This window comes from Bacillus sp. MYb209 (genome assembly GCF_002975175.1).
Taxonomy (GTDB): Bacteria; Bacillota; Bacilli; order Bacillales; family Bacillaceae_G; genus Bacillus_A.
The window spans coordinates 57672-115342 of the sequence record NZ_PCNZ01000010.1 but is presented as its reverse complement, the minus strand read 5'-3'; the positions used below and the strand labels follow the sequence as shown (position 1 = coordinate 115342).

The window sequence follows — 57671 nt, the reverse complement described above, 5'->3', positions numbered from 1 at the left end:
GCTGAACCGTAGTTCGGCATCGCAAATAATTTATTCTCTTTTAAATTTACTGGATTTGCGAAGTAATCACTTTGCTTTTCAACATCATTTTTCAATAAGCGTATGATGTCTTTTATATCCTCTTCTGATTCAAAATCACGAATTTTATTTGCTAATTCTTTAATCTTTTTCTGAGTAGCTGGCATTTCAGCTTTAATATCTGCAATTTTCTTTTGGCCATCTACTAAGCCTTTTGATGAGTCTTCAAGTAATTTTTTCACATCTGGAAGCTTCTTATTTGCCTCGCCTAAAATTTGAGATGTATTTTTAGACATCTCTTTTGTACGAGCAATTGCTGCGTTAAAGTTTGGAACAATTTCTGAATCGTAATTAGCTAAGATGTCACCTATTTGTCCTGAAACACTTTTAGATACTTGATTAATACTTTCAATAACATCTGCTGCTGGCTTTTGACCTTTATTAATAGCGTCAATTCCTTTATCAGTTAAATCCATTCCTTTTTGCAAACCATCTTTTGCTTTATTTAACTTAGCAATTGTGCCATTAAGATTTTTGCCACTATTCACATCGCCCAAAACTTTATTTGTACTTTCCATAACTGGAATCATATCATTAACTAAATTCCATCCTGCTTGGAACTGTCCATTTAAATCATTTAAGGCTACTTTTGTAGAATCTAATCCATTAACATCTTTATTACTTAAATCTTCTCTTGCTTTTTCAAGATTAGTTTTTAGTTTTGCGTAATTCGTTACAGCCTGATCATAGTTCTCTCTACCATTGTCTAATATCTCATTAGCTTTGTTTATTTCTTGATTTAAATCCCCTCTAATTTGTTGCGCATTTTCTGCCTTATCTTTTACTTGTTCAGCTGTACTTACTGCTTTTTCAAAATCTGCTACAAACGTTGCATTATAATCTGCCTCCGCTTGGTTTACTAAATTATTTACTGCATCTAACTTTTTATTAGCAGCATCTCTTGCGTCTTGTTTCACTTCTTGCCCTGTACCAATAATATTAGCGATATCTTTAACGCCGCCATTTGCATTTTCTATAGCTGATTTAAGATTCGTTAAGTTATCTATTCGTTTTTGGAAGAAGTCTTTTCCAGAATCAGTTGGTGCAGATTCTTTAAATTTAGTAAAGACATCAATTAAATATGAAACACTATCCGCACGACCTTGAAGATTCTCAGAAACCTTATTAAGATCTTGTTTCGCTTTTTCCGGGTCAAAATTACCATTTTGTAACCCGTTTATAACTCCTTGTGCATAAGTTGTTCCAACACGTATTGAGCCGAATACATTATTTACAGTTTGATCAATATTTTTAGCAATATCTTTATACAATTGACCATTCACCTGCGGTAGTTCTGGTATCTGTGGAATAGTTATATTAGGTAACACTGGGAATTTAGACGGATCTGGAAGTGTCAGATTAGAATCAAATGATGGATTTTTTAAGAAATCCGTAATTGCTGCCGCACCATCTAATCCTTGTTGCATTACAATTAAATTATTCTTAATTGTTCCAGGCGCACGTTTCAATGTTTCATCATTTCTCGCAAAGAATTTATCTAAATTCCCTAACGCTTCTTGCCCATCATTAATAACACTTTCTACAACTGGCAACTCTTTCTGTGCTACTTTCACAACATCTTCTGCCCGAGTCGCATCATCTAATGCCTTATCCACAAGTGTATTCATTTCTGGGAACTGTGCTTCTAACTTAAATACGAGATCCTTGATCTTCTCAATACTCGGTAAGTTAGTTTCTAAATCGATTCCAAGGTCATTGAAGATTTTAAAAATCTCACCGTTTGCTGTTTTAACAAAGTTTTTACTAACCTCTTCTGTAAGACCCGATGCACCTTTAGCTGTAATCTTCGGTGCAATGGCATTCACCTTCTCATTTACGTAATAATCAATTTCCGGTTTCTGTGGATTTTCATTCAAGACTGTTGCAATCTTTTCAGAAAAATCTTTTGGAATAGTAATACTTGCAGAATAATCTCCACGCTCTACTCCATAAATTGCTTGCTTTTCATCGACAAACTTCCATCCAAAATTTTTGTCCTTCTTAAGTGAATCTACAATTTCTTTCCCGATGTTAATATCTTTCCCTCTTAAATTTGATCCAACATCTTGGTTAGAAACTGCAATCTGGATTCCTTTCGTATTTCCGTAAGGATCCCAAGAGGCTTTAATGTTAAACCATGCATATAACGATGGTAGAACCATCAAACCTAATACAATAACAATTGCAGCCCAATGTTTGGCTACATTCCGTAAATCTGTCTTATAAATACGCCAAATCTGTTTCATATAAGCAATCACCTAATTATATATTTTTCCTTCTTTAGAAAATGATACATACATTTTGTAATTATATCACTTTCTACATCGTGGATTAAACGAAAACATACTATTTTTCCCATTAAATATTTCACTTACTTCATTATATAACGAAGTAAAAAAAGCATGCATACAAAATGACCAAATTAGTTTTACATTCAATAATAACAAATATATAGGAAATGTCATAAAAAATACAAGTATTTTCTCTTGGGAATACTTGTATTTATCAAAAAACCCTCCCAGCTTTTCATTATCTGTGAGGGTTTCTTCTATTATATGTCTAATTGTACTTCTACACCGAAATGATCAGAAATTACATTTCGATTTGTGCCATTAAAAATGACTTTTGAAGAATTAACTGTTTTACTTTGATTGCTTAATAGTAGGTCGATTCGTAAGTTTTGTTTATTTTCATCCCAACCAGCAATTTCACCTTGGACAGTTGTTCCTTCATCCTTCTCTATCGCTAGTTCATATGTGTCATATAAACCTTTTTGCATCATATACTCATAGCCCTCTCCTTCCAAACGAGCATTGTTATTAAAATCACCCATTAAGAAGGAAAGTTCATTGCTATTTACACGCTCCATTAAACGATCAACTTGGTCTTTGAATGATTCTTCTTCATCATTCCACCAACCGAGATGGCAAGAATAAAACGTTATATTCTTATCATTATAAGCAATTGTTGCACTTACAATTTTGCGTGTTTTCCAATACGTTGTATCCTTATTTTCTGAGACAAAGAACGTATCTTCCTTTACAATGTTGTGCTTTGTTATAATTGCTAATCCTTCTTCGTACACATCATATCCAATATGAGAGAAATCCCAAATAATATTGTATTCTTTTACATTTAATGCTCTTAACTCTTCTAGCAGTAAAAGTCCAAAATTATCTTTTTTCTTGTTACCGCATACATTTTCAGCTTGTATAGACTGACTTACTTCTTGCAATGCGATCACATCATAATCTTCTTCTTGAATTACTTTAGCAAGATACTTTATTTTTTCAATTTGATTCTCTTCTTGCCAAGAGTGACAATTTAAAGTTAGCAATTTCATATTATTACGCACCTAACATATCTTGAATGTCTGACTTTAATACGTCAGCTTTCGGGCCATATACTGCTTGTACACCTTTATCTTTAACGATAAGTCCTAAAGCACCATTTTGTTTCCACTGTGCTTCTGGTGCCACAACATCTAAATCTTTTACTGTTACACGTAAACGTGTCATACAAGCATCTACATCTGCAATATTATCTTTTCCACCTAATAAATCAATAACCTTTGTCGCTAATGAACCATCTTGTACATTTCCTGTTCCTTCTGATGACTCATCTTCATTATCAATATAGTTACCTGCACGTCCTGGTGTTGGTAAATTGAATTTTTTAATTAAGAAGTTGAATAATGTAAAGTTAAGACCGAAGAACACTAATGAAACAATGACAAAGTTGATTAAATCTCTCGTTAAACCTGCATTGACCATCATTGGTGTACGTGTAATTAACTCAATAAACCCAAATGCATGAACACGTAAATGAATCAAATCTGCTAATGCGAATGCAAGTCCTGTTGTAATTGCATATACAACATATAATACTGGTGCAATAAACATGAACATGAATTCAATTGGTTCTGTTACACCTGTTAAGAATACTGCTAATGCTGCTGATAAGAACATTGGTTTATATTTTGCACGCTTATCTTTATCTACGTTACGGAACATCGCGAATGCGATACCCATTAATGCTGCTGATGAACCAATAACTTGTCCCGCTTTGAAGCGAGCTGGTACAACATTATTTAATAAATCGTTATATGCTTTCGTATCTCCACTTGCTAATAAGTTATTTAAATCTGTAATCCATGCAAGCCATAATGGATCTTGTCCTGCTACAATTTGTCCAACCTTTGAGCCAGTTAACATCGTATATGTTCCGCCTAGCTCTGTGTAGTTCATCGGAATCGTTAACATATGATGTAATCCAAATGGTAATAATAAACGTTCTAACGTTCCGTATACAAACGGTGCAACAACTGGTGCACTATCTTTAGATGCTGCAATCCAGCGACCAAATTCATTTAATCCACTTTGGATAAATGGCCATACAAGTGATAATACAATCGCAGTGACTGTAGACCAAACAATTACAACGAATGGTACGAATCGTTTTCCATTAAAGAATGCTAGTGCCTGTGGCAGTTTATTATAATTGTAGTATTTGTTATATAAAGTAGCTCCTAAGAAACCTGTGATAATCCCTACGAAAACTCCCATGTTTAATGCTGGTGCACCAAGTACAGAAGTGAAATAATCTTTTACAAGTAAATCACCTGCTAATGATGAAGAAACTGTCGCTTTTGAATCCGCTAACATTTGGGCGTTTACGCCAAAGATAGCTCCTGTAATTCTGTTTGTTAAGACGAATGCTAATAGTGCTGCAAATGCACCACCCGCACGATCCTTCGCCCAAGACCCCCCAATTGCTACTGCGAATAAGATATGTAAATTTGTAATAATTGCCCAACCGATGTCTTCCATTACGCGAGCAATTGTATGAACTGCGTTAATATCCCCTGCAGACATCCCAATTAACTTACCGATGGAAATCATTAAGCCAGCTGCCGGCATTACAGCTACAACAACTAATAACGCTTTCCCGAACTTTTGCCAAAAATCAAAAGACGTAATTTTCATCTGTTCTTCCTCCCCTTTATTTATAACAACATAATGATTTAAATTATAATTTCTGTTTCTATTATGAAAACGATTCCTTACATCCCTTCTTTTTTCCCGTTACGCAACCGTTTTCATAAATCTATTTTAATAAAAGCGTTTTCATATTGCAATAGAAATTTATTTTTTTTCATAAAAAAAGATGCTCTAAGAGCATCCTTTTTTATTATGCAATGCGATAAACCCTTGTTTCATAAGGTTTTAACGTGATTGTAGTTAATTGATCATGTTCGGAAACTTTATAGTTATTTAAAAGCAAACGTTTGCGTTCTAGTGCAAATGTATCCTCATTATACACTGCTTCCTCTTTCGAGATATTACTAATAACAATGATTTTTTCATCGTTTAATGTACGAGTATATGCGTAAATTTGCGGATTATCTTCTAAAAGTAAATCATACGTACCATAATTTAATACATCGTTCTCTTTTTTCAAGGCAATCATTTTTTTATAGAAATTGAAAATAGATCCCTCTTCATTTTTCTGCTTTTCAACATTAATTTCTTCATAATTTGGATTCATGCCAAACCAAGGTGTGCTCGTTGTAAATCCAGCATTACTTTCAGCACTCCACTGCATAGGTGTACGTGAATTATCGCGGCAAGAAGCCCATATAATTTCCATCATATCTTGATGCGATACTCCTTCTGCAATTTTCTCACGATATAAATTTTTAACTGCTACATCATCATAATCTTCAATATTTGGGAACTGAACATTTGTCATACCAATTTCTTGTCCTTGATAAATAAACGGTGTGCCGTGCATAAAGAAATACATCGCACCTAAAGCCGTTGCACTTTCACGCCAATATTCTTTATCATTTCCCCAAGTAGACACAATACGTGGCTTATCATGATTTTCAATGTATAAAGCATTCCATCCCTTATTTTCTAAACCTTTTTGCCACTTTGTTAATACTTTTTTCAACTCAACAACGTCAAGATCTTTCTTCTTTTCTGCATCCCATAAGCTTAAATGCTCAAATTGGAATACCATATTGAATTTACCGTTCTCTTCTCCAACCCAAAGATCAGCATCTTCAACTTTCACACCATTTGCTTCTCCAACAGTCATAATATCGTATTTAGCAAATGTGTTTTCTTTTAATTCTTCTAGTAATGGCTGAATACCATTGACATTCATATGTTTGTCAAAAGAAGGCACATACTTTAACCCTTTTGGGTTTGGCATATCCTGTAAACCATCTTCTTTTTTTATGTGGCTAATCGCATCGACGCGGAAACCATCAATACCTTTATCAAGCCACCAATTAACAGTATCATATAAAACTTCACGAACTTCTTTATTCTCCCAGTTTAAATCTGGTTGTTTACGCGAGAATAAATGTAAATAATATTGCTCTGTCACTTCATCATATTCCCATGCAGAACCATTAAAAATACTTTCCCAATTGTTTGGTTCCACGCCGTCTTTACCATCCTGCCAAATATACCAATCACGCTTCGGATTCTCTTTAGAAGAACGTGATTCAATAAACCACGGATGTTCATCACTTGTATGATTAATAACTAAATCAATAATAAGCTTCATGTCACGCTTATGAACTTCATCTAGTAATGCATCAAAGTCTTCCATCGTACCAAATTCATCCATAATATCTTGATAATCACTAATATCATAACCATTATCGTCATTAGGTGATTTATACATTGGACAAATCCAAATTACATCTATACCTAAATCTTTTAAATAATCTAGTTTTGCAATAATACCTTGTAAATCTCCAATACCATCACCATTTGAATCCATAAAGCTGCGTGGATAAATTTGATAAGCAACCGCTTCTTTCCACCATGTCTTATTCATAATCACTCTCTCCTTTTGCACCCCATTGAAATTTATGCAAACGTTTTCGTAACACTATCATAACAAAATATGAATAGTTTGCAACTGTTTTCATTGAACTCTATGTAGATTCCTTATTCTTATGCTTTATTTATTTCTCACAAAGGTAAATCTCATTCCTTACCTGCTCTTGTCCACGCACGTTACATACGCTTTTCATATATTAATAAAAAGCACTGCTTATTTTAGAAAGGAGTGATAAATTGAAACAAACAAAATTAACAGGTCGTATCGTTGTTCCCTCAGATCCTGACTATGACGTAGCCCGAATGAATTTAAATTTAAGTATTCCAAAACTCCCTTGTATTATTGTTTTTTGCCAAAATAAAAATGATGTGTGTAACGCCTTAAAATGGGCACGCGAACGTCATATACCATTTCGCTTAAGAAGCGGACGTCATAGCTATGAAAATTTTTCTCTTTTAAATAGAGGACTTATTATTGATGTGAGTGAGATACATCGTATTACTGTTAAGACAGATAAATTAACAGCAACAATTGAAGCTGGTGCAAATCTTGGCACGGTTTATAAAGAGCTTTGGAATTATGGTGTTACAATACCGGCTGGTACAAGCGCAAGTGTTGGAATTGTTGGATTAACACTTGGCGGTGGTATCGGTATGCTTTCACGCTTATTTGGATTAACATGTGATCAATTAGTAGAAGTTGAAATGGTACAAGCGTGCGGTAAATTTGGCGCAAAAATCATTCGCGCAAACGAACAAGAAAACCCTAACTTGTTTTGGGCGTGCCGCGGCGGTGGTGGGGGAAACTTCGGAATTGTTACTTCTTTAACTTTTCGAGTACATCCTATAAACAATGTATCAATCTTCTCAATTACATGGGAATGGGAAGATTTTATCGCTGCATTTCAAGCGTGGCAAAATTGGGCGCCTTATATAGACGAACGTCTCACTTCATCAATTGAATTATTCGCAAAGCAACAAAATAAAATTGAAGCACAAGGTGAGTTTGTTGGCTCTCCCTCTGAACTCCATTCCTTATTATCTCCGCTTCTTGAAACTGGTACCCCCTCTCTCTTTATAGATGAAGTTCCTTATATAAAGGCTGTTGAATTTTTTAACAGTGGTAACATCCCTGAAAACTTCAAGCGCTCCGGTTCCTACGTATATAAACCTATCCCTCTTAAAGGCATTCAAATCATGCAATATTTTCTTTCTCATGCACCAAATAAAGATGCGAGTATTTGGCACCAATCGCTCGTAGGTGCTGTTGAAAATATTTCACCTACTGACACAGCTTATTTCCATCGTAAAGCAATTATTGCGCAAGAATACATTAACTCTTGGAAATGCGATGATGAAGAAAATCAAAATATACGCTGGATTAAAGATTTACGAGAAAGCTTAGATCCTTATACACTAGGTGATTATGTCAATTGGCCCGATATCGACATTAAAAATTGGCAAACGAGTTATTATGGCTCTAACTTTCAAAGATTGCGTAAAGTGAAAACCATATATGACCCTTGCAATGTTTTTCGTTTTCAACAAAGTATCCCACCCTTTCATACGTAAAAAAGGGGATAAAATAAAAAATCATCCAATATGCCGTTACCTCACAGCATGTTGGATGATTCAAGTTGATTTTCTATATCGTTTCAAATTATTGCTCCTACTCATAAACTTTCAATTACGGATTAATTGTATTTCTCATCATTTTTATGCAATGAATGTAATTTAACATTTGGTACTTTATCTTTTTCAATACCGCTATTATAAGCAACAGGAATTTGAAATTCGAATTGCTTTGTCTCATGTTTTTGTAAATAGACTGGTTTCGGTACTGGATAACCTTTTGAATTCTCGTTTGCATTATCATATAAAACAACTTTTAATGCCTGTGAATGATTACGATAATTTTTTAAAGTCACAATGCACTTTTGTTCAATATCCTCTCCATTTTTCTCCATTCTACACTGACTATCTTCTTTTTTATATTCTATCGCCTCTACCCCTGTTTTTCCTGCGTAGTACCATGTTTTATTCAATGTATGGAGGATGTTATTTAAAATAAACGGCATCATTAAAATCAAAATACTAATGCCTACTACTTTTATTTTATTCATTGTTCTAAATGTACTAGATTTCTTTTTTACTAGCCATTTTACAAATAATATAAATGCGATTACATGTAGTACGAAAGAAACAATTAATATATTTGAAACTTTATAATCCATATAAATATATGTATATACCGGAACCTTATAGAAATTGAATAGTTTTTCCCCAATTAATTCATTATCGTTTGGAATTTTTAATAATAACAAAACCCCTATACTGTAACAAATAGCTACTAATCGATCATACTCAATTCGAACCATTCCTTCTCCCCTTCCCTTTGCTTTTTTATTATCGATTTTAGCTATTATTACCATACTATACAATCATTTTATAGAGGATAACGTAAAAAAGTTCCTTATAAATATATAAAGAACCTTATTAATATACAATATGAATTAGAAAATCAATATGCAATTTTCACATAGAGATCTCCTCAAAATATGTTGGATTATGTATTGTAATTTTTTTATCCAGAATTGTAACAATACTATCATTTTTTAATTGTTTTAATACGCCGCTAACCGTCTCTCGAGACGTACCAGATATTTTCGATATTTCAATTGTTGTAAGTGGGCAGGAAATTACAATCGTTTCGCCACTCTGTTCTCCTAAATCCTGCATTAAATAATTTAATGTTTGAATGACCCGATCTTGTGCATTAGGAATTGTAATATTTTGTACTCGATTTTCGTTTAGTTTTAATATCGATGATAATTGCTGAACAACGTACATTAATTGCGTCCTACTAGATTTCACCATATCTTCGAAAATTACTGTCGGAATATAATATACTTCTACATCTGTCATCGCTTCTGCCGTATAGTTATATCCTCTGTCTGTAAACATACCACCATAAGGAAAAATAGAATACCGCTTTACATAGTCATCATATAATAAATTTCCACTTTGATTTACCCGCTCTAACTTTACAAAACCATCTAACATGAAGTAAATTCTTTCTCTTGAATCCCCTTCTAAAAATAAAAATTGACCCTTTTTATAAGTTCGCCAATAGACAAACTCCGTCAAACCTTTCAATTTCTTTTCTGTTAAATGAGCAAATAATTCAAATTGCTTTAAATCTTTAACTACGTTCCGTCTATTCATAAAATTCCCTCTCTCTTGCTGTATGTTGGAGCGAAAAATCAAGAAAGCGTATTCAAATTAAATTTTATCATAATTAACTTATATATTCGGATTTCATCATGAAAACTTTATGAACAATGAGTACAAAAAATATTAATAAATAAAAAGAATGAAGTTACTAACCCCATTCTTTTTTACTAATAAATAGCGTACATAATTATTTAAACATACATGCATACATTCTGTTTAGAAATAATAGTACCAGCTTTTTCTTCTAGTGCTTCATATACTTTTTCTAAAGACGTAATAATTGTTTTTCTTTTTGGATTTGTATTAACAAAATTAATAGCAGCTTCAATTTTTGGAAGCATACTTCCCGCAGCAAATTGTTTTTCTTCAATGTATTCTTCTAATTGATTCACTGTGACATGCTCTAATTTCTTTTGATTCAGTTGATTATAATTTACATACACATGATCAACTGCAGTTAAAATTACGAGCGTATCAGCATCTACTAATTCAGCTAATTTCTGCGCAGCGAAATCTTTATCGATAACCGCTTCAGTTCCTTTTAACCCTTCTTCGGAATCAATTACTGGAATTCCACCACCACCAACAGCTATCACTATATTTCCATTCTCAACTAAAGAATTAATTACTTTATGCTCATGAATACTTACAGGCTTCGGTGATGGAACAACACGTCTCCACCCTCTGCCAGCATCCTCTTTAAACACTGCTTTTGTTTCTTCCATTAATCTTCTTGCTTCTTCTTCTGTATAAAAAGGACCAATTGGTTTAGTTGGATTTTTAAATGCCTCATCTTTTTCATCCACGACAACGCGTGTTATAACCGTTGCTACGTCTTTTTTTATATTCCGTTTTTTCAATGCCTTTTCAATCGCATTTTCCATCCAATATCCAATCATCCCTTGGCTCATTGCACCACAAGTATCTAATGGCATTGCAGGTGTCTTTTCCGTTTCTGCAGCTTTTTGCTGTAATAAAATATTCCCCACTTGTGGGCCATTTCCATGCGCAATTACTATATCTACATCATTTTCCATTATTTTCACAAGTTGTTCCGCTGTTTTTTCCAGCGCTTCTTGCTGTGCCGCTGCAGTAGCTTTTCCAGACTGTATCGCATTTCCCCCTAGTGCAACTACAATTTTTCTTCGTGCCATATTTCAGCCCCCCAGTTGATTTCGCTTTCACAGTGCTTTATAAAGTAATACTGCCTGTAATTAATCCATAAATCGCAAAGAATGCTAAAGCACCTATTGCTACCGATGATGCTAATTCCACTCGAGTAAATATTTGCTTCGAACTCTTTTGCTTTTGAACATTGTAAAAAATAAAAATACCTGGCGCATATAAAGTCATTGTTAATAATAAATACTCTAAACCAGCTGCATAAACTAACCACACACCATAAATACTTGCTATCAAACCAATTATTATATTTTTATTTCGATCCGCTTCTTCAGAATTTAAGCTATGCTTCAGTTGATAAAATGCTGAAAAAGCATATGGGATTAAAATAGCTGAAGATGCTAACGAGAATGCAAAGTTATACGCCTGATCGGAAACGACGAATGTTAATAAGAACATTTGAATTAAGCCATTTGTTATCCATAATGAATTTATTGGAGCCTTATTTTTATTTTCTTTTGCAAACCATTTTGGAAATACTCCGTCTTTAGCCGCCAAATACGGAATTTCAGATGCGAGTAAAGTCCAACCTAACCAAGCACCTAATACAGAGATAACTAAACCTAAATTAATAAAGATAGCACCCCATTTTCCAACAACACTTTCAAATAAATAAGCCATAGACGGATTTTTTAAATTAGCAATATCTGCTTGCTGCATAAGTCCAAGAGACAGTAATGTAATTAAAATGTAAATGATGAGTGTACCAACTAAGCCAATAACCGTTGCTTTCCCTACATCACTTCTATTTTTTGCTCGACTAGATAAAACAACAGCCCCTTCTACCCCAATGAACACCCATAAAGTTACAAGCATTGTACTTTTAACTTGGCTGCCAACCGCTCCCCATGAAAAAGAACCAGTTTGTCCCCAAAATCCATCTAGGAACGTATCAATATGAAACGCGAAGATTCCTATGACAATAAATACAAATACAGGTACTAATTTTGCGATTGTAGTTACTAAATTCACAAGTGCCGCTGATTGGGCTCCACGTAAAATTAACATGTGAACACACCATAATAATACGCTCGCACCAATAATAGATGCCACATTTTGACCGCCTTCAAAGATTGGGAAGAAATACCCTAATGAAGAAAATAATAATGTGCCATAAGCTACATTACCAAGCCAGGCAGATAGCCAATATCCCCACGCACTATTAAACCCCATAAAATTACCAAATCCTGCTTTTGCATAGCTAAAAATACCACCATCTAAATCTGGCCGTTTTACAGTTAGATTTTGAAAAGATAATCCAAGCGCAATCATCCCAATTCCTGTTATAACCCAACCAATAATAATGGCTCCAGCACCAGCACCTTTTGCCATATCACTTGCTAAATTAAATGCTCCACCGCCAATCATAGACCCCACTACAAGCGCCGTTAATGTAAACAACCCTAATTTCTTATCTTCACCCATTCCACTCACCTCTCTTTAATTGCAATAACAATACGAAAGCAATAGTGAATGATAGTGTCTAAAGGAGGAGAAAGAAGAAAGGAAGACTCCCTTTCTTCTTTACTCCATGTTTCCTAAAGTAGCTGCCATAACCGCTTTAATTGTATGCATTCTATTTTCAGCCTGATCAAATACTTTTGAATGTTTACTGCGGAATACTTCGTCAGTTACCTCCATTTCCCTCAACCCATATTTCTCATAAACTTCCTCACCATACATCGTTTCAACATCATGAAATGCAGGTAAACAATGTAAGAAAATCACGTTTTCATTCCCTGTTTCTTTAATCATTTTCATATTTACTTGATAAGGTTTCAATAACTCGACACGTTCAGCAAATTTTTCTTCTTCCCCCATAGACACCCATACATCTGTATAAATTACATCTGCATTCGCAACAGCTTCTTCCACATTACTTGTTATCATTACCTGTTCATTATATTTTTTTGCTAAATCAATTACTTCTTGTGCAGGCCATAAAGATTCCGGTGTACAAATACGTACATCCATTCCAACGATCGCTCCACCAACTAGTAAGCTATTAGCAACATTATTTCGTCCATCTCCAACGTAAACGAGCTTCACATTTTTTAATTTCCCTACATGTTCTCTAATTGTTAATAAATCTGCAAGTGTTTGTGTTGGATGCCACATATCTGTTAATCCATTCCAAACCGGCACACCAGAATTTTGTGCTAAAGATTCTACAGTTTCATGATTAAATCCACGAAACTCAATTCCGTCAAACATGCGTCCTAACACTTTTGCTGTATCCTCTACGGATTCTTTTTTCCCAAGCTGAATATCACCTTTCCCTAAATATTCAGGGTTCGCCCCCAAATCTGTACATGCTACTGTAAATGCACATCGCGTACGAGTAGAGGTTTTTTCAAATAAGAGCGCTACATTTTTACCTTCTAAATAATGATGTGGGACACCGTTTTTCTTTTTCTCTTTTAATTCTGCTGCTAAATCTAGAAAATAAAATAATTCTTCTTGTGTAAAATCTTTTTCAGCTAGAAAACTTCTTCCTTTTAAATTTGGTCTAGTCATTAACATACTTCATCCCTACTTTCTCCGTTATTTATACTAAATATCTTTACGAACAATTGGCATACTCATGCAACGTGGACCCCCACGACCACGAGATAATTCCGAACTTAGCACCTCAATGACTTCTATACCATGTTCCCGTAATAAAGTATTGGATACATAGTTGCGATCATATGTAACAACTACACCTGGCGCAATTGCTAATGTATTAGAACCGTCATTCCATTGTTCACGAGCGGAAGCAATTGCATCTCCTCCTCCACAAGGAATAAGAACTAATTCACTTAAACCTAATACCTCTTTTAATGCTTCCATTAAAGAAGTACGATGTGTAATTTTAAGAGTTTCCACATCTGGGCCTTTTTCTAAAATATAAATATTCATATTTCCTTTTGGCCCTTGAATGGCTGGGTGAATTGTAAACTTGTCATAATCAACCATTGTAAACACTGTATCTAAATGCATAAATGCTCGGCATTTTGGAATTTCTATTGCTAACACTTTCTTAATTTTATTTTGTCGGCTAAAAAGATTTTTAGCTAAGCGTTCAATTGCTTTAGCTGAAGTACGGGCAGATACTCCAATTGCAATTGTTTCTTCATTTAAAATTAGCTCATCGCCACCTTCAATTGGAAACTTATAATCACGATCTAGCCAAATTGGCACATTGTGATTTGCAAATCTTGGATGATATTTAATGATGTACTCCATGAATAATGATTCACGTCTACGCGCCGGTTCTCTCATCTTATTTATCGTTAAGCCATCGCCCACGCTAGCTGCTGGATCACGAGTAAAATATAAATTAGGCATTGGGTCTAAGTAAAACGGATAATGATCTTCCATTAATTCGTATAAATGTGTCTTCTTACTTGTTTCAATTTCGTTTTTCCGTACACCACCCATAATTTTTTGAATTAATTCTTCATTTGAAAAGGAAAGTAAATATTCTTTTAAAGTTTGATGTGCAACATTTACGTCAGCCTGTCCTTCTTCTAAAATACGATCAACAAATTCTTCTCGAAGTTTTTTATCTACTAATGCCTCAGCAGCTAGTTTTTCTAAATAAAGAACTTCAACCCCCCGATTGCGTAATGTTTGTGCAAAATAATCATGCTCTTTTTGAATAATTGGTAAGTATGGAATATCGTCAAATAATAATTGTTGCAAATAATCTGGCGTTAAGTTTTCCACTTCTTTATCAGGTCGTTTTAATAAAACCGTTTGTAATTCCCCAATTTCTGAAGTAACATGGATCGGATGCTTCATTTGTTGTACCTCCTTTTAAATATGTTTGATGTCTTACAAGTACATAATAAATGCTACGCGCTTTCATCTTTGTGAAAGCATCCACATTATCATTGTGAAATATTAAACAAGTTATTTTTTTAAAATCATATGAATTTGTATTTTTATAACATTCCATCCCGCTTTTTCAATAAAAAAATACATATATTACGCATATATGTTGAATATTTAACTTCCGTATTTAAACAAAAATCCTGTTTTTAATTTTTATTAAAAACAGGATTTTGCATCTAAATAATTAAATTTAACCTTTCTTCTAAAATCTCCCTATCTGATTTCGACTGAGAAATTATAAGGCATGTATCATTTCCACATATACATCCTATTTTTTCTTTCCAATCTAACTCATCAAACAAAACACCAATAACATGTGCATTACCGGGTAATGTTTTAATAACCATTAATTGATCTACACAATCAATTTTTACAACAACCTCTCGTAATTTTTTCTTTAACTTTATATCAGTTTGTAAATGCTCTTCTGAGAAAAATTTATATATCATTAATCCTTCTTGAGAAGGTACCTTCGTTAAGTTTAACTCACGAATATCTCGAGAAACTGTAGCTTGTGTTACTAATACATCTTTTTTTGCTAACAATTCTACTAATCTTTCTTGCTTCTCTATTTCATACTCCTTTACAAATTGTTTAATTAATCGTTGTCTTTTTTCTTTTTTCATAAAAGACACCCCTTTTAATATTATAGCTCGCTATAATTTTCATCCGAAAGGGACAGAAAAGAATGTTGCGGAAACGTTCATAGTTTATACTTTTTAACTGTAGATATTAAATCTAGCTAAAAAAAGAGAAGAACAGCATTCTGTTCTTCTCTTTTACATCGAAAACCGTTCAATTGTTTGTTTTAAATCCGCTGATTGCTTCTCTAAGTCTTTTAATAATTGATCGATTGCTATCATATTTTTAGACTGTTGCAATGTCACACGTGCCACTTCTTGTGAACCAGCTGACGTTTCTTCCGCAATTGCTGCTACAGCCTTTGTTTATGCTCCTGTTTGATGAATGTGACTCACTTGTTCATTCATATAACTACTAATTTGCTTAGTTGCATCGGCTACTTCCATAACACTTGATGACATTTCTTTTAAAATTAATTCTGTAGCTTCTCCGCGTTTCGCCTCTTCTTTAGCTGTCTTCACCTGCTCTGTCATTTTCAATGCGACTTGCTGTACTTCATCTTGCATATTCCGTAATAACTGTGATATGTTTCTTGCGGAATGATCACTTTCATCAGCAAGTTTACGTACTTCTTCTGCTACAACAGCAAAGCCCCTTCCATGCTCTCCTGCACGAGCTGCCTCAATAGAAGCGTTGAGTGCTAATAAATTTGTTTGGCTAGCAATCTCACTCACAACAGAAACAATGTGTTCAACTTGTTTCATTCGCTCTTCTAATTTCTGTACATTTTCCATCGAATCTTCATTTTCTCTCGCCAATGTTTGAATACCTTGAATTAAAGAAGTAAAGACACGTGTACTTTGTCCTAAAGCTTGAATCATTTCTGAAGACAACCCGTCAGACTGTTTTGCTTTTCCTTCTACTTCATTTGCAATAGAAGTCGTTGTATCAACAGTAGAAACGATCGCTTGAATCGATGCTGCTGATTGCTCGGCACCGGATGAAATCTCCGCAAGAGTTTCAGACACACCTTGTGCTTGCTTTGTCGCTTCACCTGTTTGTTTTCTAATTTGCTGAACTTGATTATTTGTATACGAAAATGTAGTATCGATATTTTTTACCATGCCCCTTAAGTTCCCTAGCATCATATTAAATGCAACACTTAAAGATTTAATCTCATCATCGGTCTTTGGCAATGGGACATCTTCACGAATATCACCCCCAGCCGCTTTCCTTGCAGCTTCTTCCAACTTCCGCAGTGGTTTAATTAAAAAGATTGCTGCTCCATATGCTAAAATTCCGGACCATACTACACCTAATAACATAACGATAATATTATAAACAGTTCGACTTACATAAATTTGAAAATAATCATATATAACGTAAATGAAAAATAAGCTTGTTGAATATGTAATTAAAGCTAAAACTGTAGTGAATAGCATAAGTTGTGTACGCAAGCCAAAGGAAAATGTTTTCCTTTCTTTTCCCATCTCTTCTTTCCCCCTTCTTATAAGCAATATAAGTACTACCTATATATTATTATCCATATTTTCGTTATAGAAAGATATAAGGATTTTAAAAATCATTATTTCTTTGAATATCAAATCCTCTCGAAAAAAATAAAGGATTCTGACAATTTATGACTAATAACAGAAATAAGGGGCGACATTTGTAAAATCTATTTTTGACTGGGGGTTTTGTATGATTCAGGTTCGCAATCTAGTAAAATCATTTGGCTCACTTGATGTTTTAAAAGGAATTGATTTAGAAGTAAAAGAAAAAGAAGTTGTCGTTTTAATCGGCGCCAGTGGCTCTGGGAAAAGCACTTTACTCCGTTGCCTTAATTTTTTAGAAATGTACGATGAGGGAGAAATTCACTTACAGGGGGAAAAAATCAACCCCAAAAGTACAAACTTAAATAAAATCCGCGAAAATGTTGGAATGGTGTTTCAACATTTTAATCTCTTTCCTCATATGACCTCACTAGAAAACATCATAGAAGCACCTATTCATGTAAAGAAATTAGACGTAACAAAGGCGAAGGAGGCCGGTAATCTTTTGCTAAAAAAAGTCGGCTTACAAGATAAAGCAACTGTAACCCCACACCTATTATCAGGTGGACAAAAGCAACGTGTTGCAATTGCACGTGCACTTGCAATGAATCCAAAAATTATGTTATTCGATGAACCTACTTCAGCCCTAGACCCTGAACTTGTTGGAGAAGTGTTGCAAGTTATGAAAGAACTTGCTGAAGAAGGAATGACAATGGTCATTGTTACTCATGAAATGAATTTCGCAAGAGATGTAGCTGACCGCGTCATCTTTATGGATGACGGGAAAATTGTAGAGGATGCTCCGCCAGCGCAATTCTTTTCAGCTCCATCGCATGAACGAGCAAAACAATTTTTACGCAACGTTTTATAATGTAACTTCTATTTCAAACGTAAAGAAATACATTCATACGGCGCACAACTAATTGTCCAAATAAAATATCTCGATAACATACTTAAAACCATCCGTATGATCAATGTATAGGAGGGGTTTTATGAAAAGAAAGCTATTAACCATTATTGCGAGTATTACACTATGTACATCCTTCATACTAGGAGCCTGTAGTAAAGAAAGCTCTACCACTTCATCTAATGGTGAAAAAGAATTTCGTTATGCGATGAGTGGTTTATACAAACCTTTTAACTATAAAGAAAATGACGGGAAACTTGTCGGTTTTGATGTAGAAATAGGGGAAGCTCTCGCGAAAAAGATGGGAATGAAACCTGTTCCTGTTACAAATCCTTGGGAAACATTGATTCAAGGTCTACAATCAAAAAAATATGATGTGATATTAGGAAGTATGGCAATTACAGAAGAACGATTAAAAGCCGTGAATTTCTCAAATCCATATTATCGCTCTGGTGCACAAATTTTTGTAGCTAAAAAGAATACATCTATCTCTTCTCCAGAGGACTTGAAAGGTAAAAAAATAGGTGTTGTAAAAGCAAGTACTTTCAAAACCCTTGTTGCAAAATATACAGATCAAATTACAGAATATGATAGTGATATTACTGCACTTATGGACTTAGAACCAGGACGTGTAGACGCAGTTATTACTGATCAAATGGTTGGTCTTCGTATGATTAAAGAAGGTAAATCAAATATAAAAGAAGCTGGAAAACCGTTAAACCTTGATGAAATGGGAATTGCTATTCATAAAGACAATAAAGACATGGTCGAAAAGGTAAATAAAGCGCTAGATGAAATCATTAAAGACGGCACGTATGAAAAGATTAGTAAAAAATGGTTTGGGCGTAATATTCTTGGAGACGAGGCAAAAACAAAGTAAGTTAGCTATTCAAAGATTTCATAAATCATGCCCCACTTTTTATGTGGGGCGTTTCATTCCCTACTAAAATCCATACAATATGAGGTGACACATATGTTTGAAATTTTTATCTCTACCTATCCCACACTCTTAAAGGCTACTATTGTCACATTACAATTAACACTAACATCCCTATTACTCGGTTCACTAATTGGATTACTAGTCGCTTTCTTTCGAATCTCTAACAATAAGGTTTTAAATAGTATTGCTCATGTCTATATCGCCATTATTCGTGGTACACCTTTAATTGTTCAAATCGCAATTCTCTATTTTGGTATTACATCTGTTGTTGTTTTTACCCCTTTTTGGGCAGGAGCAATTGCTTTAGCAATTCATAACGGTGCATATATTACTGAAATTTTCCGCGGATCAATTCAATCCGTTGACCGTGGACAATTAGAAGCTGCTCGCTCTTTAGGGATGCCTTACCCTTTAGCGATGCGCCGGATTATATTACCACAAGCATTTCGTCTGTCTCTTCCCCCTCTAGGGAACCAATTTATTATTGGATTGAAAGATTCTTCTCTTGTTGCTTATGTAGGAATGTCCGAATTATGGGGATCCGGTTTATCAATTGCCGCAGGTAACTTCCAGCAATTAGATACATATATCATTGTTGGTGTATACTATCTCGCACTAGTTCTTCTATTTACTTATCTTGTTAGTCTTCTAGAAAAACGACTACAACGGAAAGAAAATAACTCTGTCCACGTCAAGACAAAGAACAAGAAAGAAGTTTCTTTATAACAAAAAGCAAGCTCTAAGAGAGCTTGCTTTTTCATCGTAAAATATATCTATTATTGATTTACTTTTTTTATAGTCTCTTTTTCCTCTATATGATCCTCACGATATGAAATATTATGAGGATCCAATCCATTTCCTAAAGAACCATAGAAATGCTCCCTATGCGGATCAACTAATTCACTTCCGTGATAATACACACGTGGTGTATTCCAAAGTGCTGCCAATGCTTTTGTCATCGGCATTTCGTGATAGCGTTCCGGCCACATTTCTTTAATTTTATCTTTTACTAATGGATAGTATTTAGAACTCATAGCAGGAAACAGATGATGTTCTGTATGGTATGAGAAATTGAAATGTAAAACGTCTACCCAACGCGGCACTGTTACTGATAAACAGTTTGCTAACGGATCATTTACTGGAACAATTGGATTTAAGCGGTGATTTGTTGCGATATACGCCATTACAATAAAGTTAGCAATTAACAACGGAATCACGTATGCAAAGAACCACTTTGTAGGTCCCATAATAAACAATAAACTAATCCAAACTGTCCAGGGCAAAAGAAGTTGCAGCCATACAGATTTTTGATTGGATGACTTAAATTCTTTTATAAAATGAAAGAACATTCGAGTCGAATGTAACGTAAATTGAATTGTTAGTGACAGAAAACTAAAGAATGAACGTACATGAAGAGGCATGCGATATACCCAATTCAAAAACTTACTCTTTTTAAGTTTCTCAAATGTCGGCCATGCATCTGGATCATTCTCTTCATGCTGTGTATGAACATGATGCGTTGCATTATGCCACTTTCTCCAAAGTTTTGGGCCAGTTGATAATGGCATAAATGCTATCGCACCTAAAAAGTCGCGAAGCCATGCCTTTCTTACAACCGTTCCATGTAAAATTTCATGTCCTAAAAATCCAAGTGAAGCAAAACATAATCCAAGAACAATTGCAATTCCTAGATTCGCCCACACATTCAATTCAAATACACCGATCGTTATTAAACCAGCCAATGCCACAAGTAAATAAGCCAGTCCACCAAATAAACGAGTAGGAACTGGTTTAAATGCTTTTTTTGGCAAATGTGGTGATACACGCGCTGCATACCACCCAAACGTATGAAGCTCCTTCATCCTTTTGCCCCTTTCTTATGCCGCGCCCTACGCGACTTGCATATATCAATTCTTGCTTCCAGATTGATTTTACTAGGTGATCCAAAAAAGCATTTATAATAAGGAAAATATACTCACTCTATCGTCACTTATTTCTCGCTTTTATTATCAATGAAAAACATTTCTCTTTTTACTCTCTATCAACCTTTCCACATGATGAATCATAACAATAGAATTTCTATATTGTCAACAACTTTTATGACCTAGTAATAAAAGTTGGTTATATTTTTATAATTATACTTTATTCCACTAAAGAAAAAGTATAGATTTCACAAGGTTTTACCGCTATACATACACATCCACTTAAACTCCATAGACTCTACCTTATTCAAGAACTCTCTATGTAATCCACAAATGGAATCACTTAAATTTAGCTTTATATAAATCCTACTTCCTCATACTGCCCTAATAAAATAATTATATTAAAATAATTTTATATTTCTTTTAATTAAAATAGGATGCTACTAAAACAACATACATGAATTCCATATAATATGGAAATATTAAAAGGAAAATTGTTCTAAATTCAGGAGGTTTCCAAAATGACAGATGACACATTTCCGCAGTTACCATCATCCTATTGGATTGAATCTACTCAATTGCCTACTTTTCCTCATTTATCCGAAAATATAAAGACAGAAGTTGCTGTTATCGGTGCTGGTATTACAGGCATTACTACCGCCTATTTACTCGCTAAAGAAGGAATGAAAGTCGTTTTAATTGATTCTGGTTCTGTTTTAAATGGGACAACTGGGCATACAACCGCAAAAGTAACAGCTCAACATGATCTTATTTATGATGAATTAATAAACAATTTTGGCGTTGAAAAAGCTCAACTTTACTACGAATCAAATAGTAAAGCTCTACAATTCATAAACGAGACTGTGCAAACATATAAAATCGACTGTAATTTCACAAATGAAGATTCGTATTTATATACAACTACCCATAATGGCCTGCGAAATTTAACGAAAGAATATGAAGCCTATCAAAAATTAAATATTCCTTGTGACTATGTTCAATCCCTGTCGATTCCTATTCCCGTACAATCTGCACTTGTGATGAAAAATCAAGCGCAATTCCATCCCCTCCTTTATTTAAAAACACTTTTAGAAAAGTTTGTGGAAATGGGCGGAAAAGTTTATGAGCAAACAACAGCTATTGATGTGGAAAAAGGAGATTATCCACAAGTAATTACAAAGGGTGACCATCGCATCACTTGTAAATATATTGTCTCTTGTTCACATTTTCCTTTTTATGATGCTAATAGCTTTTTCTTTACGCGAATGTACGCAGAACGCTCCTATGCTCTTGCAATAAAAGCAAAAACAGATTATCCAGGGGGCATGTATTTAAGTATCGATGATCCAAAACGCTCCATACGTTATACGACAAACAATGGAGAAAAGCTGATATTGATTGGCGGAGAGAGCCATAAAACAGGCCAAGGAATTAATACGATGCTTCATTATGATGCACTATATTCCTTTGCTGAATCTACTTTTGGAGTAGATGAAATTCCTTATAGATGGTCTGCACAAGACTTAATTACTTTAGATAAACTTCCTTATATCGGGCATATTAACGAAAACAATCCTAATATATTTATTGCAACAGGATATCGTAAATGGGGTATGACAACTGGAACTGCTGCAGCTCATTTACTGAAGGACTCCATTCTAAAAATCCAAAGTCCATATAAAGAACTGTTTGCACCATCACGTTTTCATGCAAACCCGGATATAAAAACATTTCTCTCACAAAACATTGACGTTGCGAAACATTTAATTGAGGGGAAAATTGAAGTTGCTTTACGTAAGCCAGAGGATCTTGAAACTGGCGAAGGATCTGTTGTACATGTAAATGGAAAACGAGCAGGTGCTTATAAAGATAAAGAAGGAAAATTACATATCGTCGATACGACTTGTACACACCTCGGCTGTGAAGTTGAATGGAACAACGGTGATTGTACTTGGGATTGTCCTTGCCACGGTTCTCGTTTTTCAATTGATGGGGATGTTATGGAAGGCCCAGCAGATCAACCATTAAAACGAGTTGATAACGAGTAAAAAAATAAAGAAGTTCAACGGGAATCCTGTTGAACTTCTTTATTTTCTATGACACCTTTTCAGATAAATTTCGACACAAGAAGGAAAAAATTAACATTAAGTAAAATAATATATTCATCTACAAATAAAGTAAAACTTTAATCAGAGGAGGTTTTGTCCATCCCCTCTGATTATTAGCCCGCACCAATCGGGCTTTTACGGGCAGTTAATCTCCCACCTAACTTCCTCCCATGTGCCTAATTTGAGGTGGGAGTCTTACTGCCCGCAAATAGCGGAATAAAAGGGGTGAATACTATGCAACCTTCTGCTCCACCTCATCTAGAATCTACAAAAACTACCTTTCCAAGCTCTATTACAAAACTTGTTGTTTTTATTTGTTGGCTAGCTATTCTAGCTGACGGATATGATTTAGGTATCTACGGTGCCGTCCTGCCAATGCTCCTAGAGGACAACAGCTGGGCACTATCACCAGCTCAAGCTGGAACAATTGCCAGCTATGCTTTATTTGGGATGTTTATTGGTGCTATTCTAGTTGGAACCATTACAGATTTAATTGGACGAAAATGGACACTCATATGCTGTTTAGCCCTTTTTTCTATCACAATGGGCTTAGCTGCAATTGCTCCTTCTCCGGAATTATTCGGGCTATCTCGATTTATCGGAGGAATCGGATTAGGCGGTGTTATCCCAACAGCTTCGGCACTTACTGTTGAATATTCACCTCCAAAGCGGCAATCTTTTATTTATGCACTTATGTTTACTGGCTATCCTTTAGGTATCGTGTTAGGCGCTATTTTGTCCATGTTTATGTTAGAAGATTTCGGATGGAGAATTATGTTTGGCATCGGAATGATTCCGCTATTTCTCATTCCTTTCATTGTTCGTTATTTACCTGAGTCCATTCAATTTTTGTTATCACGTAATCGGCAAGAAGAAGCGAAACAAATTCTTGATCGTTTTCAAATTGAATTACATGCAAAAAAAGAAATTCCTCAAACATCATCTAATACACAAAAGAAAAAAGGATTTCTTACATTATTCTCAAAAGAATACATGAAAGCAACTCTACTTTTCTGGACCACTTATATAATGGGAATGTTTTTAATATACGGTTTAAATACTTGGTTACCCCAGATGATGCGCCAAGCAGGATATCCACTTGGATCTAGTTTATCGTTTCTACTTATGCTAAACATTACTGCAGCTATCGGTGCTATATTTGCTGGAGCAATTGCGGATCGTATAGGAGCAAAAATTGTTATTAGCATCTCCTATCTTATGGCAGCCATATGTATCGGACTATTAACAATCAAACCCTCCATTACAATCATTTATCTTTGAATTGGTCTTGCTGGAATTGGATCAGTCGGTATTACCCAAATATTAAATGCATATGTAACACAATACTTCCCATCCCATATCCGAGCTACCTCTTTAGGCTGGGGGCTGGGGGCTTGGGCTTGGGCGAATTGGTGCAATCGCTGGTCCGATTCTTGTCGGTATTATTATGACAATGCAATATGACTTAGCATGGAATTTTTACTTATTCTCTTTTGCGGGCCTTATCGCAGCTATATCTGTTTTCTTTATTCCTACAAAATAAAGTGAAACTTTAATCAGTGGGGGTTTTGTTCATCCCCCACTGATTATTAGCCTTCACCAATCGGGCGTTTACGGGCAGCAGGGCTCCCACATAACTTCTTTGCTCTAGCCGAATTTTGAGGTGGAGTCTTACTGCCCACAAAAAGCGTGAACAACATGTTTCTAAATAATGTATTCAAACTCTCAATATCAATCCCTAATCCCTTTTCAATCCCTTTTACGTATTGCTGGTAGTAATCAATTTTCTCTTCTAAAAATTGATTTAACACATTAATTTTTAGACCAATATCCAATTCAGTACCTGATTTTTTCTTTATTAACAACTTTTCAATTTCATTCAATACACTAGGCTCTACTGATAGTTCCGTAATTAACCGGTCAAACTCTACTGGGGGCAATGTCCCTTTCTCTTCTAACCATTTACAAGCTAAAATCGGACGTAATACATAGAAGTACTTTTTCAACTTTACATTTTCACCTTGTAAAAATTCACGATAGTTTTTTGAAGCCATATGTAAGTAATGGTATATTGTTGATTTCGGATCAAAACCCTTTTCACTCATTTGCTGAAGTTGTTCTGGAAGGCTAGAGTTTTTCGAATAAAAAATTGGTGATCGAATCCATTCGAGTAACGCTGGATTTGACTTTGCAAATAGTTGCAATGCCTTTTTAATATCCCAGCCACTTATATCTAAATCATCACTAATTGGATACTCGATTACATCACGTTTATCATGAATTGATAAATACCATTCTACAGGACGTATATAAACAAACCTAACATCATAATCACTATCTTTCGATGGAAATCCCCACGCCCTGCTCCCTGATTCTACAGCAAATAAAATTTTCACATCATTCTCTTTTTCAATTCTTTCTAGTTCCAACTCAATTTTCCCTCTCATTTCATACCCTCCCCATTTTTTGATCATTTCCCTGGAAATTCGACAAATATAAGACTAATTTTACTACATACTAAAATAGCTGTCAGAAAATTCCCGACAGCCTAACAAAACACCTATTTTTTCTTTTCAATTACAGTAACTGCAATTCGTTCAATCTCCTTTTGAATTTCTTCTTTATATGCATCGACTTTTGAAAAATCCATAGCGGCAATATAAATTCGTTCTAATTTATCGCGAACTGATTTTGCCTTTGCTAAGAAAGACATCGCCTCATTCATTTTTGTTTTATACTGAATTGAAACGTCGCGAATTTCCGTAGCATACTTCTCATCTGTCCCTGGTGCAACAATGAGATCATACATATCGATAATCTCATCCCCCTCACGGCTTGGGAAGTATTCATGCGGTGCTGTACTATCAAAAATTGCAAATCCTAATTCCCTTACAATAATCATATCGAGACTATTTGGATCAAATCCACAATGATACACTTCTACTTCAAACCCTTTTTCTTCTGCTGCCTTAGCTAATTTTTTGAGCATCGTTGATTTTCCAGAGCCTGGGCGTCCCTTTATAAAATAACGATGTGGTAACCCTTCTGTTAAATTAGGAACAAAATCAACTGCTCCTTTCGGTGTAGCAGCCCCTAAAAAACGGTGTTTCACGATTGATTTCTTCCCGCCTTTATCTGCAAATAGTTTCTGTATAAGCTGATCTGTTAATTCGTTTGCTTTATTAAAATCAATGTTATTAATATATATTTTCTCCCACTCATCATGTATAACTAGAGCCTCTTTAAAACACCCGTAAGCTGCTTGAAAGGCTTTACTCGCTTCTGAAACAAATCGTTCAATCTCTAATTTTTGCTTTCTTAATTTATCTGAGTCCCAAGCAACGCCTAAATTTATATACTCTTCTACAACTCCAGGCATTTTCGGCTCAATAACGTGTGGCGATGTTCCATCGACAATTCCTACATTTAGCTTCGGAATAATTACACCGTCAACTGACTTATTGTCAGAAGAACAATGTAAAAATTCAATATCATATCCTTTTCCAGTCCATTCACGCCCAATTGCTTTTATTAAAGAAGACTTCCCTGTTCCTGGACCGCCTTTTAAAATAAATAGCCTATCTAGCCCTTTTAAGCTCTCTTCATACAAGCTATAAAATCCTCTAGCTGTATTTCCACCAGCAAAATAGTTCAATACATTCCCTGTCACTGCACCCACCCCTTCGCAGCATTCTACTTACATAAGCTACAATATGCGAGAACCTTTATTTGGGTGAACACCTATTTTGTATTGCACTAAAAAAGGAAATGAATTACAATTTAAATATACCGAAAATTCTAAACATTAAAACTAAATAGACCTTTATCAAGAGAGGCAGAGGGACCGGCCCTTTGAAGCCCAGCAACCTCAGTTTATAAGAACTGAATAGGTGCTAATTCCTACAAAATGCTTTGCATTTTGGAAGATAAATTTAACTACTGCATGTAAAGCTCATCTTTCTTGATTATGAAAGATGAGCTTTTTATTATTTGAAATACATATATTGGAGGTATTTAAAATGAAAGTAATTGACCTATCACAAACATTTGAAAACAATATGTCTCAATTTCCTGGGACACCAGAAATCCAACTAGAAGCAATTACAAGTGTTGAAGAGACAGGATATCAAGTTACAGATTTTCATTCTGTCGTTCATGTTGGCACGCATTGCGATGCTCCTGCACATTTTATTTCTGGTGCAACAACAATTGATCAATTACCCCTTGATCAATTTGTAGGTCAAGCTGTTCTTATCGATGTAACTCATGTTCAAGAGCGAAAGTTACCTAAGGAAGTATTAAATACTACCGACATAAAAGAAGGAGATATTGTTATTTTCCATTCCAATTTATCTAATAAATGGAACACAGAAGCTTATGCGAAAGAAGCATTTTATCTTTCCGAAGAATTAGCTGAAGAACTAGTTAAATTAAAAATAAAATCTGTCGGTTTAGATTTCATTTCTCCCGATGAGGTAACTACAGAAACCTCGCCTATTCATCACATATTACTAGGGAATAACATTTATTTAATTGAAAATCTAACAAATCTAGATGCCATTAAAACGAAGCGTTTCTTTTTCTCAGCAGCACCTTTAAAAATTAAAAATAGTGATGGTGCTTTTGCAAGAGCATTTGCCGTTATTTTTTAAAATAAGAACTACTTAAGAACACAAAAAAAGCAAAGATCATTTTTGACCTTTGCTTTTATATTTTTTATTTAAGTTAAGAAAGAATTGTTCCACCCTCGGACGTACCCAAGCTAAATAATCTTTATCTTTTTTCTTTGTACAAGCTATCTCTTCTCCATCTACCATTCCGACAAGTTCTAGCTCTAACAGCTGCCTCGTGAATGCTAGCATATTTACTTCTTCTGCTGGATACTCTTCTTTTAATTTCTCCTCAATTTCTCCCAATAAAAAACCGTCACGCATCATTGCTAGTGCATCAATCCAAAGTGGCGGCATTTCATATGTCTCTCCTGTAATCGTATCTTTTACAATATAATTCTTTTGCTCTTTTCGAAATTGAATCGTGTGTAAACATACAGTTGAATTTAATGTCAATTCCATCATACCACCCCTTTCATCATATCTGCATAGAAAAAAGGATGCGCGTGCACCCCTGCTTTTCTTTTCATAACACTACCGAACCGTTACACGAGCTAAAAGCTGCATGTCGATATTTTCCTCCATTATAAACGAAGTGTTTTATAAAAAAAACCCTTCTTTAAACATTTTATAAAATGTTTATATTTACACAACAAGAACACTTTTCTGAAAATAGTTTCTTCTAATGTACTACACTGTTGGTAAATAAATTTCCACTTTCGTTCCTACGTCCATACTACTTTGAATCGCGATACTCCCTTGATGTTCCTCAATAATTTTATATGTAATCATTAGCCCAAGGCCTGTACCATTCTCCTTTGTTGTATAAAACGCCTTTCCGATTTTCTCTATTTTCTCATTCTCTATACCAAATCCTTGATCCTCGACAGAAATACACAAATGTCCCTCAGTTTTTTCATATGCACGGATATGGATGTCTCCACCTTCTGGCATTGATTCTATTCCGTTTTTAATAATATTTAATAAAACTTGTTTTAATTGTTTATCATCACCGTTTATAACTGGTAAATTTTCATCTACTTGCAAATGAAATTTCACTCCATATTTTGTTGCATAACTTTCCATTAGCTGTACAACATATAAAAGAATTTCCCGTATATTACACCATTTATAATTTGTTGGTTTCGGTTTTCCTAATAACATCAATTCACTAGCAAATCCGTTAATCCTTTCAATTTCTTGTAACATAATGTCGTAGCTCATCGTATCAGCAGGGTTTCTTTCTTTTTGCATTTGCGTAAACCCTTTCAAAGCCGTTAATGGATTTCGAATTTCATGCGCAATTGTTGTAGACATTGTCCCAATTACAGCTAAATTTTCTGTCTCTTTCATATTGTTCATCATCTCAACAACCGTTCTTACATAAGACTGAAATCGTTTTAACAAAGAATGTGAAATAATGAAATAGAATACACATAAAACAAGTGGAATCACAACTTTTAGATCTTTTAATATCAACGTAAAAAATACATATTTTCCAATGACACTAAAGGAAACTAAATAAAAATATTTTCTGTTCACGAAAACCGGTGCAAATAAAACTAATAATATTTCTACCATACTACCATGTTCAAAAGCCCTATCCGTTCGCAAATAAATCATTAAATTATTAATAAGGTTGATAAACATGTACCCAAATAAAAATAAATATTTTACAAAATATACATAGCCTCTTTTTTGAAGATATATCGAAATAGGAAATAATGATATTACAAATATGTATACACCTATCCCAAGACTACCTTCTGGCCACCCTATCGCTGTCCCATTAATATTCATAGCGGGATACATAAAATAATATATAGCGTCATATAAAAAGAATATAATATAGAATAATAATATAAATACTTTTAAAGCTTCTCTTTCTTCATAAATCAAGCTCTTGTATTTGTTCATATAAAAACTCCTCTTGATCAATCCCCAAAAAACATTTCAAATGTTATCTCTTTAAATTATAAATATGAAATTGCTTTCAGGGCAATATGTAACCTTCTAATACTAAAAGGAAGGAGATACAGCTCCTTCCTTTTCAGTCACAATTTATAACCACCTTACCCTATCATGTAGCAATCCATCTGTAAAATTATTATGCCCTATTACAAAATCCTTCATATATAAATTTAAATATTCCCCATACTTACTTTCAGTATTTAATAATAATTCTTCTACATAATAAGCACCTTGTCCAAAGGTATCTAAAAGTAAACTACACAAGCCCGTATAAATCCCACATCCTACTTGGAAGTAAGTTGCATTTGTTTTATACTTTTGAAAAACTTGGCTACTATTCATTACATTATACATGTATGTCTCGCTATTTTCATATACGAGTAACACACCAACTAAGTCCTCTCCCGTAATCTCTTCTTCTGCGGGATTAAATACTTTACGATTCCAATTCCATAAATCTTCTACTTTATCTAAGTTCTGTCTAATTAAATTTGTTGTATATTCATTAATCCGATAAAGAAAACCAACTTCCATATTAAAAGTTTTCCCTAAAATTAAGACTTCCTCATGCGGCATTAAGCAACCATAAAATTCTTTTGCTCCTAACTTCACTTTATACTCTGAAGCATATACATCCTCATAAAAATAAAGAGGACGATGATGGCTCATATACATCGGATAACTCCATATCGCTTCATCTAGAAATCGTTCTACTGCCCATGAAGCGTAAAGTGTATGAGGCTTTATGAGTGCTGTATCATTCAAAAACGACGTATCATGTTCTACAATATAGCATGCTCGTGGCTTTTCATTTGGCCGTTCTTTCATGAGTTCAACAACCATCCATTGAACAACCCCCGGATTCATACCTGAACCTATAATCGCTTTTGTATTTGTAAATTTTTCTTTCTCCTTCTCAAATCTCGTATATCTTTCCGTAAGCTGAAAGCCGAGTAAACTATCGTCCTGATCTACTGCCTCATTTTCCAAAGCTGAATTAATATAAAAAATTCCAAGTTCATTACAACAGCTCAGTACCCTGATCGTATCTGCACCAGAGACATCAATAACAACACTTGTTCTTTTTTCTTTTAAATGTTGTTTAAATTTCACTACATCTTGAAGGTCTATTTCATATAAAAACAATTTCTCCTTTAAATTCGGAAACAGCTCATCATAATAAGTCCTATATTTTTGTTTTATATCAACCAAATGAAATTTAACATTCTTTATCGCTTCATAAATTGGATCTTTTTCATTTGCTATCGCTTGATTTACAATTGCTAAAACTGCCTTTGCTGCTCCACCAGCACTACCAAGTAATGTAATCGATAACGAATTTGGAAACTGCTCCACAAACAAAACCCCTTTAATAGATTAGTTGAGCAGTACTTCCTCAAAAAATGAATTGAATACAACAAAAGATGGCTCGTACATATTTTTTATAATTTCGTACAAGATTACCTCTTCATAAGTAAAAAAACAGTGACATACTTATATATTCAATTCATTTTCCCCCTCATATCCAAATAGCGATAAACAAATAGGCTCGACCTTTTCTTCCGTATATATAAAAGAAAAAGCCAGCCCTTTAAACTAGCTTACGGACAATGGACAGATTTTACATGTTGAATATTCACGTACATTTTTGCGTCACGTGCTTTTAATATTTCAATATGCCCTTCATCAATTTCCATCATTTTTCCAATTTTATTAGATTCCTCACCTAAATCAAACACCATAATTCTCCCAGCCATTTTAATAAGCTGTTCTTCAAACGTTCTAGCTAAAGTAATATTTAATGGATTTACGGGGAGTTCATTTTTATTGAGGGAATAAGGTACTTGGTTCTCTTTATAAGGAATTAACCATTTCAAATGCTTTAAAGATATATATACCGTTTTATAAACTGGGCTATAAAAAACAATATAATCGTTCATTACACTTGTAACATAACCATGTATTGGAGCATTTCCCGCTACATAAACTTCTGTAAAAATCCCTTTAGAAGTGCTTAATACTTTTCTCAAAGAAATTGAAGGTGATTCCCTCTTAATTACAGAATCAACATCTGGTTTTGATATTTCTTCATCATATGGTCTTAAAAATTTATAATATTGGATATGGTATAAAGATATATATACATAGTCTTGTCCATTGTAGAGAACAACAATATCATTTCCTACATCAATTAATACACCTTTAAATCTTTTTTCACCGATTAATTTAACGTATATATTTTCTCCAATATTTTTGTTTAACTCATTCATCTATATCCTCCTTTCTATGAAATTACAATTTTCCTGTCTTTTATTCTAAAAATAATCAGGGGCAATGTTCTGTCCTTTAATAGTAAGAAATTCTTTTTCATATACCGCACAATAATTACAGCGAAATATGAAAGCATTCTTCACTCTCAGTCATAGTGCCCCTCTTATTTATCAAACATTATTCTTCTTCATTCTTTTTGTCTTTAACTACTTGACTCACATTTTTAATATGAAAATTCAGGACATAAATTACTTCCTCACGGTTCACTAAAGTCACATATTCTTCATTTACGTCACTTAATAAACCGTCAATACTCTCAGGTCCGCCCCTATTAATCTTTACCCACTTATATTTCAAACTAGATAATATATCTTGAAATGTAGTAGCATCAAAGTATGGTTGTGCACTAAAGTAAGGATTTAATTTGATCTCCTTCGCCTTCTTAACTACGCTTTTCACATGACTTCTCTGGTAATAAATAACTTCTCCTGTATTTCCTTGTAATACAAGATGTTCATCTTCAGCTGATAGTAGTACCCCTATCCGACTTTCTGGACCACCAAGATTTATTTTTACATTTTGGTCCACCAAACTTTTAATCTCGTTACTAGGTAGTCTATTTTCCAATTTTACTCCTCCTTCCCCCTATTATCTGCTACGATTTGATTGTCTTTGTGCACGTGCTCTATATGACTGATTACTTGTACCATTACTTTCTTCTTCTTCCTCTTTGGACACTTGTAAACCGTAGTTCACACTTTTAATATGAAAATGTGCAATCTTTATAACTTCTTCTTTCACAATTAATGTGACGTATTCAGAAGAAACATCCTGTAAAATCCCTTCAATCTTTTCTGGACCACCTCTGTTGATTTTAACCCAGCGATATTGTAAGTTTTGCAGTAGGCTTTGAAAGTCCTCCCCGTCTAAGAACACAGGTAGCTCTCCAACATCTTCAGCGACATCTTTCGTATTTTTTGTAATGCTTTTTAAATGTTGGAACTGATAATAATAAAATGTGCCCTTTTCACTTAATAGCACGAAATAATCACTATACACTGCAACTACTGTACCTTTTTGCGATTCTGGTCCACCTCGATTCACTCTAACACTCTCTCCAACCAATCTGTTTAATAAATCACTACTAATTATACTCACGAGAAAACCCCTTCCATTAATTTATAAGCTTTTGCACTGATAGTATATGTATCTGTACAGGTTATGTTCGCTATGTTTGTCCCCGCTATGAAAAAATATGCTTTTAACTAATAGTACTAATTCCTATAAAATCTTCTTTCACTTAAAGTAAATCTAGGATTTTGGATGACTTTTTCATCCCTTAATATAAAAAGCCCCCGTATTAAGATACATTTCTGCATATCTTAATACGGGGGCTTTTTATAAATTTAATCTTCGTCTTTAACATCCATATCTTCTGGAATTGGTTCGTTTAATATTTCTTCCACTAACTGCTTATATTTCTCCATTTGTTCTAAATGTGTATTAAACTGTTCCTTGTTTATTAAATATTGCTCTCCATCAAACAGTGCACGAACTTTCTTTTGCTGAATTAAGTCTTCAACATACGATTTTGGTAATTTCAAATACTCCGCAGCCTCTTCTATCGTTATATACAATGTGTTCATTCCTTTATTGTTTTTTCATATATATACTGTATCTTACTTTATTTTGTAAACAAATAAAAAAGATTTTGTAAATGCGAATCAAAAAGCAGGTAGATGCATTCCATATATTGTATAATAGTATAGTAAGTATTTTTTTAAAATATAGAATGGTATTACCCATTTACACAAAGGAGAGTTAACATATGGCTACTCGTCACATCATTACAATGTTAGAAAAAACATTACGAGTTGAAACAGAAAACACAATTTCTCATCTATCTAAGTCTTTATCCGATCGTATTCTTTCACAAAGTGCAGCAGTACATGAAAGCAATTGCTACCATACGATTGGTGAATGGTACAAAAATCATTTCTTGTTCCAACAAGACGATTTCCTTTGGGCTAAATACGTTTTCTATGACGCATATTGTGAGGCTATAAAAAAACAAGGTCATCTTACAAAACGCGTTCGCCAAATATTAGAATCATTAGCTCGACAACATGGAAAACAATATATTGTTTCTATACAAAATATTCCATTCCCTAATGAACAGGCAAAAGGGACCGCATAATTTAATAATGATCAGCACAAACCAACTATAGATTCATTGTTTCCTAAAAAGATTTACAAATAAAATGTTCAAGTCTTTGTATTCCCTTTTTATAGAAATACATTTGTATGACATGAACTAATGAAACCGGTGTCATAATAATGATTGAAAATATAGTAAACAGGAAAACCCCCATTTACACCTCTCTTCCATAGAAATAGAGATGTAAATGGGGGTATACTTGTTTCTTTATTAATTCATCATCTGCTTTATCAATTCTCGATTTCTCTTCTTAAATACTTCATTATGCGAAGAAACCATTCCGTACTCACTTGCATCTGGTTGAATAAATTGTTTTGCTTTATTCACAGCATTTCCAGCATCTTGGAACGCTCCTGCGATTAAATGTAATTTTCCGTCATGCTTTAAAATATCTCCAGCGGCATATAATCCGTCTACCGAGGACTCACTATTTGCATTTCCTGCAATATAATAATTATCAACAATAGCGACATCTAGCTCACTATTTTCCAATAATGTAATGTCACGTTCATATCCATGATTAATAATAACTTCTTCAACAGATAAATGAGAAACCTCTCCAGTTTCATGATTTGTTAATTCTACATGTTCAATCGCTTCATGGTTATCACCGGCAATTAATTTTGTAATCGATGTATTAAAGAAACATTCTGCTGAACTGTTCATAAGTTGTTTTACTTGTGCTTCATGACCAGATAATTCTTCTTTTCTATATGTTAAATAAACTTTTTTCGCGATTGGTTCTAATTCGTTCGCCCAATCAATTGCCGAGTTCCCTCCGCCTGAAATAATTACCGTTTTATCTTTGAAACGTTTTAACGATTTAACTGTATAATTTAAATTTGAGACTTCGAATCTCTCCGCACCTTCAATTGATAACTTTTGTGGATTCAATATACCACTCCCAGTTGCGACTATCACTGTTTTTGAAAAATGTTCTTCCCCAGAGCTTGTTTTCAACGTAAAAATGCCATCCTGATTACGAATAATCGATTCTATTTTTGTATTCAATACAACTTCAGGCTGAAATGTTAATCCTTGTTGTACAAGTTGCTCAATTAATTTCTCACCAGTAACTGGTAATAATCCACCAATATCCCAAATCATTTTCTCCGGATAAACATGTATTTTACCACCTAACTGTGGTTGAAATTCTATTATTTTCGTTTTCATCTCTCTTAGTCCACTATAAAAAGCTGAATAAAGCCCCGCAGGTCCTCCGCCTATCACGGTTACATCAAACAATTCTTCTTGATTCATTCATGCTCACTCCTCAGCTACTAATCATTGATTATCATTCTCAATAAAATATAACCTGTTTCCGCAAAATTTACAATCAAAATTACTATTGACAATACACGTATATAAAATTATATTATTTAAAGAATCAGTAGTGATAATAATTATCAATTTGTTAATTATTATCAACTGTGAGATTACATCTTCTTCTATTACTATGGTGAATACTATATGGTAAAATCTCAAGTTCAAGATTGTTAATAAGATTTTTTGTGTTACCACTAACTTTTCAAAAGATCAAAGCTAAACAATTTATTGTGCATCACATATCATCTATCAAAAGGAGAAAGACGATGAAAAAATTATTCATTTCACTAACAGTTCTGTTCGTCCTTGTTATGAGTGCTTGTAGCAACGGTTCAACAGACAAGAAGAACGACGCAAAAGGTAAGAAATCAGAAACAATTACATACCAATCTGAAAATGGTAAAGTAGAAGTTCCAGCAAATCCACAACGTGTTGTTGTCCTATCATCATTCGCTGGTAACGTAATGTCATTAGGTGTAAACCTTGTTGGTGTAGATTCATGGTCTAAACAAAACCCGCGCTTTGATAGCAAACTAAAAGGCGTTGCTGAAGTATCAGATGAGAATGTTGAAAAGATAGCAGAATTAAATCCAGACTTAATCATTGGTTTATCAAATATTAAAAATGTCGATAAGTTAAAGAAAATCGCTCCTACTGTAACATACACTTACGGAAAAGTTGATTACTTAACACAACACTTAGAAATCGGTAAATTATTAAATAAAGAAAAAGAAGCAAAAACTTGGGTTGATGATTTCAAGAAACGTGCACAAACAGCTGGAAAAGAAATTAAAGCAAAAATCGGTGAAGATGCAACAGTTTCTGTTGTTGAAAACTTCAATAAACAGCTTTACGTATACGGCGAAAACTGGGGCCGTGGAACAGAAATTCTTTACCAAGAAATGAAATTAAAAATGCCTGAAAAAGTAAAAGAAAAAGCATTAAAAGAAGGTTACTACGCATTATCAACTGAGGTATTACCTGAGTTTGCTGGTGATTACTTAATCGTAAGTAAAAATAAAGATACTGATAACTCATTCCAAGAGACAGAATCATATAAAAACATTCCAGCAGTAAAAAATAATCGTGTATATGAAGCAAACATGATGGAATTCTATTTCAATGACCCACTTACATTAGATTTCCAACTAGACTTCTTCAAGAAAAGCTTTCTTGGTCAATAATACAAACATGAGGAATTCTTAAATTAAGAATTCCTCTTCCTTTATTCTATGAAAAGAAAAGATGTGAAACGAATGACAAAAGATCACGACAATCCACGTTCCATGGCTTTTACATACAAACTAATTTTGAGCATAATTGCATTCTTTCTTATTTTTATGGTGGCAATGGTATTCGGTGCTGCAGATACTTCTATAAAAGATGTATGGTTAGCACTCACTTCCTCTGCTAAAGGAGATAAGCTATCTATCCTTCGTGAAATACGTTTACCACGTGAAGTTGCTGCTATTTTTGTAGGCGCTGGACTCGCTGTTTCTGGTGCAATTATGCAAGGATTAACACGAAACCCTCTTGCTGATCCTGGATTACTCGGCCTAACTGGTGGTGCAAACGCAGCGCTTGCACTGACACTTGCTTTCAATCCTTCCATAAGCTACCTTTACTTAACGCTAGCTTGCTTTATCGGTGCTGCCATTGGTGCTATTATGGTATTTGGAATTGGTATGGTAAAAAAGGGAGGACTTTCTCCTCTTCGAATTGTATTAGCTGGTGCTGCTGTTTCAGCGTTCTTACTCGCAATTTCAGAAGGTATTGGTATTTACTTTAAAATTTCACAAGATGTATCAATGTGGACTGCTGGGGGCGTAATTGGAACGACTTGGAGCCAATTGAAAATTATTATTCCGGTTATTTCAATAAGTATATTTATCGCTATTTTACTCGCAAAGAAATTGACAGTCCTTAGTTTCAGTGAAGAAGTTGCCATTGGACTCGGTCAAAAAATTATCGTCATTAAAACGATTTTATTTATCATTATTATCTTGCTTGCTGGTGCTTCCGTAGCACTTGTCGGGAATATGGCATTTATCGGCTTAATGATACCTCATATGGTTCGTCCAATCGTTGGGCCAGACTATCGTTTTGTCATACCGATGTCAGCAATCGCTGGTGCGTCCTTTATGCTACTCGCAGATACAATTGGGCGTACAATTAACGCTCCGTACGAAACGCCAGTTGCTGCAATTGTCGCTATTGTAGGGTTACCAGTCTTCCTATTTATCGTTCGTAAAGGAGGAAGAACTTTCTCATGATGCAATCTATTCTAAGAAAACAACGTATTATCATACTCGCTTTACTTATATTGACCATTACAACCATTGTAGTTGGAATGGGGCTCGGTTCAGCATCTTTATCTTATGATCGATTACTCCCAACACTAATGGGACAAGGTACATTTAAAGAGGAGTTTGTTTTATATTCTTTACGACTACCTAGAATTGTCATTACATTATTAGCTGGTATGGCGCTCGCTTTATCTGGTGCTATCCTGCAAGGTATTACACGTAACGATTTAGCTGAACCTGGTATTCTTGGAATCAACGCTGGAGCTGGTGTTGCAGTTTCCATTTTCTTTTTATATTTTCCAATTGACGTAGGTTCGTTTCTTTACTTACTACCAGTCGTTGGGTTTATCGGTGCTTTCCTTACTGCTGTTCTAATTTACGTATTTTCATATAGTAAATCAACAGGACTTCAGCCAATACGATTAACATTAACCGGTATCGGATTTTCATTTGCACTATCTGGAGCAATGATTGTTCTTATTTCATCAGCAGATCGTATGAAAGTGGACTTTATTGCAAAATGGATAGCCGGAAACATTTGGGGAGATGACTGGATCTTCGTTTACGCAATGCTTCCATGGTTAATCGTATTAATCCCATTTGTTTTCTATAAAGCAAATCGATTAAACATTCTAGCATTAAACGAACCGGTCGCAATTGGTGTCGGCATTGAAATTGAAAAAGAACGAAGATACTTATTAATTGCAGCCGTTGCGCTTGCAGCTGCAGCGGTTTCCGTAACAGGAGGAATTAGCTTTATCGGGCTGATGGCTCCTCACATCGCAAAATCTTTAGTCGGACCAAGACATCAAATATTCATGCCAATCGCCGTTTTAATAGGCGGATGGCTATTACTACTAGCAGACACAATTGGACGAAACATCGTCGAACCTAGCGGTATTCCAGCCGGTATTGTCGTTGCTTTAATTGGTGCACCTTACTTTATGTATTTGTTGCTTAAGAAAGCGTAAAGAACCCCCCCTCAAGATTTTTTCTTGAGGGGGGTTCTTTTTACTGTTGCCCATACCCTTCAAACTTCTTCGCCAAATTCTCCATCTCGTCTTCTGGCAGTAGCTTCGGTTCGCCGACGCTTTTCGTTTGATAATAAATTTGAGCACAAAACTCAATTTCTTCTGCAATAGTAAACGCCATTTTTATATTATTTGCACCAGCCATTAAACCATGATTCGCAAGTAACACAGCACGTCGATCAATCATGCCTTCAAAAGCAGCATCTGCTAATTGCCTCGTACCAAATGTTTCATACGGCGCACAGCGTACGTTCGGGCCTGCAAAAGCAATTAAATATGAAACAGCAGGAAGCTCCCATCCTAATGATGCAATCGTCTTCGCATAAGGAGAGTGTGTATGCACAAGCGCATTTATATCTTCACGATTTCTATAATAGATAAGATGCATATCTAATTCACTTGATGGTTTTCTCTCTCCCTCTACCACTTCACCATCTAAATTCAATATAACTACATCCTCGGGCGTTGTTTCATAATAATCTAAACCACTTGGGCTAATTGCAACTAGGCCTTGTTCACGATTGAAAATACTAATATTTCCCCCGGTCCCCTTCGTTAAACCACTAGAGATCATTTTCTTTCCATACGCTACAATTTCTTCTCTTTCTTTTTGTAATAACATATATATCCCCCTAAGTATGAAGCTTATGATGACTGAAATTTTATATCTATCTACTTACTAAAATAGCTTTTTTAAATTCTCCGTAAACGGTGCTTTTACAATCCCTTTTTCCGTAATAATCGCTGTTATATTTTCATGTGGCGTAACATCAAATGCCGGATTATATACTTTACTTCCTTTCGGAGCTGAATATTGTCCGAAACGATTAATCACTTCAGAAGCATCTCTTTCTTCGATTGGAATTTCTTTTCCTGTCGGTGTTTTTAAGTCAATTGTCGGTGTTGGTGCTGCTACATAAAACGGAATGTTATAATATTTAGCCAAAATTGAAACACCTAATGTTCCAATTTTATTTGCTACATCACCATTTGCCGCTACACGATCACATCCAACGATTACTGCATCTATTTTCCCTTGTGACATGACCATCGCTGCCATATTATCGGTAATGACTGTTACATCAATTCCCGCTCGCTGCAGTTCTAATGCTGTTAACGTTGAACCTTGTAATCTAGGGCGTGTTTCATCAGAATAGATTTTAAGGTCCCATCCTTTTTCTTTCGCTAAGTACATTGGAGCTGTCGCAGTACCGTACTTAGTCGTTGCTAACGCACCTGCATTACAATGCGTTAATACTCCCATGCCGTCTTGGAATAAAGTTAATGCATACTCTCCAATTTTACGATTAATATCTTCATCTTCTCTATGAATCTTTTTTGCTTCTTCTAATAATCTATCTTTCAACCGTGCGATTGATAAGTGAACATTATCTATCGCTACACTTTCCATTCTTTCAAGCGCCCAAAATAAATTTACTGCCGTCGGTCTTGATGTTGCTAAATATGCACATACCTTTTTTACTTCTTCAATAAATCCTTCTACCGTACTCTCAGTAAATTCCTTTACCCCTAAATACACACCATACGCTGCTGAAACCCCAATCGCTGGTGCACCTCGTACTTTCATTACTTGGATTGCATCCCACACACTTTCAGCTGTTTTAAAAGATTCATAGACAACTTCATTCGGTAATAACGTTTGATCTAATAAAACTAAAGCATCATTTTCCCACTGAATTGGTATTAATTGCTCTTCCATCATCTTCTCCCCTTACTTCGCACTATGCATGGACTGTTTTTTTAACGTTTCTACAAAACTCGTACCTGTTTTATATTGATTTGCTCGTAAAATAAACTTCTTCGCTACTTGAAGACAAATTCGCTCCGCTCTAGCACGTACTTCATCATTCCCAATACAAGTAATATCCTTTACCTTTGCTAGACCAACAATACGACGAATTAACTCAAGACCCGTCACTGCAGCTGTATCTTCTAATACAGATTGTAAATAAACATGGTTAAAGCCTTCTTCCTTCGCCATAATCTCTGTCACATGAATATCCCAAGCATCTAAAAACTTCTTCTTAAATAAATCAATTACATCTACCATTGTAGATTGTAACCAATCCATATATGTATCTTTCTCAGCTCCAGGCGGCATAGTCTCATCTGCATTCACCCAAGCAAATATTAAATTCGCCATTACATTCCCAACGTCATATCCCATAGGTCCGTAAAAGGCAAACTCAGGATCAATAACCTTTGTAGAATCACTTTTTACAAAAACAGAGCCAGTATGTAAATCACCATGAAGTAAAGCCTGTGCATTCGTCATAAACGCAAATTTAAGCTTTGCTACTTCCATACGAAGTTCCTTATCGCTATATATATGCTCTCTAATCCAACCTTCATTTAATTGAAACAATTCGTTGCGTTTATTATGATTTGTGAATGGCTCAGAATATACGAGGTCCTCTGTAATTTCGCATAACTCAGGATTTATATAATTTTTCACGAGTTCCTTCTTCTCTTTATGATTCATTACAACATCTGATGTTAATAGAAGAGTATTTACCATAAAGGTAGTTAAATCGTCAGCAAGCCTTGGAAATATTTGATGATTTATGAGTGCTGTACGTAATATTGTGTGATCTGATAAGTCTTCCATTACGCAACAATTCATTACACTATCAAATAAATACACCTTTGGAACAAGTCCTGATGCTAACTCCTCCTCTAACTGCAAAACATCAGATTCAATACGAATACGATTCGTCGACAACTTAAACTCATCTGAAATACGTGCTGTATCCCCAGCCTGCTTCACGATAATGGAATTATTACTCTCCTCATCCCAAACACGAAACACATAATTTAAATTTCCATCTCCTATTTCTTTACATTGTAACCCCTTTGTATCCTCAAACTTAGATAATTTCTCTTTCACATATGCAATCACATCTTTAGCTTCCATTAAAAAATACTTCGTGAACTTAGACATGGTTTCCCCTCCACACTAAATGTAAACGTTTTCTAAAAGCCATAAAAAATAATAGACTGAAATTTTTTCAATCTATACTATATCTTTTTTATTGCAATACATATCTCGTTTTTATTATATCTTTTTAGAAATAAGCGTCAATGTTTCTATTTCTCATTGCAATATACTTCTTATTATATATATTTAAGATGACAATAATTGTTCAAAAAGATTCCGATACATTTTGTTGTATTTATTGCACAATTCTTTGTACAATAAAGTAAGAAGTTACTTTTCAAATCCACAACTTCTAAGAAAGATTTCCTTCCTAAGAATTTATACTTACACCATATCTCTAATATAAACACTAACCTTTCAACCACTCATTTAAAATTTATAAACTTAAAATTACCTTTCCAGTCCCTAGTAGCTTTAATTGAGAATAAATATTAATTAAATTGGAATAAAGTTAGTTTATTCTCTTGACAAAATAACCACTTCTATATGATAATTAATATCGAATTAGAATTATTATAGTTAATTAAAAAATATATTTTATGAGCAAACTAATTTCCGATGCTCAAAACCAACCTTTAGGAGGAATTTTAATATGTTATTAATCGGCACAGAAGTAAAACCGTTTAAAGCTAATGCTTACCATAATGGAGAATTTGTCCAAGTTACTGACGAAAGTTTAAAAGGAAAATGGAGCGTAGTTTGTTTCTACCCAGCAGACTTCACATTCGTTTGTCCAACTGAACTTGAAGACTTACAAAACCAATATGCAACTCTAAAAGACTTAGGCGTTGAAGTATACTCTGTATCTACAGACACTCACTTCACTCACAAAGCATGGCATGATAGCTCAGAAACTATCGGCAAAATCGAATACATTATGATTGGTGACCCAACTCGCACAATCACTACAAACTTCAACGTTTTAATGGAAGAAGAAGGTCTTGCTGCTCGTGGTACATTCATCATCGATCCAGACGGCGTTATCCAATCTATGGAAATCAATGCTGACGGTATTGGCCGTGACGCAAGCATTCTTGTTAACAAAATTAAAGCAGCTCAATACGTACGTAACAACCCAGGTGAAGTTTGCCCAGCTAAATGGCAAGAGGGTTCTGCAACACTTAAACCAAGCCTTGACCTTGTAGGCAAAATCTAAGGAGTTCGATCAAAATGATACTAGATGCAGATATAAAAACACAACTATCCCAATACCTTCAGTTAATGGAGAACGATATTTTACTTAAAGTTAGCGCAGGAGACGATAACGTATCTAAAGATATGTTATCTCTAGTAGATGAATTAGCTACTATGTCATCTAAGATTACAGTAGAAAAAGTTGAACTAGAGAGAACACCAAGCTTTAGCGTAAATCGCCCTGGCGAAGACACTGGTGTCGTATTCGCTGGTATTCCATTAGGACACGAATTTACTTCATTAGTGTTAGCTTTACTACAAGTTAGTGGACGTGCTCCAAAAGTTGAACAAAAACTAATCGATCAAATCAAAAACATTCAAGGCGAATATCATTTTGAATCTTATATCAGCCTAAGTTGTCATAACTGTCCTGATGTTGTACAAGCTCTTAACGTAATGAGCGTTCTTAACTCTGGTATTACACATACTATGATTGATGGCGCTGCGTTCAAAGAGGAAGTAGAAAGCAAAGACATTATGGCAGTACCAACTGTTTACCTAAACGGCGAATCTTTCGGAAGCGGTCGTATGACACTTGAAGAAATTTTAGCTAAAATGGGTAACGGTCCAGATGCATCAGAGCTTTCTGATAAAGATCCATACGATGTTCTTGTTGTTGGTGGCGGCCCAGCTGGTGCAAGTGCAGCAATTTATGCAGCACGTAAAGGCATCCGCACTGGTATCGTTGCTGAGCGCTTCGGTGGTCAAGTAATGGATACTATGGGTATTGAGAACTTCATCAGCGTAAAACGCACTGAAGGTCCTAAGCTAGTAGTAAGCCTTGAAGAGCACGTAAAAGAATACGACATCGATGTAATGAATCTACAACGTGCGAAACGTTTAGAGAAAAAAGAACTTATTGAAGTGGAACTTGAAAACGGCGCTATTCTGAAAAGTAAGAGCGTAATCGTTTCAACAGGTGCTCGCTGGCGTAATGTTGGCGTACCAGGTGAAGCTGAGTTCAAAAACAAAGGTGTAGCATACTGCCCACACTGTGACGGCCCATTATTCATCGGAAAAGATGTAGCGGTTATCGGCGGAGGTAACTCTGGTATTGAAGCAGCTATTGACTTAGCAGGTATTGTTAAGCACGTAACTGTTCTTGAATTCATGCCAGAATTAAAAGCTGATGCTGTATTACAAGAGCGTCTTAACAGCTTACCAAACGTAACTGTTCTGAAAAACGTTCAAACGAAAGAAATCACTGGTACTGACAAAGTAAACGGTATTTCTTACATCGATCGTGAAACTGAAGAAGTTCATCACGTTGAATTACAAGGTGTATTCGTTCAAATCGGTCTTGTGCCAAACACAGACTGGTTAGGCGAAACTGTTGAACGCGCTCGCGGTGAAATCGTAACAGATAAGCACGGCGCTACAAACGTACCAGGAGTGTTTGCTGCAGGTGACTGTACAAATAATCCGTACAAACAAATCATCATCTCTATGGGTTCAGGAGCGAATGCAGCTTTAGGTGCATTTGATTACTTAATCCGTAACTAATAAAACAGATTTGAAGAAGCATAGCTATCATTTCGGTAGCTATGCTTCTTTTTTTTATAAGATTATATAATTAAAATAATAATATCAAAAGGAATTACATCTGTATTCTCTGTGTTTCCAGTTCTTCTGAAATAACATCAATTTGACGATCTAGCTTATAAAATTTCATAATGATAATTCCTAAAATTGCTGCGAGCAGCGGTGCCCACAAATAATTTATTTTTATCGCAACAAGTGCGGAATGTGCTTGTTGTTCTGCACCAGGTACATATTTCCCAAAAGAAAGCATCGCTGCCGATAGTGCTCCTCCCACTCCCATGCCTACTTTTGCTCCAAAACTAATAGCCGCAGATAATAACCCTTGAGCTCGAACACCAGATTTCCATTCTCCATAGTCAACAGTGTCTGCAACCATCGCAAATGCCATACTCATAGAAAAACCTTGCCCTAAGCTGTTTATAACCATCCCTGTTAAAATGAGAGGAATCGATTGAATATTACTACCGAATAAGGCAGTAGTATAGCCAATAATCATAATCGAAGAACCCATAATCATCGTATTTCTCTTCCCAATTTTCTTAGATACAAATACTGAAAGTGCCAGTGTGATTAATGATACTAGAGATAAAGCCATCGTAACTGCTATAAGATCTGGTCGTTTCATATTATATGTCCAAAAATAAACTGTTGTCTGCGTTTGCATCGTCATAATAGTCATTTGAACAAATCCACTCGCTAAAAGTAGGAACCATGGTACATTTCCTTTTACCGCCTTTATAGACTCACGAAACGGCAAGGGTTTATCATTTGGAGAAACAACCCGTTCCTTAACGTTCAAGAAAGTAATAATGAAGAAAATCCCGCCAATGACACTAAATAAAATCATTGTGAAGAAGAAACCTTTCTGCTGATCACCACCACCAAGTGCTTTAACAATTGGAAGGGTACCAACAGATACTATAATTATCCCAATAAAAGCGAAAAACATTCTAATAGAAGCCAGTTCTGTTCGCTCTTGCGGATTACTCGTCATGCTAGGTAAAATTGATGTAATCGGGATATTTATACCAGAATAAATAATACCAAGAAGTGTATAAGTGATGTAAGCGTATACAATTTTACCTGTAGAACCAAGGTCTGGCGTATAAAATGTCATGACTGCAATAATAGCAAACGGAATACCTAACCACAAAAAGTAGGGCCTGCTTTTCCCCCATTTTGAATTTGTTTTATCAATGAGAATCCCCATCATCGGATCAGCGAAAGCATCCAATACACGTGTTATTAGGAACAAAGAAGCAACAGCGGTAGTACTAATCCCATATACATCCGTATAAAAAAACATCAAATATATAGTAATCATTTGAAAAATCAAATTGGAAGCCGTATCTGAAAGCCCGTAACTAATTCTTTCTCTCCAACCTACTTGTTTCTTCATCATCTCAACTTGCTCCTCTCCTACATATATTCATTCCTATAAGAAAGCTTGCTCAAAAACATTTTTTCAAGCAAGCTTCTAAATTTAGATAAACACTCTCTTAATCTCTTTCGCAATTTCATTCATTAAATCTTCTGCTTGTGGATATAAACCAATCTTATCCATGAAGGCATGATCTGTACCATTGTACTGAATAAGCTTAGTAGTTACACCACTGCGCGCTAGTTTCGCTGCATAAGCTTCACACTCTACTTTTAAATAATCGAATTCAGCAGTTACAATTAGTGTTTGCGGCATGTTACTTAATTTATTTGATAGTAATGGTGAAACATGAGGGTCTGTAATTTCTCCATTATTTTGTAAATACAATTGGAAAAGCAGCTCACTACTTCCAGCCATACCTTCAAGCATTGGAATAATTAATTCCGAATGGTTACGGATTTCATACTGATCGCGGCTCCACTCAAAATCCTCTGTTTGAACACCTGCCATATTCACTGTAGGATAAATAAGTGCTTGAAGCTTAATCATCTTAGTTCCTTTTTCACTATCCATTAGTGCACATACAGTAGCTAAATTACCACCCGCGCTATCTCCAGATACCGCAATTTGTTGTGGGCTCACTCGAAGCTCTGTAGCATGTTCATATACCCATGTTACAGCCTCAAAAGAATCCGTTAGCCCAGCTGGATATGGATGCTCAGGAGCTAATCGATAATCAACAGAAATTACCACAGCGCCAGCCTTTTCAGCTAATGCTTTACAAGGATTTTCTACAACATCGACACTGCCGCCAATAAACCCTCCACCATGGAAGAAAACTACAGCAGGCAAGTTACCTTCATTAGAAGGTGTATAAATTCGTAAAGGAATTGTTCCATTCTTGCCCTCAATTACTTTATACGTCGTTTCAATTTTACTTGTCGTAACGTCTTCATTATTCCAGCCCATCATAGCTCGCATGCCATTAACAAAACTCATAGTATCCGCCGGATCAAATGATTGATTACCCATCATAGCCATTTGCTCTGCTACTTGTAAATTTACGTGAAGAACCCTAGGATCTAATCCACCAGTTACACTAGAATCGGGAATCGGTTTAGCGATAAAATCAAATCCTCTTTTTTTAACCACGGATGTCTCTTCACTTAAATTCGAAAGAAGATTAGTATATAAAGTTTGATTACTCATCGTTATCATCTCCATCTTAAATATTTTCGAATATAGCTTTCATATATGAATGAATGGTCAATAACTAAAGATTTCTACGATATGTTTTCGTACGAGAATCTTCAATTACATCATTCCAATTCATTCCAAAGGCAAAGTCATATACATGTCCTTCAGAATCAATATGGCATTCCATATCATGTGCCACATCTTCCAGTTGTTCCTCGACTGTTTTCATATTTAGCGGCATTTGCATCGGTAACAAACCGGATGGTTCATAATGCCCAGACAAGATATCCATAATTGCTTGATCTTGCACCCCAAAATTCGCTACAATGGCATCCACTTCAGATTCAAATTCTGCAACAACAGTTGGATTCGATAATAAAATTGATACGATGACTGGCTTGCCCTTCATCATTTTTTTTGTTTCCAGTACCATATCTAAATCCGATTCATTATGAGCTGTAACCGTCTTACCTTTATATGAACGATTCATTACATCATTTTCCCTAGAATCACCAGCTATACTATGTGAACGGGCATACTCAGCTGTGTATGGCTTGTATTGAAGACTAATTGGTACATAACCATTTCCTCCATTAGCAGCATCGTCTTGACTGTATCCCGTTCCTGACTTTGGACTTTGAATAAACACAAGTCCGAAATCAGCTTCATCTGAACTAGTAGTAATATCGAAATATTGAGCCACAACGTCAAGATTGACTGGACACTCTAGTTTCTCTTGTGTTGGCATACCAAGCCAGTCTTTCCCAGCCGGTAAATAACGCTTCGGAATATATACTTTGCTTCTAGGCTTCAGCGGCAACGTCTGTCCTTTGTTCTTCAGAAGTACAACTGACTTCAACTGCGCTTCATAACCTGCTCTCATAAATTCTGGATTACTGACGACCTCTTTACTTTTTTCCGACTGTAAATAAGGATTTTCAAAAAGTCCAAGGCGAAACACGTTTAACAACAGGCGTATCGCTGATTGTTCAAACCGATTTCTCATATACTCCGTACCATGTTCGGATACCCCTAATTGATAAACCTCTAGAACCGGTCCAACTTCATTATTACCGCCAAATTGATCCACACCGGCCATTAATAATTTGTAATGCCGCTCCGCAACACTTAGATGCTCAACTCCCCATGACTTCCCTGTCAAAAATGTATCTTTATCTTCATGCTCATCAGCAGTAATCAACCAGTCTGTGCAAACTACACCATCATAACCATATTGCTCACGTAATAAATCAGTAATTAAATAGGAGCTATAAGAGTTACCTACATTTTCACCATTTTCCTTATCCTGATTGAAAGAAACCGTATAATATGGCATAACTGCAGAAGCCCTACTTGTCTTTTTATCCAATTGGAAAGCACCTTCCACAAAAGGTTTCAAATGTTCTTCAAAATTATTACCTGGATAAACAGCGTACTTTCCACAACCGAAATGTGCATCTCTTCCGCCTTCACCAGATCCTCCTCCAGGCCAATGTTTCACCATGGCGTTCACACTATCTAGCCCCCAGCCATCTTCTAATTCTCGTTCACCTTCTGATGTTTGGAAACCATCTACATAAGCACGAGCCATGTCTGTAGACAAAGTTGAATCCTCACCGAATGTACCGTTGAAACGGAACCAACGTGGATCAGTCGCAATATCAATTTGCGGTGAAAGTGCTGTCGTCATACCAAGCGCCCTGTACTCCTTAGAAGCAACTTCACCAAATGTACGTGTCACCTCTGGATCAAATGTAGCAGCAAGCCCAAGTGTTTCCGGCCAAAATGATACTCGAGAAGCTGTTCCTGCACCAACGTTAAATTCCGAACTTGCATCGGAACCATGACGCGGGTCTGAGCTATTATTTGCAGGAATGCCTAAAGTTGTTCCTTCTGCGATACCTTGCAGCTTATTATTCCAATGCGCAGCCGTTTCTGGATTTTCAACAGTTGTAATAAGAACATGACGGAGATGATCTTCAGTCAAAAATGCAATTTGCTCATCTGTTAAATCCCAAGGCTTCGCACCACTCTCTTCATAAGATTTCCCGCCATAAGTTCCTGAGAACCAACCGCCACTCGCAGCTGGAATTGCTTGATGCCGGCTATATAACATTAATCCCGCAATCTCCCCAATGGACATACGTGAAGCGAGGTCTTTCGCTCGTTCTTCAGCCGATAATCTCCAATCTTCATACGGTTTTAAAATTCCATCCTTACTTAAATTCTTAAAAGATAAACCATTTTTTTCAATAATTCGAACACCTGATAAAGTAGAATAGCCTAGTTTAGGCCCTCCTTCGTTACAAACATATTCAATCACGGGTTGTTGACTATTTATAGCAGTTTTTTCTTGAGCTGACATAACAGCCTCCTCCATTTCTTTAAACTAGATTATTACTTATCAACATGAAGTAAAGTAATAATCCACACGATTAGAAAGCGTTTACAATTTAATTATAAAAAAACCACGCCTCTTTGAAGAGACAGTGGTTTATCGCTTTTTATTACTCTATTTAACCTATTTCTACTTTTAAACCTACAATTTTAAATAAAAGAGATTAAATTTCAACCTAGTTGATCAATACACCGGAATTAGCTCAATTAACTCAATCCCATGTGGTTCCAAAATAGAAATACATGTTTGACCATTATGTACCTCAATATATTGACTAGTCATGCGCGGATGAGTCGCTGCTTTCAAGTATTCCACATCCTCAGAACATAAAGATTTTGGAGCCCCCATCTCTACCCAGCGATCATAACTACTTCCATGCTTTCTACCAAGTGTACGAGTAATCATGCGATATGTACCACTCGGTAAATTAGTAAGTTCCAACTCAATTTTCATAGTCTTTACATCCTTGAAACCATTATAACGATTGACCTCATCAATAAATGAAATATCCCCCAGTGCATATAAATCATCAAAATGACAATAATTAAAAACTAACACTTGATATCCCCCGTGGCCAGAGGTAACTATATAACAATCCCCACGTTCAATGAGTTGATTCCCTAATTTCCCTAGCAATTCGTAAGCAATCATCCCAGCCTTAGGAATACCATATTGGGCGAATAAACCTAATCCACCATGGAACAAATCTGGTGAAGCTACTGTTTCTTCAATATTATCGCTCAGTACCCAGTAACCAAATCCTTCAATACTATCCAAATTATCAATAATATTTTTAACAATATAAGCCGCTTTGTACAGCGTATCATTCGTTAACTCACGATGATATGCTGTCGAATTCCACTCTGTTAAATAAAGATCAATATCATATATTTCATAATCTTCGAGTAGCCTTTTTTCACTTGCAAGCCTATCCTTTAAAAGGTCTGGATTGGGAGATATACCACCAAACTCCTCAATTAACTTTTGAAACGATTCTAATTGTTGGATCTCACTGATCTTCTCCAGCTTATCCATCCTTTCATGTGGGTAAAAATGAAGTGGGATAAAATCCGGCAAACATTGCCGCTCATGACAAAAAGGAAAAAACTCATCATAAATCTCCCCTTCATAAAGCGTAATAACTCGGCCAGGAGCCCCAATTTGCAGATGCGGTGATACTCGTTTTATAGTCTCATAGGTTTTGGCATATAACTCCATGTATTCCTCCATCGTTCCGGGCCAAAACGCCTTCACTTCCGGCTCATTCCAAAATTCAAACTTCCAAGCTTCTACCTCTTCTTTACCATAACGATTCATACAGTGGCGGACAAAATGTTCAACAAGCTCACACCATTTATCTACAGACTTTGGCGGACTAATATAACTTTTCATATAAAAAATAGTTTTATCCTGATCCCTTGCTAACGCCGAGGGCATAAAACCAAGCTCAACAAACGGCTTAAGATTAATAGAAAGAAGAAAGTCAAATAACTCATCAACTAATCTAAAATTATATTTAGCTCTTCCCGCCTCATCTTCTGAGTACACCATCATAGGATCATCGAATATACCATGAAACCTTAAATAGCGGAAAGGACAGCGCTTCTGAACTAGTTTGAGTTGTTGTTGTATATCCGCATGTAATCCTTCTTTCGCTTTACCAATTGTTATTAAACTTTTCCATGTATGCCTTAAATGTCTATCTTTCTTAGAAACATCTATCTGATATGTTACCGTTTCTAGCGGCGTAATCTCCTCCATCTGCTGCGAGGGACTTCTCTTTAAGTACTGACTAATAATACCGAGCGCACTAGATTGATTAAACGTCAAATAATTAGCCGTTACTCTCTCCTTTTTATCCCCCACATCTAGCCGAAAATGCTTTCGATATTCACTTGGAGTTTCATTGTACCTTGCTTTAAACGTGGCATAAAATGACTTAACATTTGGAAACCCATGCTTCAGTGCTATATCAGCAATAGGTGTTTCAATATTATAAAGCAACTCCTCCACCGTATGTTTCAAACGAATACTTGCCAGATACGATTGAAAGTTAAGTCCAATATTCTCTCTAAAAAACTTGGACAAATATGGAATAGATAAATATTCACGCTCAGCAATTGAATGTAATGTAATAGATTCTTTATAATGATCATCAATGTAAGTAATGATACGAAGCATACGCTCCATATACTTCTCACTCATGATCTCCTCTGATTCCTCAAGCCTAAATTGTTTCAATAGGATAGAGAATACTTCTAGCATTCGAATTTGCATGTCAATCTTATATACATTACCTTGATGATACTGTAATTGCACCATCTCAGCCAGCAATCGTCGAATCTGATTTAAAGCATGACGTCGTTCCTTCCCTTTATCTCCTGAATAACAATGAAAGCTAATCTCCTCTACCTGCACCAATTTTTCCTTTATATAACTAGAAGGGATAAGGAACGTTGCAATTATATTTCTATCAAGACCTATCACTTCATGCACATGACATTGATTAATTAACAATACGTCACCTTCCGAAAGCATCCTTCTTTCATCATTCACTCTAACTTCTACTGTACCACGTAATACAAAAATGATTTCTACGCTGTTATGCCAATGGCTCGGCACATAATTGATACTATTCAGTGAAACATCGAAAGGTAGACTGTTGTTAACCTCAATTAACTCATATATGGCATTTCGCATGAAGTTCGCCTCTCTTTCCTAATAATTGCATGCCTGCTTAATCAATACTCCTACCAACGTATATAAGCCAATACTTCCATTCACACCATTTATCTCTTAGTTCCCCAATCTATAAATTAAAAACCTCTCATTTCCATTCTTCTCATACGCCCCTGGCAACCTAATTTCCTTCTTCAATTCAAATGCAGTCTGATTCTCCAAGAAGAAAATATAATCTTCAGAAGGATAGTATAAAATAATATCAATTTCTCTCTCCACCGCTTCTACCGAAAGCAAAATGTTATTTACTACGTTCATAAACACTTGTACAGAAAATGGATTGAAGAAATAAAATTGGTTATCACGCGGATCAATCTCGTATTTCTGTGCTAAACAACATTCAAATTGAATTTTATCTTTACTGTTTCTTACCTTCCTTGCATAACGCTCACGGTTTTCCATTGCTTCTTTATAAAACTCTTCATTCATTTCAATCCCAACCGCTGATGCACCGCACTTATGGTGCATGTAAAAGTTTAGCCGCCCTTTTCCGCATCCAAAGTCTACAATTCGATCACTACTTTTAATTTCGTATTGGCTCAATAATTCCTCTAACCCACTATATGGCGTTGGCTCATAGCGGTGGTAATGCATAGACTTATTAAAGCCTTTTTGCTCACCGACAGTTTTTATATGTAATACAGCATCGTAATATTGTTCGTTCATTCGTTTGCTCCTATTAAGAAATATTACTATTATTATACACCACGTACTGAATGCTCATTTTTCATCAAATTAATTGGTACGTGAAATTATATTGTCGCAAATGAAAATATATCGACGCTTCGACAAGGAATATCGACTTAACGACAAATTCCTACAAAAAAAACAGGAGCTTTCTAGCCCCTGTCTTCTAATACTTTCAATACAGTTTGTTTTAATATTTCTACTCCATTCATTATACAGCTATGATCAAACTTCATATACGGATGGTGTAATCCAGGTTGTAAGTTCGCCCCTAGTCCAAGCATGACAGCTTTTAAATGGGGTCTTTTCACTGTATAGTAATGGAAATCATCGCTTCCTGTCGTATACAGTGGTCCAGTACATCCCTCTTCCCCGTACACTTCAAGAATACCTTTTCGCATAAAGCGCTCAGCTTCTTCTGACACTTCAGCTCCTGGTACGAGATCGATCCACTCATAAGAAAGTTTAGATCCCATTGATTCAGCTGACTGAATTACTTGCTCTATTTTTCGCTTCAATTCATCTAGTAATATGTTATTTTCTGCTCTTACATCTAAACTAAAATGCCCGTTACCTGGAATAATATTTAGATTATCACCGCCAGCTTGGCATCTCGTCATCTTAACAGAATAAGACGTCTGCGGCGGTAACCATATATTTTTCAATCCAATATTAATCATTGAGATGACATCAATTGCATTTATCCCTTGATGTGGGCGTGCCCCGTGTGCATCATCTCCGTGAATCATCCCTTCTAAAAATCCTGCAGCTCCGTGACGAATAGATGGGGCAGCTTGTTTCAAAGGCAGTTCTTCAATCGGCCTTAAATGAACACCAAATAAGAAATCAGCATCATCCACGGCGCCCTTCTCTACCATCTTTAAAGAACCATTTCCTTTTTCCTCTGCCGGCTGAAAAATAAATCTAACAGTACCGCTATCCCATCTCATATTTTTCAATTGTAAAATAAGGCCCATCACAATTGTCATATGAGCATCGTGGCCGCATGAGTGATTCGCTTTAAATTCTCCGTCTACTTCTTGCCATAGCGCATCCATATCAGCACGAATCGCGATAACTGGATTCCCGCTTCCGATTTCAGCAATCACGCCAGGGCAATCATCAAATATTTTATATGAAATTCCTTCTTCTTTTAGAAAGTTAGTAATATAAGCTGTCGTTTCATATTCCTTCCAGCTTACTTCAGGGTTTTCATGTAAATGCTGAAAAATTTCAGTTAAACGCTCTTGTAGTTCTAATGTTTTCAACTTTTCATTCTCCTTCCCAAATTACAAACCATTAAAGTTAATTATATTTCTGAAAAAACAGATGTTTTTATGAACATATTGAATTTTAAGAAAAAAGTCAATTATTTATTTTAAAATGCTATTAATACCAATATTTACTCATTTTATAAAGATATCCATACAGATAGAACATTCCTTATTTTCTGTTTTTTATTGACGCTTGCATATATTTTTAGTTATTATAACTTAATAAACGTCTATTTTGCGACAATTCTAAAAATACAAACATACATAATGAGGAGGCATTTTATGAAAAAAGAAATACCTTTTGGAGTAGCAATTATCCCTATTATCATTACAGTTGCAGTTATGATGGTTACAATTGTTGTATTAAAACAAAGCCCTCACGTCCCACTTATTATCGGTACAACCGTTGCTTCTATCGTTGCCTGGCGTTACGGTTACAAATGGAATGACATTGAAGAAGCAATGTATAAAGGAATTCGCCTCGCATTACCCGCTATCGTTATCATTATTCTTGTAGGTTTAACGATCGGTGCTTGGATTGGCGGCGGAATCGTCGCAACAATGATTTATTACGGTTTAAATCTTTTAACTCCATCACTATTTTTAGTTTCAATTACAATTATTTGTTCTATTGTTGCATTAGCTATCGGTAGCTCTTGGTCTACAATGGGAACAATTGGTGTTGCAGGAATGGGAATTGGCCTAAGTATGGGAATCCCAGCTCCAATGGTTGCCGGTGCTATAATTTCCGGTTCTTATTTCGGCGATAAAATGTCACCGCTTTCAGACACGACAAACTTAGCCGCAGGATTAACAAATACAGATTTATTCACACATATTCGTCATATGTTATTTACTACAATTCCAGGTTTAATTATTACTCTTATCGTTTATGCGTTCTTAGGAAGAAGCTTTGGCGCTAACAATATTGATGCAAAAAGCATCGATCAAACATTACAAGTATTGCAACAAAACTTTGTTATCTCGCCTTTTCTATTAATTATACCAGTAGTCGTTATGGTATTGGTCGCTAAAAAAGTCCCTGCTATACCAGCTATTCTCGTAGGTGTTATTTTAGGATTCTTATCACAAGTCTTTATTCAAGGTGGTTCTGTCTCATCAGCTGTCGGTGCACTCCAAAGTGGATTTGTTATAGACACTGGAAACAAGCTAGTAGACGAACTATTTAACCGTGGTGGCTTAAGCTCTATGATGAATACAGTCTCTATGACAATTGTCGCTATGACTTTCGGAGGAGTACTAGAACATACTGGCATTCTTCGCTCAATTGTAAATCAAATTTTAAAATTAGCGACATCATCAAAAGGACTTATCGCTTCTACTATCGCATCTTGCTTTGCAACGAATCTTACTTGCTCTGAACAATATATTTCGATTGTTGTTCCTTCAAGAATGTATGCAAATGCGTACACAGAAAAAGGACTACATTCTAAAAACTTATCCAGAGCATTAGAAGATGGTGGAACATTAACTTCTGTTTTCGTACCTTGGAATACATGTGGTGTATTCATACTCGCAACACTTGGAGTAGGCGCATTCGAATATGCTCCTTATGCTATATTGAATTTCATCGTACCTATTATTTCAATCATTTATGGTATAACTGGCCTCACAATTACGAAGCTATCGGATATTGAAAAAGCAGACCTATTGAAAAAACAAAAAGCGCAACTAGAAGCTTAAAATTTTTGAAACGAATACAATGGTAAATTCAGCTCATATATTGCGCGAGGGCGCCCTTGTTGATAGGGCATTTCCTCGCCACAAATATTGGCATACCTGTAATCAACTAATTTCTTTAACAGCCTTTCCGTCGATCGCCGAGTCACTTGTAAATACTCAGAAAGATCGGCCGCTGTAAATTTCAATGATGGATGCGATTGACTAAACTGAATAATTTTTGACAAGTTTGCAGGACTAAGCTTCATTTCCTTCGCTATTTTCATTAATTCAGGATTATCGTTTTTTAAACTTTGTACCCTCTGTTCTTTCGGGAACGGACCAAATAATTCTTTATCACTTGTTAATATATAAAAGCGGCGCTCTATCGGATTATTTTTTGCGAAACCTTGAGCGATTTTTGCATTTTGTTCCGCTTCATTTACTGTTTTTCCGTAACCAAATCCAATAGATACCACTCCTTCTATATTCGTAAATAAACGATCTATCGTATTTGTTTTTGTACTCGATTCGATATCACCACGAGTTGTATACAAAATAAAAGTCATTTCATCAACTTGTTTAAATGAACCACGTAATTCTTTTGAAATTACATTTAATTGTTCAAACGATCTTTCTTGTAACTCTATAAAGGATATAATACAAGCACCAACAGTAGCTGAATGGCTTTTTGCTAACTCAGCTTTTATTTTTGCATCTTTTAACCCCTGTATAATTGATTGCGTTGGATCTATCATACGCTCTGAAGGAATACCTATTTTTTGAAGTTCGTCGTAGACAGCGTGAATACTAGTTAAAGCTAAATCAACCTCTCCAGATTGATATTTAGCTAAATGAAAATCAATGATTCTCTTAATTTCATCATTACTCCATAACATATTTTCATAATCCATCACTTGCGGCGTTTCTTTCAGACCGATATCATGGAACACATTTGTAATAAACGAACGATCTACTAAATCAATTGAAATTTTATGAGGTTGAATACCTTGATGATATATTATAGAAAGAAGTGAAGAAGCGACAGTTGTCTCGTCTTGCTGTAAGTACATACTTGGAATTCGTAATTGTTCTCTTATTTCTTTTGCCATATAATAAGGTAAGGCACCCGAGAAAAAGATAACATCACAAGGTTTTAAACGCTTTAATATTTCAGAAGATTCCGCCGGATGAAGGTAAATATATGGATCAATCTCTATTTCTTCTAGTTTATGAGCAATAGGTAAAAGATTCTCCATAAACTCTTTTGAACCGACAACTGCAATTTTTATCATCATTTTCTCTAACTCCTTATCATTAATTAACGACTATTTAACGTCAACTATATCAAATGTACAAAACCATTGTAAACAGGAAGGGGTCTTTATTCAATGCAAATTACAGCTATTCATCTTTATGCAATTCGGTTACCGCTTCGCGATCCGTTTGTTATTAGTTATGGTTCTTATTCTGATATGCCTTCTATTATCGTCAAAATGGAAACAGATGAAGGTATTATCGGTTACGGCGAAGGCGTTGCCGATGATCACGTTACAGGCGAATCATGGGAAAGTACTTTCCATGTTTTAAAACATACACTAGCTCCTGCTCTTATCGGACAAAACCCAATGAATATCGAGAA

At 35.3% G+C, this 57671-nt stretch carries 46 protein-coding genes, 3 pseudogenes and 1 riboswitch (2 of these 50 cut by a window edge); of the genes and pseudogenes, 15 read left to right on the top strand and 34 right to left on the bottom strand.

The genetic code is table 11. The features are described 5' to 3' along the window. From CQZ94_RS16795 to CQZ94_RS16780, 4 genes are all read right to left on the bottom strand, one after another. Positions 1-2324, bottom strand: partial view of a YhgE/Pip domain-containing protein gene (locus CQZ94_RS16795; protein WP_105586282.1) — the 5' portion only. Its footprint begins 601 nt before the window's first position; only the first 2324 of its 2925 coding nucleotides appear in the window; its start codon is at positions 2322-2324; the stop codon falls past the left edge of the window. A gap of 305 nt (positions 2325-2629) precedes the next feature. After that, positions 2630-3421 carry an endonuclease/exonuclease/phosphatase family protein gene (locus CQZ94_RS16790; protein WP_105586281.1) on the bottom strand — a complete coding sequence of 264 codons (792 nt, stop codon included), beginning with the start codon at positions 3419-3421 and terminating at the stop codon, positions 2630-2632. Between the two features lie 4 nt (positions 3422-3425). Then, positions 3426-5063, bottom strand: coding sequence for a PTS transporter subunit IIBC (locus CQZ94_RS16785; RefSeq protein ID WP_105586280.1), 1638 nt, complete (start codon positions 5061-5063; stop codon positions 3426-3428). 205 nt (positions 5064-5268) lie between these two features. Continuing rightward, positions 5269-6933, bottom strand: coding sequence for a glycoside hydrolase family 13 protein (locus CQZ94_RS16780; protein ID WP_105586279.1), 1665 nt, complete (start codon positions 6931-6933; stop codon positions 5269-5271). A 242-nt stretch (positions 6934-7175) separates the two neighbouring features. On the opposite strand from CQZ94_RS16780, the gene CQZ94_RS16775 reads away from it, so the two are divergent. Beyond that, complete coding sequence (locus CQZ94_RS16775) at positions 7176-8510, top strand: FAD-binding oxidoreductase (RefSeq protein WP_105586278.1); 1335 nt, start codon at positions 7176-7178, stop codon at positions 8508-8510. Positions 8511-8632: 122 nt separating this feature from the next. Here the strand turns inward: CQZ94_RS16775 and CQZ94_RS16770 are convergent, their stop codons facing one another. From CQZ94_RS16770 to CQZ94_RS32570, 9 genes and pseudogenes are all read right to left on the bottom strand, one after another. Further along, positions 8633-9316, bottom strand: a complete 684-nt coding sequence (locus CQZ94_RS16770; RefSeq protein ID WP_105586277.1) for an ABC transporter permease — start codon at positions 9314-9316, stop codon at positions 8633-8635. 157 nt (positions 9317-9473) lie between these two features. Beyond that, on the bottom strand, positions 9474-10163 hold the full coding sequence (locus tag CQZ94_RS16765; protein ID WP_001081909.1) for a Crp/Fnr family transcriptional regulator: 690 nt from the start codon (positions 10161-10163) through the stop codon (positions 9474-9476). A gap of 200 nt (positions 10164-10363) precedes the next feature. After that, entirely contained in the window at positions 10364-11326 is a 963-nt protein-coding gene (gene arcC, locus CQZ94_RS16760) for a carbamate kinase (protein ID WP_105586276.1), read from the bottom strand. A gap of 37 nt (positions 11327-11363) precedes the next feature. Beyond that, entirely contained in the window at positions 11364-12779 is a 1416-nt protein-coding gene (gene arcD, locus CQZ94_RS16755; protein ID WP_105586275.1) for an arginine-ornithine antiporter, read from the bottom strand. Positions 12780-12878: 99 nt separating this feature from the next. Further along, positions 12879-13877, bottom strand: coding sequence for an ornithine carbamoyltransferase (argF, locus tag CQZ94_RS16750; protein ID WP_105586274.1), 999 nt, complete (start codon positions 13875-13877; stop codon positions 12879-12881). A 30-nt stretch (positions 13878-13907) separates the two neighbouring features. Then, positions 13908-15140, bottom strand: a complete 1233-nt coding sequence (gene arcA, locus CQZ94_RS16745) for an arginine deiminase (RefSeq protein WP_105586273.1) — start codon at positions 15138-15140, stop codon at positions 13908-13910. Between the two features lie 269 nt (positions 15141-15409). Continuing rightward, positions 15410-15859 carry an arginine repressor gene (gene argR, locus CQZ94_RS16740; protein ID WP_000711835.1) on the bottom strand — a complete coding sequence of 150 codons (450 nt, stop codon included), beginning with the start codon at positions 15857-15859 and terminating at the stop codon, positions 15410-15412. 321 nt (positions 15860-16180) lie between these two features. Next, positions 16181-16939 (bottom strand): methyl-accepting chemotaxis protein, encoded by a 759-nt coding sequence (locus tag CQZ94_RS32575; protein ID WP_483861174.1) that lies wholly within the window; start codon positions 16937-16939, stop codon positions 16181-16183. Positions 16940-16954: 15 nt separating this feature from the next. Beyond that, a pseudogene (locus CQZ94_RS32570) lies at positions 16955-17140 on the bottom strand (HAMP domain-containing protein); the annotation flags it as partial. Between the two features lie 376 nt (positions 17141-17516). Between CQZ94_RS32570 and CQZ94_RS16730 the strand changes: the two are divergent. From CQZ94_RS16730 to CQZ94_RS16720, 3 genes are all read left to right on the top strand, one after another. Further along, positions 17517-18239: an amino acid ABC transporter ATP-binding protein gene (locus tag CQZ94_RS16730; RefSeq protein ID WP_105586272.1), complete on the top strand. Its 723-nt coding sequence runs from the start codon at positions 17517-17519 to the stop codon at positions 18237-18239. A 121-nt stretch (positions 18240-18360) separates the two neighbouring features. Further along, complete coding sequence (locus tag CQZ94_RS16725) at positions 18361-19155, top strand: ABC transporter substrate-binding protein (RefSeq protein ID WP_105586271.1); 795 nt, start codon at positions 18361-18363, stop codon at positions 19153-19155. 93 nt (positions 19156-19248) lie between these two features. Continuing rightward, entirely contained in the window at positions 19249-19941 is a 693-nt protein-coding gene (locus CQZ94_RS16720) for an amino acid ABC transporter permease (protein WP_105586270.1), read from the top strand. A 50-nt stretch (positions 19942-19991) separates the two neighbouring features. On the opposite strand, the gene desB is transcribed toward CQZ94_RS16720, so the two are convergent. Further along, a complete protein-coding gene (gene desB / locus CQZ94_RS16715; protein ID WP_105586269.1) occupies positions 19992-21077 on the bottom strand; it encodes a Delta(10) desaturase DesB in 1086 nt (361 codons plus the stop codon). 581 nt (positions 21078-21658) lie between these two features. Here desB and CQZ94_RS16710 point away from each other — a divergent pair. Together CQZ94_RS16710 and CQZ94_RS16705 are read left to right on the top strand one after the other, a co-directional pair. Beyond that, positions 21659-23185 (top strand): FAD-dependent oxidoreductase, encoded by a 1527-nt coding sequence (locus tag CQZ94_RS16710; protein ID WP_105586268.1) that lies wholly within the window; start codon positions 21659-21661, stop codon positions 23183-23185. Positions 23186-23479: 294 nt separating this feature from the next. After that, positions 23480-24788: pseudogene (locus CQZ94_RS16705) on the top strand (MFS transporter). 139 nt (positions 24789-24927) lie between these two features. Here CQZ94_RS16705 and CQZ94_RS16695 read toward each other — a convergent pair. Continuing rightward, positions 24928-25692 (bottom strand): annotated as a pseudogene (locus CQZ94_RS16695) (nucleotidyltransferase domain-containing protein); the annotation flags it as partial. A gap of 113 nt (positions 25693-25805) precedes the next feature. Continuing rightward, positions 25806-26915 (bottom strand): PRK06851 family protein, encoded by a 1110-nt coding sequence (locus CQZ94_RS16690; protein ID WP_105586267.1) that lies wholly within the window; start codon positions 26913-26915, stop codon positions 25806-25808. A gap of 150 nt (positions 26916-27065) precedes the next feature. Then, a riboswitch (SAM riboswitch) is annotated at positions 27066-27178 on the top strand. A gap of 86 nt (positions 27179-27264) precedes the next feature. Between CQZ94_RS16690 and CQZ94_RS16685 the strand changes: the two genes are divergently transcribed. Beyond that, positions 27265-27897 (top strand): cyclase family protein, encoded by a 633-nt coding sequence (locus tag CQZ94_RS16685; protein ID WP_105586266.1) that lies wholly within the window; start codon positions 27265-27267, stop codon positions 27895-27897. 36 nt (positions 27898-27933) lie between these two features. On the opposite strand, the gene CQZ94_RS16680 is transcribed toward CQZ94_RS16685, so the two are convergent. From CQZ94_RS16680 to CQZ94_RS16650, 7 genes are all read right to left on the bottom strand, one after another. After that, on the bottom strand, positions 27934-28317 hold the full coding sequence (locus CQZ94_RS16680) for a hypothetical protein (RefSeq protein ID WP_105586265.1): 384 nt from the start codon (positions 28315-28317) through the stop codon (positions 27934-27936). Positions 28318-28545: 228 nt separating this feature from the next. Further along, positions 28546-29772 carry an ATP-binding protein gene (locus tag CQZ94_RS16675; RefSeq protein ID WP_105586264.1) on the bottom strand — a complete coding sequence of 409 codons (1227 nt, stop codon included), beginning with the start codon at positions 29770-29772 and terminating at the stop codon, positions 28546-28548. Between the two features lie 144 nt (positions 29773-29916). After that, positions 29917-31182 carry an S-adenosylmethionine decarboxylase related protein gene (locus CQZ94_RS16670; protein ID WP_105586263.1) on the bottom strand — a complete coding sequence of 422 codons (1266 nt, stop codon included), beginning with the start codon at positions 31180-31182 and terminating at the stop codon, positions 29917-29919. Between the two features lie 245 nt (positions 31183-31427). After that, positions 31428-32096, bottom strand: a complete 669-nt coding sequence (locus tag CQZ94_RS16665; protein WP_105586262.1) for an LSm family protein — start codon at positions 32094-32096, stop codon at positions 31428-31430. Between the two features lie 178 nt (positions 32097-32274). Next, positions 32275-32724, bottom strand: coding sequence for a spore coat protein (locus CQZ94_RS16660; RefSeq protein WP_105586261.1), 450 nt, complete (start codon positions 32722-32724; stop codon positions 32275-32277). A gap of 21 nt (positions 32725-32745) precedes the next feature. After that, the gene (locus CQZ94_RS16655; RefSeq protein WP_105586260.1) at positions 32746-33255 is read right to left on the bottom strand and encodes a spore coat protein; all 510 of its coding nucleotides are present in this window, start codon (positions 33253-33255) and stop codon (positions 32746-32748) included. Positions 33256-33503: 248 nt separating this feature from the next. Further along, positions 33504-33743: a helix-turn-helix domain-containing protein gene (locus tag CQZ94_RS16650; protein ID WP_002010190.1), complete on the bottom strand. Its 240-nt coding sequence runs from the start codon at positions 33741-33743 to the stop codon at positions 33504-33506. Positions 33744-33925: 182 nt separating this feature from the next. Here CQZ94_RS16650 and CQZ94_RS16645 point away from each other — a divergent pair, with 182 nt between their 5' ends. Further along, positions 33926-34294 (top strand): hypothetical protein, encoded by a 369-nt coding sequence (locus CQZ94_RS16645; protein ID WP_105586259.1) that lies wholly within the window; start codon positions 33926-33928, stop codon positions 34292-34294. A gap of 231 nt (positions 34295-34525) precedes the next feature. Here CQZ94_RS16645 and CQZ94_RS16635 read toward each other — a convergent pair whose 3' ends face one another. Then, positions 34526-35575 (bottom strand): NAD(P)/FAD-dependent oxidoreductase, encoded by a 1050-nt coding sequence (locus CQZ94_RS16635; protein WP_105586258.1) that lies wholly within the window; start codon positions 35573-35575, stop codon positions 34526-34528. A gap of 332 nt (positions 35576-35907) precedes the next feature. Here CQZ94_RS16635 and CQZ94_RS16625 point away from each other — a divergent pair, with 332 nt between their 5' ends. From CQZ94_RS16625 to CQZ94_RS16615, 3 genes are read left to right on the top strand one after another with little or no spacing between them, the layout of a single operon-like run. After that, positions 35908-36825 carry an iron-hydroxamate ABC transporter substrate-binding protein gene (locus CQZ94_RS16625; RefSeq protein WP_105586256.1) on the top strand — a complete coding sequence of 306 codons (918 nt, stop codon included), beginning with the start codon at positions 35908-35910 and terminating at the stop codon, positions 36823-36825. A 48-nt stretch (positions 36826-36873) separates the two neighbouring features. Continuing rightward, entirely contained in the window at positions 36874-37914 is a 1041-nt protein-coding gene (locus CQZ94_RS16620) for a FecCD family ABC transporter permease (RefSeq protein WP_142395852.1), read from the top strand. Beyond that, a complete protein-coding gene (locus tag CQZ94_RS16615; protein WP_098361705.1) occupies positions 37911-38918 on the top strand; it encodes a FecCD family ABC transporter permease in 1008 nt (335 codons plus the stop codon). Before CQZ94_RS16620 ends, CQZ94_RS16615 begins: the two co-directional genes overlap by 4 nt. Positions 38919-38958: 40 nt before the next feature. Here CQZ94_RS16615 and CQZ94_RS16610 read toward each other — a convergent pair whose 3' ends face one another. The 3 genes from CQZ94_RS16610 to mtnK are packed head-to-tail and all read right to left on the bottom strand — an operon-like array spanning position 38959 to position 41940. Further along, positions 38959-39600 carry an L-fuculose-phosphate aldolase gene (locus CQZ94_RS16610; RefSeq protein WP_105586254.1) on the bottom strand — a complete coding sequence of 214 codons (642 nt, stop codon included), beginning with the start codon at positions 39598-39600 and terminating at the stop codon, positions 38959-38961. Positions 39601-39657: 57 nt separating this feature from the next. Then, complete coding sequence (gene mtnA, locus CQZ94_RS16605) at positions 39658-40701, bottom strand: S-methyl-5-thioribose-1-phosphate isomerase (protein WP_105586253.1); 1044 nt, start codon at positions 40699-40701, stop codon at positions 39658-39660. 9 nt (positions 40702-40710) lie between these two features. Continuing rightward, positions 40711-41940, bottom strand: coding sequence for an S-methyl-5-thioribose kinase (gene mtnK / locus CQZ94_RS16600; RefSeq protein ID WP_105586252.1), 1230 nt, complete (start codon positions 41938-41940; stop codon positions 40711-40713). 589 nt (positions 41941-42529) lie between these two features. Here mtnK and ahpC point away from each other — a divergent pair. Both ahpC and ahpF read left to right on the top strand, forming a co-directional pair. Continuing rightward, positions 42530-43093 carry an alkyl hydroperoxide reductase subunit C gene (ahpC, locus tag CQZ94_RS16595; RefSeq protein ID WP_105586251.1) on the top strand — a complete coding sequence of 188 codons (564 nt, stop codon included), beginning with the start codon at positions 42530-42532 and terminating at the stop codon, positions 43091-43093. 14 nt (positions 43094-43107) lie between these two features. Further along, a complete protein-coding gene (gene ahpF, locus CQZ94_RS16590; protein WP_105586250.1) occupies positions 43108-44634 on the top strand; it encodes an alkyl hydroperoxide reductase subunit F in 1527 nt (508 codons plus the stop codon). A 94-nt stretch (positions 44635-44728) separates the two neighbouring features. Here the strand turns inward: ahpF and CQZ94_RS16585 are convergent, their stop codons facing one another. From CQZ94_RS16585 to CQZ94_RS16560, 6 genes are all read right to left on the bottom strand, one after another. Then, on the bottom strand, positions 44729-46075 hold the full coding sequence (locus tag CQZ94_RS16585) for a glycoside-pentoside-hexuronide (GPH):cation symporter (protein WP_105586249.1): 1347 nt from the start codon (positions 46073-46075) through the stop codon (positions 44729-44731). Positions 46076-46156: 81 nt separating this feature from the next. Continuing rightward, positions 46157-47263 carry an alpha/beta hydrolase gene (locus CQZ94_RS16580; RefSeq protein WP_105586248.1) on the bottom strand — a complete coding sequence of 369 codons (1107 nt, stop codon included), beginning with the start codon at positions 47261-47263 and terminating at the stop codon, positions 46157-46159. 64 nt (positions 47264-47327) lie between these two features. Further along, a complete protein-coding gene (locus CQZ94_RS16575; protein ID WP_105586247.1) occupies positions 47328-49616 on the bottom strand; it encodes a glycoside hydrolase family 3 protein in 2289 nt (762 codons plus the stop codon). A gap of 216 nt (positions 49617-49832) precedes the next feature. Next, the gene (locus CQZ94_RS16570) at positions 49833-52349 is read right to left on the bottom strand and encodes a GH39 family glycosyl hydrolase (RefSeq protein WP_105586246.1); all 2517 of its coding nucleotides are present in this window, start codon (positions 52347-52349) and stop codon (positions 49833-49835) included. Between the two features lie 96 nt (positions 52350-52445). Continuing rightward, entirely contained in the window at positions 52446-53054 is a 609-nt protein-coding gene (locus CQZ94_RS16565) for an SAM-dependent methyltransferase (protein WP_105586245.1), read from the bottom strand. 173 nt (positions 53055-53227) lie between these two features. Continuing rightward, a complete protein-coding gene (locus tag CQZ94_RS16560) occupies positions 53228-54343 on the bottom strand; it encodes a M20 peptidase aminoacylase family protein (RefSeq protein WP_105586244.1) in 1116 nt (371 codons plus the stop codon). A 288-nt stretch (positions 54344-54631) separates the two neighbouring features. Here CQZ94_RS16560 and nhaC point away from each other — a divergent pair, with 288 nt between their 5' ends. Continuing rightward, positions 54632-56053 (top strand): Na+/H+ antiporter NhaC, encoded by a 1422-nt coding sequence (gene nhaC / locus CQZ94_RS16555; RefSeq protein ID WP_105586243.1) that lies wholly within the window; start codon positions 54632-54634, stop codon positions 56051-56053. Here nhaC and CQZ94_RS16550 read toward each other — a convergent pair. Continuing rightward, positions 56050-57327, bottom strand: a complete 1278-nt coding sequence (locus CQZ94_RS16550; protein WP_105586242.1) for a transcriptional regulator — start codon at positions 57325-57327, stop codon at positions 56050-56052. The two genes, nhaC and CQZ94_RS16550, sit on opposite strands and share 4 nt — an antisense overlap. A gap of 93 nt (positions 57328-57420) precedes the next feature. Here CQZ94_RS16550 and CQZ94_RS16545 point away from each other — a divergent pair, with 93 nt between their 5' ends. Beyond that, a protein-coding gene (locus CQZ94_RS16545; protein ID WP_105586241.1) for a mandelate racemase/muconate lactonizing enzyme family protein crosses the window boundary here: on the top strand, positions 57421-57671 show its 5' end (the start). The gene runs 859 nt beyond the window's last position; the window shows 251 of its 1110 coding nt (coding positions 1-251); the start codon lies at positions 57421-57423; its stop codon lies beyond the right edge, outside the window.

What these genes read in the sequence shown, in the direction of transcription:
- CQZ94_RS16790 (WP_105586281.1), bottom strand. Translation starts at nt 3,421, where the DNA reads ATGAAATTGCTAACTTTAAATTGTCACTCTTGGCAAGAAGAGAATCAA.
- CQZ94_RS16785 (WP_105586280.1), bottom strand. Translation starts at nt 5,063, where the DNA reads ATGAAAATTACGTCTTTTGATTTTTGGCAAAAGTTCGGGAAAGCGTTA.
- CQZ94_RS16780 (WP_105586279.1), bottom strand. Translation starts at nt 6,933, where the DNA reads ATGAATAAGACATGGTGGAAAGAAGCGGTTGCTTATCAAATTTATCCA.
- CQZ94_RS16770 (WP_105586277.1), bottom strand. Translation starts at nt 9,316, where the DNA reads ATGGTTCGAATTGAGTATGATCGATTAGTAGCTATTTGTTACAGTATA.
- CQZ94_RS16765 (WP_001081909.1), bottom strand. Translation starts at nt 10,163, where the DNA reads ATGAATAGACGGAACGTAGTTAAAGATTTAAAGCAATTTGAATTATTT.
- arcC (WP_105586276.1), bottom strand. Translation starts at nt 11,326, where the DNA reads ATGGCACGAAGAAAAATTGTAGTTGCACTAGGGGGAAATGCGATACAG.
- arcD (WP_105586275.1), bottom strand. Translation starts at nt 12,779, where the DNA reads ATGGGTGAAGATAAGAAATTAGGGTTGTTTACATTAACGGCGCTTGTA.
- argF (WP_105586274.1), bottom strand. Translation starts at nt 13,877, where the DNA reads ATGTTAATGACTAGACCAAATTTAAAAGGAAGAAGTTTTCTAGCTGAA.
- arcA (WP_105586273.1), bottom strand. Translation starts at nt 15,140, where the DNA reads ATGAAGCATCCGATCCATGTTACTTCAGAAATTGGGGAATTACAAACG.
- argR (WP_000711835.1), bottom strand. Translation starts at nt 15,859, where the DNA reads ATGAAAAAAGAAAAAAGACAACGATTAATTAAACAATTTGTAAAGGAG.
- CQZ94_RS32575 (WP_483861174.1), bottom strand. Translation starts at nt 16,939, where the DNA reads ATGGTAAAAAATATCGATACTACATTTTCGTATACAAATAATCAAGTT.
- CQZ94_RS16730 (WP_105586272.1), top strand. Translation starts at nt 17,517, where the DNA reads ATGATTCAGGTTCGCAATCTAGTAAAATCATTTGGCTCACTTGATGTT.
- CQZ94_RS16725 (WP_105586271.1), top strand. Translation starts at nt 18,361, where the DNA reads ATGAAAAGAAAGCTATTAACCATTATTGCGAGTATTACACTATGTACA.
- CQZ94_RS16720 (WP_105586270.1), top strand. Translation starts at nt 19,249, where the DNA reads ATGTTTGAAATTTTTATCTCTACCTATCCCACACTCTTAAAGGCTACT.
- desB (WP_105586269.1), bottom strand. Translation starts at nt 21,077, where the DNA reads ATGAAGGAGCTTCATACGTTTGGGTGGTATGCAGCGCGTGTATCACCA.
- CQZ94_RS16710 (WP_105586268.1), top strand. Translation starts at nt 21,659, where the DNA reads ATGACAGATGACACATTTCCGCAGTTACCATCATCCTATTGGATTGAA.
- CQZ94_RS16685 (WP_105586266.1), top strand. Translation starts at nt 27,265, where the DNA reads ATGAAAGTAATTGACCTATCACAAACATTTGAAAACAATATGTCTCAA.
- CQZ94_RS16680 (WP_105586265.1), bottom strand. Translation starts at nt 28,317, where the DNA reads ATGGAATTGACATTAAATTCAACTGTATGTTTACACACGATTCAATTT.
- CQZ94_RS16675 (WP_105586264.1), bottom strand. Translation starts at nt 29,772, where the DNA reads ATGAACAAATACAAGAGCTTGATTTATGAAGAAAGAGAAGCTTTAAAA.
- CQZ94_RS16665 (WP_105586262.1), bottom strand. Translation starts at nt 32,096, where the DNA reads ATGAATGAGTTAAACAAAAATATTGGAGAAAATATATACGTTAAATTA.
- CQZ94_RS16650 (WP_002010190.1), bottom strand. Translation starts at nt 33,743, where the DNA reads ATGAACACATTGTATATAACGATAGAAGAGGCTGCGGAGTATTTGAAA.
- CQZ94_RS16645 (WP_105586259.1), top strand. Translation starts at nt 33,926, where the DNA reads ATGGCTACTCGTCACATCATTACAATGTTAGAAAAAACATTACGAGTT.
- CQZ94_RS16635 (WP_105586258.1), bottom strand. Translation starts at nt 35,575, where the DNA reads ATGAATCAAGAAGAATTGTTTGATGTAACCGTGATAGGCGGAGGACCT.
- CQZ94_RS16625 (WP_105586256.1), top strand. Translation starts at nt 35,908, where the DNA reads ATGAAAAAATTATTCATTTCACTAACAGTTCTGTTCGTCCTTGTTATG.
- CQZ94_RS16620 (WP_142395852.1), top strand. Translation starts at nt 36,874, where the DNA reads ATGAAAAGAAAAGATGTGAAACGAATGACAAAAGATCACGACAATCCA.
- CQZ94_RS16615 (WP_098361705.1), top strand. Translation starts at nt 37,911, where the DNA reads ATGATGCAATCTATTCTAAGAAAACAACGTATTATCATACTCGCTTTA.
- CQZ94_RS16610 (WP_105586254.1), bottom strand. Translation starts at nt 39,600, where the DNA reads ATGTTATTACAAAAAGAAAGAGAAGAAATTGTAGCGTATGGAAAGAAA.
- mtnA (WP_105586253.1), bottom strand. Translation starts at nt 40,701, where the DNA reads ATGATGGAAGAGCAATTAATACCAATTCAGTGGGAAAATGATGCTTTA.
- mtnK (WP_105586252.1), bottom strand. Translation starts at nt 41,940, where the DNA reads ATGTCTAAGTTCACGAAGTATTTTTTAATGGAAGCTAAAGATGTGATT.
- ahpC (WP_105586251.1), top strand. Translation starts at nt 42,530, where the DNA reads ATGTTATTAATCGGCACAGAAGTAAAACCGTTTAAAGCTAATGCTTAC.
- ahpF (WP_105586250.1), top strand. Translation starts at nt 43,108, where the DNA reads ATGATACTAGATGCAGATATAAAAACACAACTATCCCAATACCTTCAG.
- CQZ94_RS16585 (WP_105586249.1), bottom strand. Translation starts at nt 46,075, where the DNA reads ATGATGAAGAAACAAGTAGGTTGGAGAGAAAGAATTAGTTACGGGCTT.
- CQZ94_RS16580 (WP_105586248.1), bottom strand. Translation starts at nt 47,263, where the DNA reads ATGAGTAATCAAACTTTATATACTAATCTTCTTTCGAATTTAAGTGAA.
- CQZ94_RS16575 (WP_105586247.1), bottom strand. Translation starts at nt 49,616, where the DNA reads ATGTCAGCTCAAGAAAAAACTGCTATAAATAGTCAACAACCCGTGATT.
- CQZ94_RS16570 (WP_105586246.1), bottom strand. Translation starts at nt 52,349, where the DNA reads ATGCGAAATGCCATATATGAGTTAATTGAGGTTAACAACAGTCTACCT.
- CQZ94_RS16565 (WP_105586245.1), bottom strand. Translation starts at nt 53,054, where the DNA reads ATGAACGAACAATATTACGATGCTGTATTACATATAAAAACTGTCGGT.
- nhaC (WP_105586243.1), top strand. Translation starts at nt 54,632, where the DNA reads ATGAAAAAAGAAATACCTTTTGGAGTAGCAATTATCCCTATTATCATT.
- CQZ94_RS16550 (WP_105586242.1), bottom strand. Translation starts at nt 57,327, where the DNA reads ATGATGATAAAAATTGCAGTTGTCGGTTCAAAAGAGTTTATGGAGAAT.